General features: G+C 63.5%; 55 protein-coding genes and 1 tRNA gene (1 of these 56 running past the window's edge). 51 read left to right on the top strand and 5 right to left on the bottom strand.

Annotation, left to right across the window (positions count from 1 at the left end):
* A protein-coding gene (locus Q6E04_RS00280; RefSeq protein ID WP_303248844.1) for an FAD-dependent oxidoreductase crosses the window boundary here: on the bottom strand, positions 1-268 show its start. 1442 nt of this gene lie to the left of the window's left edge; the window shows 268 of its 1710 coding nt (coding positions 1-268); the start codon lies at positions 266-268; the stop codon falls past the left edge of the window.
* 133 nt (positions 269-401) lie between these two features.
* Complete coding sequence (locus tag Q6E04_RS00275) at positions 402-707, bottom strand: rhodanese-like domain-containing protein (protein WP_303248843.1); 306 nt, start codon at positions 705-707, stop codon at positions 402-404.
* Between the two features lie 258 nt (positions 708-965).
* On the opposite strand from Q6E04_RS00275, the gene rsmI reads away from it, so the two are divergent.
* Together rsmI and Q6E04_RS00265 are read left to right on the top strand one after the other, a co-directional pair.
* The gene (gene rsmI, locus Q6E04_RS00270; RefSeq protein WP_303248842.1) at positions 966-1817 is read left to right on the top strand and encodes a 16S rRNA (cytidine(1402)-2'-O)-methyltransferase; all 852 of its coding nucleotides are present in this window, start codon (positions 966-968) and stop codon (positions 1815-1817) included.
* Positions 1818-1960: 143 nt separating this feature from the next.
* Positions 1961-3214, top strand: a complete 1254-nt coding sequence (locus Q6E04_RS00265) for an iron-containing alcohol dehydrogenase (protein ID WP_303248841.1) — start codon at positions 1961-1963, stop codon at positions 3212-3214.
* 2 nt (positions 3215-3216) lie between these two features.
* On the opposite strand, the gene Q6E04_RS00260 is transcribed toward Q6E04_RS00265, so the two are convergent.
* On the bottom strand, positions 3217-3588 hold the full coding sequence (locus tag Q6E04_RS00260; RefSeq protein ID WP_303248840.1) for a hypothetical protein: 372 nt from the start codon (positions 3586-3588) through the stop codon (positions 3217-3219).
* Positions 3589-3746: 158 nt separating this feature from the next.
* Here Q6E04_RS00260 and Q6E04_RS00255 point away from each other — a divergent pair, with 158 nt between their 5' ends.
* The 33 genes from Q6E04_RS00255 (at position 3747) to Q6E04_RS00095 (ending at position 34086) form a co-directional block, all read left to right on the top strand.
* Positions 3747-5030: an O-acetylhomoserine aminocarboxypropyltransferase/cysteine synthase family protein gene (locus Q6E04_RS00255; RefSeq protein WP_303248839.1), complete on the top strand. Its 1284-nt coding sequence runs from the start codon at positions 3747-3749 to the stop codon at positions 5028-5030.
* Positions 5031-5043: 13 nt separating this feature from the next.
* Positions 5044-5976 (top strand): cysteine synthase A, encoded by a 933-nt coding sequence (cysK, locus tag Q6E04_RS00250; protein WP_303248838.1) that lies wholly within the window; start codon positions 5044-5046, stop codon positions 5974-5976.
* 219 nt (positions 5977-6195) lie between these two features.
* Positions 6196-6732: a M48 family metallopeptidase gene (locus Q6E04_RS00245; RefSeq protein ID WP_303248837.1), complete on the top strand. Its 537-nt coding sequence runs from the start codon at positions 6196-6198 to the stop codon at positions 6730-6732.
* 220 nt (positions 6733-6952) lie between these two features.
* A complete protein-coding gene (gene metG, locus Q6E04_RS00240) occupies positions 6953-8530 on the top strand; it encodes a methionine--tRNA ligase (RefSeq protein ID WP_303248836.1) in 1578 nt (525 codons plus the stop codon).
* A gap of 137 nt (positions 8531-8667) precedes the next feature.
* Entirely contained in the window at positions 8668-9798 is a 1131-nt protein-coding gene (locus Q6E04_RS00235) for a TatD family hydrolase (protein ID WP_303248835.1), read from the top strand.
* On the top strand, positions 9762-10400 hold the full coding sequence (locus tag Q6E04_RS00230) for a flavodoxin family protein (protein ID WP_303248834.1): 639 nt from the start codon (positions 9762-9764) through the stop codon (positions 10398-10400). The genes Q6E04_RS00235 and Q6E04_RS00230 overlap by 37 nt, the downstream gene beginning before the upstream one ends.
* A 42-nt stretch (positions 10401-10442) precedes the next feature.
* The gene (gene rsmA, locus Q6E04_RS00225) at positions 10443-11348 is read left to right on the top strand and encodes a 16S rRNA (adenine(1518)-N(6)/adenine(1519)-N(6))-dimethyltransferase RsmA (RefSeq protein WP_303248833.1); all 906 of its coding nucleotides are present in this window, start codon (positions 10443-10445) and stop codon (positions 11346-11348) included.
* A gap of 186 nt (positions 11349-11534) precedes the next feature.
* On the top strand, positions 11535-11888 hold the full coding sequence (locus tag Q6E04_RS00220) for a Veg family protein (RefSeq protein WP_303248832.1): 354 nt from the start codon (positions 11535-11537) through the stop codon (positions 11886-11888).
* 133 nt (positions 11889-12021) lie between these two features.
* Positions 12022-12097, top strand: a tRNA-Ala gene (locus Q6E04_RS00215).
* A gap of 89 nt (positions 12098-12186) precedes the next feature.
* Positions 12187-12420 carry a MerR family DNA-binding transcriptional regulator gene (locus Q6E04_RS00210; protein WP_303248831.1) on the top strand — a complete coding sequence of 78 codons (234 nt, stop codon included), beginning with the start codon at positions 12187-12189 and terminating at the stop codon, positions 12418-12420.
* Between the two features lie 127 nt (positions 12421-12547).
* Entirely contained in the window at positions 12548-13306 is a 759-nt protein-coding gene (locus Q6E04_RS00205; RefSeq protein WP_303248830.1) for an MFS transporter, read from the top strand.
* The gene (locus Q6E04_RS00200) at positions 13306-13521 is read left to right on the top strand and encodes a hypothetical protein (RefSeq protein WP_303248829.1); all 216 of its coding nucleotides are present in this window, start codon (positions 13306-13308) and stop codon (positions 13519-13521) included. Before Q6E04_RS00205 ends, Q6E04_RS00200 begins: the two co-directional genes overlap by 1 nt.
* The gene (locus Q6E04_RS00195) at positions 13503-14225 is read left to right on the top strand and encodes a class I SAM-dependent methyltransferase (RefSeq protein WP_303248828.1); all 723 of its coding nucleotides are present in this window, start codon (positions 13503-13505) and stop codon (positions 14223-14225) included. Before Q6E04_RS00200 ends, Q6E04_RS00195 begins: the two co-directional genes overlap by 19 nt.
* A 352-nt stretch (positions 14226-14577) precedes the next feature.
* Positions 14578-15324: a cytochrome c3 family protein gene (locus tag Q6E04_RS00190; RefSeq protein ID WP_303248827.1), complete on the top strand. Its 747-nt coding sequence runs from the start codon at positions 14578-14580 to the stop codon at positions 15322-15324.
* Between the two features lie 206 nt (positions 15325-15530).
* Complete coding sequence (locus Q6E04_RS00185; protein ID WP_303248826.1) at positions 15531-16208, top strand: cytochrome c maturation protein CcmE; 678 nt, start codon at positions 15531-15533, stop codon at positions 16206-16208.
* 6 nt (positions 16209-16214) lie between these two features.
* A complete protein-coding gene (locus tag Q6E04_RS00180; protein ID WP_303248825.1) occupies positions 16215-18386 on the top strand; it encodes a heme lyase CcmF/NrfE family subunit in 2172 nt (723 codons plus the stop codon).
* A 49-nt stretch (positions 18387-18435) separates the two neighbouring features.
* Positions 18436-19149: an ABC transporter ATP-binding protein gene (locus Q6E04_RS00175; RefSeq protein ID WP_303248824.1), complete on the top strand. Its 714-nt coding sequence runs from the start codon at positions 18436-18438 to the stop codon at positions 19147-19149.
* Entirely contained in the window at positions 19149-19874 is a 726-nt protein-coding gene (locus Q6E04_RS00170; RefSeq protein ID WP_303248823.1) for a heme exporter protein CcmB, read from the top strand. The genes Q6E04_RS00175 and Q6E04_RS00170 overlap by 1 nt, the downstream gene beginning before the upstream one ends.
* Positions 19875-19987: 113 nt before the next feature.
* Positions 19988-20755 (top strand): cytochrome c biogenesis protein, encoded by a 768-nt coding sequence (gene ccsA, locus Q6E04_RS00165; protein ID WP_123197768.1) that lies wholly within the window; start codon positions 19988-19990, stop codon positions 20753-20755.
* A 2-nt stretch (positions 20756-20757) separates the two neighbouring features.
* Positions 20758-20937, top strand: a complete 180-nt coding sequence (locus Q6E04_RS00160) for a hypothetical protein (RefSeq protein ID WP_123197767.1) — start codon at positions 20758-20760, stop codon at positions 20935-20937.
* Between the two features lie 255 nt (positions 20938-21192).
* Positions 21193-22014 carry a UTP--glucose-1-phosphate uridylyltransferase gene (locus Q6E04_RS00155; protein ID WP_303248822.1) on the top strand — a complete coding sequence of 274 codons (822 nt, stop codon included), beginning with the start codon at positions 21193-21195 and terminating at the stop codon, positions 22012-22014.
* A gap of 48 nt (positions 22015-22062) precedes the next feature.
* Complete coding sequence (alr, locus tag Q6E04_RS00150) at positions 22063-23346, top strand: alanine racemase (RefSeq protein ID WP_303248821.1); 1284 nt, start codon at positions 22063-22065, stop codon at positions 23344-23346.
* On the top strand, positions 23343-23954 hold the full coding sequence (locus Q6E04_RS00145; protein WP_303248820.1) for a uracil-DNA glycosylase: 612 nt from the start codon (positions 23343-23345) through the stop codon (positions 23952-23954). Before alr ends, Q6E04_RS00145 begins: the two co-directional genes overlap by 4 nt.
* A gap of 164 nt (positions 23955-24118) precedes the next feature.
* Positions 24119-24979: a DegV family protein gene (locus Q6E04_RS00140; RefSeq protein WP_303248819.1), complete on the top strand. Its 861-nt coding sequence runs from the start codon at positions 24119-24121 to the stop codon at positions 24977-24979.
* A gap of 20 nt (positions 24980-24999) precedes the next feature.
* Positions 25000-25452, top strand: coding sequence for a MarR family winged helix-turn-helix transcriptional regulator (locus Q6E04_RS00135; RefSeq protein WP_303248818.1), 453 nt, complete (start codon positions 25000-25002; stop codon positions 25450-25452).
* A gap of 84 nt (positions 25453-25536) precedes the next feature.
* Positions 25537-25758 carry an acyl carrier protein gene (locus Q6E04_RS00130; protein WP_303248817.1) on the top strand — a complete coding sequence of 74 codons (222 nt, stop codon included), beginning with the start codon at positions 25537-25539 and terminating at the stop codon, positions 25756-25758.
* Positions 25759-25767: 9 nt separating this feature from the next.
* Complete coding sequence (locus Q6E04_RS00125) at positions 25768-26736, top strand: nitronate monooxygenase (protein WP_303248816.1); 969 nt, start codon at positions 25768-25770, stop codon at positions 26734-26736.
* Positions 26729-27658 carry an ACP S-malonyltransferase gene (locus tag Q6E04_RS00120; RefSeq protein ID WP_303248815.1) on the top strand — a complete coding sequence of 310 codons (930 nt, stop codon included), beginning with the start codon at positions 26729-26731 and terminating at the stop codon, positions 27656-27658. Before Q6E04_RS00125 ends, Q6E04_RS00120 begins: the two co-directional genes overlap by 8 nt.
* Positions 27659-27669: 11 nt before the next feature.
* The gene (fabG, locus tag Q6E04_RS00115; RefSeq protein WP_303248814.1) at positions 27670-28431 is read left to right on the top strand and encodes a 3-oxoacyl-[acyl-carrier-protein] reductase; all 762 of its coding nucleotides are present in this window, start codon (positions 27670-27672) and stop codon (positions 28429-28431) included.
* Entirely contained in the window at positions 28428-29693 is a 1266-nt protein-coding gene (gene fabF / locus Q6E04_RS00110; RefSeq protein WP_303248813.1) for a beta-ketoacyl-ACP synthase II, read from the top strand. Before fabG ends, fabF begins: the two co-directional genes overlap by 4 nt.
* Before the next feature lie 169 nt (positions 29694-29862).
* Positions 29863-30300, top strand: a complete 438-nt coding sequence (fabZ, locus tag Q6E04_RS00105; RefSeq protein WP_303248812.1) for a 3-hydroxyacyl-ACP dehydratase FabZ — start codon at positions 29863-29865, stop codon at positions 30298-30300.
* A 9-nt stretch (positions 30301-30309) separates the two neighbouring features.
* Positions 30310-32580 (top strand): acetyl-CoA carboxylase, carboxyltransferase subunit beta, encoded by a 2271-nt coding sequence (gene accD, locus Q6E04_RS00100; RefSeq protein ID WP_303248811.1) that lies wholly within the window; start codon positions 30310-30312, stop codon positions 32578-32580.
* A 144-nt stretch (positions 32581-32724) separates the two neighbouring features.
* On the top strand, positions 32725-34086 hold the full coding sequence (locus tag Q6E04_RS00095; protein ID WP_303248810.1) for a folylpolyglutamate synthase/dihydrofolate synthase family protein: 1362 nt from the start codon (positions 32725-32727) through the stop codon (positions 34084-34086).
* Positions 34087-34225: 139 nt separating this feature from the next.
* Here Q6E04_RS00095 and Q6E04_RS00090 read toward each other — a convergent pair whose 3' ends face one another.
* Positions 34226-34810 (bottom strand): GNAT family N-acetyltransferase, encoded by a 585-nt coding sequence (locus tag Q6E04_RS00090; protein ID WP_303248809.1) that lies wholly within the window; start codon positions 34808-34810, stop codon positions 34226-34228.
* 583 nt (positions 34811-35393) lie between these two features.
* Here Q6E04_RS00090 and Q6E04_RS00085 point away from each other — a divergent pair.
* The 15 genes from Q6E04_RS00085 (at position 35394) to accC (ending at position 53674) form a co-directional block, all read left to right on the top strand.
* On the top strand, positions 35394-37070 hold the full coding sequence (locus tag Q6E04_RS00085; protein ID WP_303248808.1) for an AarF/ABC1/UbiB kinase family protein: 1677 nt from the start codon (positions 35394-35396) through the stop codon (positions 37068-37070).
* Between the two features lie 113 nt (positions 37071-37183).
* Positions 37184-38518, top strand: a complete 1335-nt coding sequence (locus Q6E04_RS00080; protein WP_303248807.1) for a replication-associated recombination protein A — start codon at positions 37184-37186, stop codon at positions 38516-38518.
* 46 nt (positions 38519-38564) lie between these two features.
* The gene (locus Q6E04_RS00075; protein ID WP_303248806.1) at positions 38565-39146 is read left to right on the top strand and encodes a DUF948 domain-containing protein; all 582 of its coding nucleotides are present in this window, start codon (positions 38565-38567) and stop codon (positions 39144-39146) included.
* Positions 39147-39150: 4 nt separating this feature from the next.
* Positions 39151-40497: an AI-2E family transporter gene (locus Q6E04_RS00070; RefSeq protein WP_303248805.1), complete on the top strand. Its 1347-nt coding sequence runs from the start codon at positions 39151-39153 to the stop codon at positions 40495-40497.
* A 186-nt stretch (positions 40498-40683) separates the two neighbouring features.
* Positions 40684-43317, top strand: coding sequence for an alanine--tRNA ligase (gene alaS / locus Q6E04_RS00065; RefSeq protein ID WP_303248804.1), 2634 nt, complete (start codon positions 40684-40686; stop codon positions 43315-43317).
* 111 nt (positions 43318-43428) lie between these two features.
* A complete protein-coding gene (gene ruvX, locus Q6E04_RS00060; protein WP_303248803.1) occupies positions 43429-43851 on the top strand; it encodes a Holliday junction resolvase RuvX in 423 nt (140 codons plus the stop codon).
* 42 nt (positions 43852-43893) lie between these two features.
* Positions 43894-45075, top strand: coding sequence for an endolytic transglycosylase MltG (gene mltG, locus Q6E04_RS00055; RefSeq protein ID WP_303248802.1), 1182 nt, complete (start codon positions 43894-43896; stop codon positions 45073-45075).
* A gap of 8 nt (positions 45076-45083) precedes the next feature.
* Positions 45084-45581 carry a YqeG family HAD IIIA-type phosphatase gene (locus Q6E04_RS00050; protein WP_303248801.1) on the top strand — a complete coding sequence of 166 codons (498 nt, stop codon included), beginning with the start codon at positions 45084-45086 and terminating at the stop codon, positions 45579-45581.
* A 79-nt stretch (positions 45582-45660) separates the two neighbouring features.
* The gene (locus Q6E04_RS00045; protein WP_303248800.1) at positions 45661-46788 is read left to right on the top strand and encodes a chorismate synthase; all 1128 of its coding nucleotides are present in this window, start codon (positions 45661-45663) and stop codon (positions 46786-46788) included.
* 5 nt (positions 46789-46793) lie between these two features.
* Positions 46794-47321, top strand: a complete 528-nt coding sequence (locus tag Q6E04_RS00040; RefSeq protein WP_303248934.1) for a shikimate kinase — start codon at positions 46794-46796, stop codon at positions 47319-47321.
* A gap of 98 nt (positions 47322-47419) precedes the next feature.
* On the top strand, positions 47420-48520 hold the full coding sequence (locus tag Q6E04_RS00035) for a Xaa-Pro peptidase family protein (RefSeq protein WP_303248799.1): 1101 nt from the start codon (positions 47420-47422) through the stop codon (positions 48518-48520).
* Between the two features lie 221 nt (positions 48521-48741).
* Positions 48742-49302 carry an elongation factor P gene (gene efp, locus Q6E04_RS00030; RefSeq protein ID WP_123197741.1) on the top strand — a complete coding sequence of 187 codons (561 nt, stop codon included), beginning with the start codon at positions 48742-48744 and terminating at the stop codon, positions 49300-49302.
* Between the two features lie 226 nt (positions 49303-49528).
* The gene (locus Q6E04_RS00025; protein WP_303248798.1) at positions 49529-50158 is read left to right on the top strand and encodes a 4Fe-4S binding protein; all 630 of its coding nucleotides are present in this window, start codon (positions 49529-49531) and stop codon (positions 50156-50158) included.
* A gap of 288 nt (positions 50159-50446) precedes the next feature.
* On the top strand, positions 50447-52321 hold the full coding sequence (accB, locus tag Q6E04_RS00020) for an acetyl-CoA carboxylase biotin carboxyl carrier protein (protein WP_303248797.1): 1875 nt from the start codon (positions 50447-50449) through the stop codon (positions 52319-52321).
* Between the two features lie 3 nt (positions 52322-52324).
* On the top strand, positions 52325-53674 hold the full coding sequence (gene accC, locus Q6E04_RS00015) for an acetyl-CoA carboxylase biotin carboxylase subunit (protein ID WP_123197738.1): 1350 nt from the start codon (positions 52325-52327) through the stop codon (positions 53672-53674).
* A gap of 120 nt (positions 53675-53794) precedes the next feature.
* Here the strand turns inward: accC and Q6E04_RS00010 are convergent, their stop codons facing one another.
* Positions 53795-54199: a YbaN family protein gene (locus Q6E04_RS00010; RefSeq protein WP_303248796.1), complete on the bottom strand. Its 405-nt coding sequence runs from the start codon at positions 54197-54199 to the stop codon at positions 53795-53797.
* Positions 54200-54430: 231 nt separating this feature from the next.
* On the opposite strand from Q6E04_RS00010, the gene recN reads away from it, so the two are divergent.
* A complete protein-coding gene (gene recN, locus Q6E04_RS00005) occupies positions 54431-56077 on the top strand; it encodes a DNA repair protein RecN (protein ID WP_303248795.1) in 1647 nt (548 codons plus the stop codon).
* Positions 56078-56489 lie beyond the last annotated feature (412 nt).

Below are 56489 nucleotides of genomic sequence, written 5' to 3'. Positions count from 1 at the left end.
CCGTTTTCGCGTCGCGGTCGATCGAGAGGGCCTCCTGGCGCACGCGCACGTCGATGTTGAAACGCGCGCGGAAGCTTTCGGGGGTCTGCAGCGTGAGCTTGCCCTTGTCCTGGATGGTCTCGCCGATATAGTAGGGAAGGCCGCAGTTCGCGTAGGACACGTAGCCCGTGCGCTCGATCATGATGATTTCGGCCTGCTCGTTCAGGCGGCGCAGACGTGCGGCTGCCGTGGCTCCGCCTGCGACGCCTCCGATGATGACGACTTTCATGAGCGCTCCTTACGTCGATGGGGCCCGACCGCCCATACGGTCGGGCCCGATGGTGGTTTCTTGATTTTACCAGGCATTTCACGCGCTGTGCCTGCGAAGCCGCCGCGGGGCGCGCATGCCGCGGGGCGGCCGGCTATTCGACCGGGCCGCGATAGCTCATGATGCCGCCGAGGTTCGTGACGTCGACGAATCCGCGGCCTTCGAGCACGTGCTGTGCCTGCGAGCTGCGTGCGCCGCTCTGGCAGTAGACGAACAGGGGCGCCTCGCGCGGGGCCTCGAACGAGTCGATGCGGTCGAGCGGGATGTTTTCGGCTCCCGGCACATGGCCCGAACGGTATTCCTGCGCGGTGCGTACGTCGATGATACGGGCGTTCTCGGTGGCGCGGGCCTGCTCGAGCTTCTTATCGAAGCCTCCGCCGAACATATCGAAGAGTCCCATGGCGTTCCTTTCTCGGGGCGCCGCTCGAGGCGGCGCGATTCGTGTTTCGTGGTCAACGTAGCAGGATTATGCGACTTTCGAAGTAACAATTTAAAGGAGGCGTCGTGCCGTCGGCGTGGGGCGATCGTTTTGCTTGCGCGTTTCCCGCCGCGTGGCGTCGATGCGTGCTTTCCGCGTGGACGAGCGTATATAGTGTGTTCGAACAGGAACAGGCCGCCGACGCTCGGCGTGGGGCGGTATCGTGAAGAGGAGAAAACGATGGCAGGTCGCCTTGTCATATGCCCGACGCCTATCGGCAACTTGGGGGACATGACGTTGCGTACGCTCGAGGAGCTGCGCGACGCCGATGCAGTGTGCGCCGAAGACACGCGGGTCACGGGAAAGCTGCTCGCGCATTTCGGCATCGAGAAGCGTCTGGAGCGGCTTGATGAAGCCGCGATCACGCACCAGGCGGGTCGTGTGGCCGAACGCGTTGCGGCTGGCGAGACCGTGGCGTTTTGCAGCGACGCGGGCATGCCGGGCGTGTCCGACCCCGGCGCCCGCCTGATCGAAGCCGTGCGTGCGGCGGGCGGGCATGTGGACGTGCTGCCTGGCGCGTCGGCCGCGGTGACCGCCTATGTTGCGAGCGGTTTCAACAACCCGCGGTTTTTCTTCGGGGGGTTCTTTCCGCGAAAAGATGCCGAACGTCGAGAGCTGCTGCGTGCTCTTTCGTCGCTCGATGCGGTGCTCATGTTCTACGAAAGCCCGCGTCGCATCGTTTCCGCTCTTTCCGCGGTTGCCGAGGCGATGCCGAAAAGGGAGGTCGCGGTTTGCCGGGAGCTTACCAAGGTGCATGAGGAAGTTGCACGCGGGCCGGTATCCGAGGTGCTCGCCGAATTCGCCCGCCGCGATGAGGATAGCGGCGTGAAGGGCGAAATCGTGCTGGTCATCGGCCCTTCGACGCAAGCTGAAGAGGACGACCGTCGCGCCGATGCCGCGGCATCGGCGGCCGGGCGCGCCGCCGAGCTGGTCGAGGCCGGGGAGCTTACGCGCAAGGAAATCGTCAAGGTCTTGCGCGATGAGTTCGGCATCCCTCGCAACGAAGCCTACGATCTGGCCATGAAGGCATAGCGCCGCATGCGGGCGCAGCACGGACCCGGCATAGCTCGGCGCCGTCTGCGGCCCATTCGCCCTGTTTTGTTCCGGGCTTCTTGGCGCGTGGCCGACGACGCGATACGATGCCCGCAAGTCAAAGCGCTGAAAGCGAGGAGCACATGAATAATTTCACCTACTATTCTCCGACCGAGTTCGTGTTCGGCCGCGGGGTCGAGGAGGGCGTGGGCGCGAAGGCCGCCGCGCACGGTTACAAGAAGGCGCTGCTTGTCTACGGCAAGGGGTCCGTGGTGCGCTCGGGCTTGCTCGACCGCGTGAAGGCGTCTCTCGATGCGGCGGGCATCGAGCATGTCGACCTTGCCGGCGTGCGTCCGAATCCCGAGGTGGAAAGCGTGCGCGCGGGTATCGGCATGGTGCGTGACGAAAACGTCGACCTGATTCTTCCCGTCGGCGGAGGAAGCGCGATCGACTGCGCGAAGGCGGTCGCGTTCGGCGCTCTCTACGATGGAGACGTGTGGGATTTCTTCTGCGGCAAGGCTGCGGTCGAGCGCGCGCTGCCCATTTTCTGCGTGCTCACCATTCCTGCGGCGGGCTCCGAAGCGTCCAGCTCGTGCGTCATCAGCAATGACGAGCTGCATGCCAAACGCGGCACGAACGGCGACGCGTTCCGTCCCGCCGTTTCGTTCATGAATCCCGAAATCACGTTCACTTTGCCGCCGTATCAGACGGCCGCCGGCGTGACGGATATGATCGCCCATATCTGCGAGCGTTGGTTCTCGGGCGTGGGCGCCGTTCCCGTCACCGATAACATCGCGGCGGGTTTGATTCGCGCGCTTATCGACGCGGCTCCTCGCGTGCTTGAGGATCCTGAAGATTACGATGCCCGCGCCGACATCATGTGGGCCGGCATGCTGGCCCACAACGACATCGCCGGCTGCGGCCGTGCGCTCGCCCCGACGGGCCGTGCGGGCGGCTGGGAGAGCCACGGCCTCGAACATGAGATGTCGGCGTTCGATACTTCGATCACGCACGGCGCGGGCCTGGCGGTCATCATGCCCGCATGGATGCGTTACGTCTGGCGCGAAGACCCGAGCCGTTTCTTGCAGTTCGCGCTCGATGTGTTCGACATCGAGCCGATCGGCGGAAGCGACGAGGCTATCGAGGATGCCGTGACCGCCGCGATCGACGAGCTGCAAGCGTTCTTCGTGGACATGGGCATGCCCAAGACCATGGGCGAGCTGGGTCTGCGCGAAGAGGACGTCGACGCGATCGTCGAAACCCTGCGCGCCACGAAGGGCGACGTGTTCGGCGCGTTCAAGAAGCTGACGATGGAAGACGCCAAGGCGATCTATCTGTCGGCCTTCGTCGACCCGGCCCTGCCTTCGCTTGCGGAACAGGACGGGGATAACGAGTGACTTCACGAGCGGTTCCTGCCGATAGGGGAAACCGCAGGTTTCTGATAAGCCGCCTCCCATTTCTTGGATGACGTCACCGGAGTCCTGGAAAGGGAGGCTTTTTCATGGCGATTCGCGACGCGGTGCCTGAGGTCGGGCGGATCGATGCCCATCATGCGATGGAGAACAGCTGAAAGCCACGTCATTTTTTCTATATCATATTGACTTGGTATGATTAAAATGCTGAAATCCGTCATGTCGGATTCGAGTGATGAAAGGAGGCGAAAATGAACGAGCGCAACGTCGGACGTGTGGATATCGTCATGTGGTGTCGAATGCTTTCCTCCCGGGCATGTTGTATGGCCGGGGGCGAGTCGCGCGTCTTGCGCGGTCATTCGCCTCTGTTCGGTGATTGATCGACCGACATCGTCGACATATCGTCAGCCATATGCCCGGGAGTCCTGCTATAGGCTCCCGGTTTTTTTTATTGCCGGAGCCTGTGATTTCGATGAGGGACGAACCGACGGCATTCGATACGAAAGCGATCACGATTATGAGCGATTACAAATTCGAAACCCTGCAGCTTCATGTCGGCCAGGAGCAGGCCGATCCCGCGACGGACTCCCGCGCGGTTCCCATCTACCAAACTACTTCTTACGTATTCCATGACTCCGCGCACGCCGCCGCCCGTTTCGGCCTGTCCGATGCGGGCAATATATACGGCCGCTTGACCAACTCGACCCAGGATGTGCTCGAGAAGAGGATAGCTGCTCTGGAGGGTGGTGTTGCGGCTTTGGCCGTCGCCTCGGGTGCAGCGGCTATTGCTTATGCCATCGAGGCGCTTGCCGGAAAGGGTGGGCATATCGTCGCCCAAAAAACGATTTACGGGGGCACGTATAATCTGCTGGAGCATACGCTTCCGGCATATGGCATCACGACGACGTTCGTGGATGCGCATGACCTGTCCGAAGTCGAATCGGCCATTGGGCCCGATACAAGGGCCGTGTACCTGGAGACGCTGGGCAATCCGAACTCGGACATCCCCGATGTCGATGCCGTCGCGGCCATCGCCCATGAGCACGGGGTGCCTCTGGTCGTCGATAACACGTTTGCGACTCCGTATTTGTTCCGTCCCATCGAACACGGAGCCGATATCGTGGTTCACTCCGCCACGAAGTTCATCGGTGGCCACGGGACTTCCCTGGGCGGTGTGATCGTCGATTCGGGCGCGTTCGACTGGAGGGCTTCGGGGCGATACGCCCCCATCGCCGAGCCTAATCCGAGCTATCACGGCGTTTCGTTCGTCGACGCGGCCGGACCTGCGGCTTTCGTCACCTATGTTCGCGCCGTCCTCTTGCGCGACACGGGGGCGGCCATATCTCCGTTCAATGCGTTTCTGCTGCTGCAGGGCGTTGAGACCCTCTCGTTGCGTCTCGACCGTCATGTCGAGAACGCGAAGAGGGTCGTCGAATTCCTCGCTGCGCATCCGCAGGTTATCAAGGTCAACCACCCGGCTCTCCTCGAGCACCCCGACCATGCGCTTTATGAGAGGTACTTTCCGAACGGGGGTGCTTCCATCTTCACATTCGAGATAGAAGGCGGCAAGGAAGCCGCATGGAGATTCATCGACGGCCTGCAGCTGTTTTCGCTGCTCGCCAACGTGGCCGATGCGAAATCGCTCGTGATTCACCCGGCCACCACTACGCACAGCCAGCTTACCGACGACGAATTGGCTGAACAAGGGATTACCCGAAGCACTATTCGTCTGTCGATCGGCACCGAACACATAGACGACATCATTGCGGATCTCGAGCGCGGTTTTGCCGCCGCTCGGTAGAAAGGGGTTCACCATGTCTCGCATGTACAAAGGAACGTTCGACCTGGTCGGAGGCACGCCGCTTGTGGAGCCCGTCAATCTTGAGGCGGCAGAGGGCCTGAAGGCGGTCGTGTTGGCGAAGCTCGAATACTTCAATCCGGCAGGCAGCGTGAAAGACCGCATTGCCAAGGCGATGATCGAAGACGCCGAGACGAAGGGGCTGCTCGGCGAGGACTCGACGATTATTGAGCCGACTTCGGGAAACACAGGAATCGCTTTGGCGGCGATGGCCGCTGCAAAAGGGTATCGCCTGATTATCACCATGCCCGAAACGATGAGCGTCGAGCGTCGCAACATCATGAAAGCGTACGGTGCCGAGCTGGTTTTGACCGAGGGGGCAAAGGGGATGAAGGGTGCGATAGCCAAGGCCGAAGAATTATTGCGCGAAATACCGAACAGCTTCATTCCGGGGCAGTTCTCAAACCCCGCCAATCCTGCAATCCACGCCGCGACGACAGGTCCTGAGATCTGGGAGGACACGGACGGCTCGGTGGACATATTCGTGGCAGGCGTCGGCACCGGCGGCACCATTACCGGTGCAGGCGGATATCTGAAACGAAAGAACCCCGCCGTCCGCGTCGTTGCCGTCGAACCTGCGGATTCACCCGTGCTTTCCGAGGGCAGAAGCGGCGTGCACAAGATTCAGGGAATCGGTGCGGGCTTCGTGCCTGACGTGCTGGATACGGGGGTATATGACGAAGTGGTCGCGGTCGAAAACGATGACGCGTTCGCGGCGGCGAAACGGCTAGCGAGAACGGACGGGATTTCCGTCGGCATTTCCTCCGGCGCCGCGCTTCATGTGGCGATCTCTTTGGCGAAGTGCCCGGAAAACGAAGGAAAGACGATTGTCGTCCTGCTGCCCGATTCGGGCGACCGCTATTACTCGACGCCGTTGTTCGTCGAGTAAGGCTTGCGCTTTTTTGGCGTCGTTCGGCATCCTTCGGTATGCTTTTGTGTCGGCCGCCGCGTCCTTCGGCTTTGCAGCAGCGGGTGCGGCGGTTTTTGTTTCGGGATACGGACGTGCTTGCATGCGTCGTCGCGGAGTGCGGGGAGGTGCCGGATGTCGGCGAGTGACAGGAATCGGAAGGGCCGGTCGGTAAAACGCTCGATCCTGGTTGTCGACGGCATGCAGGTGTCGGTGGCGCGTCGCGCGGGACAGAAACGAGCCTATATCAGGATAAAGGAGCCTGACGGCCGCGTCGAAGCGTCGGCGCCGATGCGTATGTCCGACGCCGTCGTCACGCGCTTCGTGCGCGAGCATGCGGGCTGGATCGAGGCGCATCGCCGTGCCGCCATCGCCCGCGCCGAGCAGAATCCAGGCCCTCCGACATCTGAAGAGCTGGCCGAATGGCGTGCCGTGGTGGCGGCGTTCACGCCCGCGCTGATCGAGCGGTGGGCGCCCGTCATGGGCGTCGTTCCGGGAAACGTGGCGTATCGCAATATGGTGAGCCGCTGGGGCAGCTGCAACGTGAAGACGGGCCGAATTTGCATCAACGTGCAGTTGGCCGCGCATCCTCCGGAATGTCTCGAATACGTGGTAGTGCACGAACTGTGTCACCTGCTGGAGGCGAGTCACGGCCCGCGCTTCAAGGCGCTCATGGATTCGTTTCTGCCCGATTGGCGCGCTCGCGAGGCCAAGCTCCGCGGCGGCATCAGGCGCTAGGGCGTCCGGACCGTACGTTTTTCGCGTAGCGCATGGCTTAAGACGCGCGAGCGCGCCATGCGCCGTGCGCCGACTGCGCTACAATGGGCGGGTTTGAACATCCGTTGTCGTTTTGGCGCACGCGCCGGCGCGGCGGGATAGACCCGCTTCGCGCGCATGTCCGATGCGACCCACGAGGCGAAGGCGGCATCATCAGTCGCCCGAGCACGAGAGGAAACCAATGACCAAGCCAGCCTATTCGATCACCACGCCCATCTACTATGTGAACGCCGCGCCGCATCTGGGCACCGCCTACACCACCATCGCCGCCGATACCGTGGCGCGTTATCAGCGCATGAACGGCTACGACGTGTCTTTCGTCACCGGCCTCGACGAGCATGGACAGAAGGTCGCCGAGACGGGCGAGAAAAACGGCATGACGCCGCAGGAGTGGTGCGATTCCATGGTCCCCGCGTTCAAAGAGGCGTGGGATATGCTCGACATCACCTACACCGATTTCGTGCGCACCACCGAGGATCGCCAGACGCGCAGCGTGCAGAAGTTCTGGACCGACCTCTATGACAAGGGCTACCTGTACAAGAGCGCCTATGAGGGCTGGTATTGCGTGCACGAGGAGACCTACTACGCCGAAAGCGACCTCGAGAAGAATGAGGAAGGCGAGCTGGTGTGCCCCGACTGCCATCGTCCCGTGCGCCGCGCTTCGGGCGAGGAGAACTGGTTCTTCAAGCTCTCCGAGTTCCAGGAGCCGCTGCTGAAGTTCTACGAGGAGCATCCCGATTTCATCCGCCCCGATACGCGCAAGAACGAAATCGTCACGTTCGTGAAGGGCGGTCTGCAGGACCTCTCCATCAGCCGCTCCACTTTCGACTGGGGTATCCCGTTGCCCTTCGACGAGGGCCACGTGTGCTACGTCTGGGCCGACGCTTTGCTAGCGTACTTCACGGGCAACGGCTACGCCGACCCCGAACGCGAGGGCGAGTTCGAGCGCCGCTGGCCGGTGCAGTACCACTTCGTGGGCAAAGACATCACGCGCTTCCACTGCGTGATCTGGCCCGCCATGCTGATGGCCGCGGGCCTGCCCGTCGCCAATACGGTGTTCGGCCACGGCTTCTTGCTCGTGGGCGGCGAGAAGATGTCCAAATCCAAGGGCAACGGCATCAAGCCGGCCGACCTGGTCGAGGTCTACGGCGTGGACGCGTATCGCTATTACTTCATGTCCGACGTCCGCTTCGGCGCCGACGGCAACATCTCCATCGAGCGCATGACACAGGTCTATAACGCCGACCTGGCGAACACTTGGGGCAACTTGTGCAGCCGCGTGTTCAACATGGTGGGCAAGTACTTCGACGGCAAGGTTCCCGCCGTGCCGGCCGAGTTCGCCGACGCCGCCAATCCGCTCAAAGATATCGCCGACTCCCTGTACGAGAAATACGACGCCTGCATGACCGAGGTGAACTTCACCGACGCCGCCGCCGCCGTGCAGGAGCTCGCGAGCCGCGTGAACCTCTATGTCGAGGAAAGCGCGCCGTGGAACCTGGCCAAGTCCGAGGAGACCCAGGGCGAGCTGGCGTTCGTGCTGTACAACGCGCTCGAGGCATGCCGCATCCTGGCGCTGTTCTTCGCACCGTTCATGCCCAACACCTCCGCGGAAGTGTTCCGCCGCCTGAGCCTGGGCGCGATCGAAGAGGTCGATGACATCAAGGCCGCAAGCGTCTGGGGCCAGCTGCCCGCAGGCAACGCGGTCGAAAAGGGCGACCCGCTGTTCCCGCGTCTCGACGTGAAGGAAATCCAGCTGTAATCGCGCAGGCGCCGCTTTTCGCGTCTTTCGCATGAGAGTTGTCTAGAAACGGGGCCGTGGGCGTAAGCTTGCGGCCCTGTTTGCGTTATATAACTCTTCGAAACACAGGATACGAATCGAACCCGAAGGTGGATGGCATGACTCAGGAAACGACCGTGGGGCAGGAGGCGGCACCGCAGCAGGCCGCCGGCCCGATCGATTTCGAAGGCCCCGCAGGCTATCTCGCGTTTCGCGACGCGCTGTTCCGCAAGAAGAAAAAGACCGGCTGGCGCTATGTCGAATCGCCCTATCCGCTGACCGAAGCTCCGATCGCCGACACGCATGCGCATCTGCAGCTCGTCTCCGACGCGCCGCTTTCGCTTGCGCGCTGCGCGGTGCACGGCGTCGATTTCATCTGTACGATCGTGGATGCCGTCGAAGACGGCGATGCGACGTATCGGATGGTGGACGGGTGGCGCGGAGAGGCGCTGCGCATCTTGCCCGACGTGTTCGAGGCCACGCGCGCCGCGTCGGCTTCCGAGCGCGCCGCCGCATCGCTGGAGCACGAGGGCATGAGCGCCGACGAATGGCGTTCGAATCGTTGCCCCTGCGCCGAGGTGGCCATTCCGCGCGTGCGCGTGGTCGCTGGCGTCCATCCCCACAACGCGTCGCATTGGAGCGCCGAAATGGAGGAGTCGCTGAAGGCCATGCTCGCCGACCCGCGCACCTGCGCGCTCGGCGAAGTGGGCTTGGACTACCATTACGACTTTTCTCCGCGCGATGTCCAGCGCGACGTATTCCGTCGCCAGGTGCAGATGGCGCACGAATGCGGCCTGCCTTTGGTGCTGCATATGCGCGACGCGCACGACGACGGCTTCGAAATCCTCGAGCAGGAGGGCTGGCCCGCGGCGGGCGTGCTCTTGCATTGCTGCAGCGTAGGCCCCGACGAGCTGGCCCGCTGGATCGACCGCGGCTGCTACGTGGCCTTCGGCGGAGCGGTCACGTTCTCGCGCAGCGACGACCTGCGAGCGTCGGCGCAGATCGTGCCCGAAGACAGGCTTCTTACCGAGACGGATGCGCCCTACATGGCGCCGGTGCCGTTTCGAGGATTGGAGTGCGCGCCCGAGTTCACCGTGTTCACTGCAGCGTGTCTGGCCGAAGTGCGCGGCATCGAGCCGGGCGAGGGGCGTGCGGCGTTTCTGTCCGCCCTGCACGACAACGCGCTGCGCCTGCTCGACCGCGACGCCACGGCGTGGCAGTCGTCCTATGGCGACGAGGGCCTTCTGTGATCGCGGCCGTCGCTTCCGAGGGCGCGGCCGAGCGTCATGCGCTTCTGATCTGCGGTGCAGCGCGCTTGCGCGGGGTTTCGTCGCGTTATAGCGACGAGCTGGAGCAGCGGCTGCGCGCCGAAGGCGTTTGCGTGACGACATGGCATGCGGCTACGCACGACGTGGCCGACTGCGTGGGCTGCGCGGCCTGCCGCCCGCGCGCCGGCGAAGCGTTCGCCCCCGGCGTGCTTCGTAAGGAATGCGTGATCGACGACGACATGCGCGAGCTTTACGGGCTTTTGGATACGGCCGACGAAGTGCATCTGGTATGTCCCGTGTATTTCGCCGGCCCCACGGGTCGCTTCAAATGCGTGCTCGACCGTCTGCAGCCCTACTGGGAGTGGCGAATCGGCCCCGGCGCGCGCCTCGATCGCGCGCATGAGGTCAAGCGTCCCGCGTACCTGCACGTGATCGGCGCGGGCGGCGACCCGTTCGGCTACGATGCCTTGACCGCCATCGTGTGCTCGGCGTTCGGGTCGTCGGGCTTTTTCGTGGCCGACGTGATCGACCGCATCGGCTGGGGGCAGCCCCGCGAAGAGTCCGAGAAAACGTGTTTTTCCTGATGCGTCCGGTATGCTAGGCGCGTCATTCGAGAAAGAGAGCCCATGTCTCACGTTTCATACCTTGCATCGCCTTCGGCCACGCGCGCCGTCCTCGAACGCCACGGCCTCGCCACGAAAAAAGCCCTCGGCCAGAACTTCCTGGTCAACGATTCGGTCATTGCGCGCATCTGCGAGCTGTCCGAAGTCTGCGCCGACGACGCCGTGCTCGAGGTAGGTCCCGGTATCGGCACGCTCACGGTAGCCTTGCTCGCGCGTGCGGGTCGCGTGCTTTCCGTCGAACGCGACACCGACTTGCCTGCGGTCTTGGCGGAAACCTGCGCCGATTTCGATAACTTCACGCTGCTTTCCAAAGACGCCCTGACGCTTTCCCAGGCCGACCTCGACGAGGCCTTCGGCGAGGCCGCGGCACAAGGCGAGGCTCCGAACAAGTTCGTCGCGAACCTTCCCTATGCGGTGGCGGCGACTCTTGTGCTCGATTTCTTCCAGCGTTTTTCGAGCCTGCAGTGCGCTACGGTCATGGTGCAAAGCGAGGTGGCCGACCGCATGATGGCGAAGATGGGCACGAAAGACTACGGCGCCTACACGGTGAAGCTCAACCTGATCGCGAAGCCCACGGGCCGCTTCCAGGTGGGCCCCGGCAATTTCTTCCCGCCGCCTCGCGTCACGTCGGCCGTGATAAGGCTCGACCGCCGCGACGATTTGGGCATCACGGCCGAAGAGGCCGCCGTGGCATCGCTTATGGCCGATGCCGCCTTCGCTACGAGGCGCAAGACGATCGCCAACTCCATGAAGACGTTCTTCTCGGGCCGCAAGGGCTGCGACGGGGTGGTAGAGAAACTCCCCGCCATTCTGGAGGGTGCCGGTATCGATGCGCGCCGCCGCGGTGAAAGCCTCACGCTTGAGGAATTCATCGGGCTGGGCGCGGCGTACACGGAAGCGACGCGATAAAGCGCGAGCTGCCGTCTACCGTCTGCCATACGCCGAATATCGCATCGTTTCGGCATGAAAAGCATTCTGCGGTGTTGACAGGGGCGGCTAAGTGTGTTTTGAAATTGCAGAATTAATGACCTCTTGACAAATCGTGTTAATATGGCGGTTCGCACAGTCGCATACCCGATTGAAGGAACACTATATATGGAACTCGAAAAGCAGGCGCGCATCGTCGACGATATTCGCGCAGAGCTTCAGGAACGCATCGATACGCGCCTTAAGGTGCGTGCCAACATGGGTCGCTCGAAGGTCATCGAGTGCGAAGGCGTCCTCATGCAGGCTCATCCCTCGCTGTTCATTCTTGAAATCGACCGCAAGCGCGGCCGAAAGGCAAGGCAGTCTTATCAGTACGTCGATGTTTTGACCGGCATGGTCGAGCTTTACGATGTCGAAACGGGCAAGCCCGTGTTCGGGTCTTTCGTCGATAGCGGAGACGCCGCGCCGCTGCACGTCGTCGACGAGGATGAAGAAGAGGACGAGGACGAGGACCTTATCTAGCCGGCCGTGTCGAATGCGTATCGGCGTCTTGCATGCGAAGGCGACTGGGACGCGCATTGCGGATTGAAAAAACTCGGGAATGCAGCTTGACATTTCCAGGGTAGAAGCGCAAAATACTTTCTTGTCCATTTCTGGGGATGTAGCTCAGCTGGGAGAGCACCACGTTCGCAACGTGGGGGTCGTGGGTTCGAATCCCATCATCTCCACCAGAACTTTCAACGCCGTTCTTATGAACGGCGTTTTTTTATTTGAGATGGAACGACGCTGCGGGGTCCGAGCATCTTCGCGGACGCTTTTCGTGGCGTCACACGCCTTGGGGAGGGTCGATATGGAATACGGCACGGGGCGGGTTGCGCGGTTGATGGGCGTGCATCCTAACATGGTGCGCCTGTATGAGAAGGCGGGCCTTATCGCGCCGGCGCGCGGCTTGCTCGACGGGCGCGAGCATCCCGACGACGTGGTGCGCGCATGCGACCATCTGCGCGCCGCGCTCGTCTCGGCGAAACGCGATGCGGAAAAACTCTCGTGCTGATCGACAAGGCGCATGCGATCTCTGTGGGAAAATGCGTGCGCAAACCCTCCATTAACACACCAGGCTTTCCAAAGCGTGTTTAATCCCTTTTCCGCGTAACGAGCGCGAGAGTGAAAGGGGTGCGAATATGCGATCCGCTTCGAAGGAAAAAGGTGTCCCCGCGCCGTTTTTGACGAGCCAGTGCGTCACGCTTCTGGGGTCGGCCGCCGTTCAGATGGCCGTCGCCTGGTATGCGGCGGTCGAAACATCGTCCGGCGCCTGGGCGGCGGCGATGCTTGTGGCGGGGTTCGTGCCGCAGATGGCGGTGTCGCCGTTTGCAGGCGCGTTGATCGACCGCTTCGGTTCGCGCAAGACGGCCATCGTCGTGACCGACGCCGCCTCGGCTGCGGTGGCGGCGGCGCTTGTGCTGTTTTTGGCAACCGGCCCGCAGGGCACGGCCGTCTTGGCGCTTCTTGCCGTCGGCTCGGCGCTGCGCTCGGTGTGCGCGGGCGTGCAGATGCCTGCGGTTCAGTCGGCCGTGCCGCTTCTTGTTTCCGAGGCGTCGTTGGCGCGCTATAACGGAATAGCTTCGGCGGTCCAAAGCCTTGCGCAGTTCGCCGCGGCTCCGCTTGCCGCCTTCGTGCTCGCCTTCGGCGGCATGGCGGCCGTCATGGCGCTCGATATCGCCACGGCGGTCGTCGCGATCGGCGTGCTTGCGTTCGTGGTGAAGATTCCCGACGCGGCATCTGCCCGCACCGAGGACGCGCCCGCGGCGCCGGGCCTGTTCGCCGACGTGCGCGAAGGGCTGCGCTATGCGCGTGAAAATCGTTCGGTCGCGCTTGTTCTCGGCTTCTACGGCGCGTTCATGTTCCTGAGCGTTTCTGCGGGCTTTTCGTCCCGCTCCTGATGAAGCGCGCGTTCGGTGCGCCGTATACCCTGCTCGCCGTTGCCGAAGCGATCGGCTGCGTTGCCATGGTGGCGGGCGGTTTGGTGCTAGCGGCGCTTGCGAGCAAGGCGCACAATGCCATGCTGCCCGGAGGGCTTGTCGCCTACGGGGCGGGCAGCATCGGCGTGGGCCTTGCGACGGGCTGTCCGGTGTTTTCGTGTCGCTCGCAGTGTTGAGCGCGGTAATTCCCCTCGTTCAGGCGGCGGCCACCGCGCGGCTGCAGGCATGCGTCGATCCTGCGATGATGGGCCGCGTGCTCGATCTAGGCTGCGGCACAGGTGTGCAAACGTTCGTTTTGGCGAAGCATATTCCAGGAGCTATTACGGGTATCGATTTGTCCCCCGATTTTATCGACGTGTTTAACGCCCGGGCGGAGAAGCTCGGTTTGCAAGGCCGCGTCGTCGGCAAGCAGGGCTCCATGGACGATTTGGACATCCCCTTCGAAAGCGTCGATCTTATTTGGTGCGAAGGTGCGATCGACGGCGTCGGATTCGCCAAGATGATCGATTACTGGAAGGATTTTCTCAAGCCTGGCGGATACGTGGGCGTTACGTGCCCGTCGTGGCTGACCTCCGATCGCATCGAAGAGGTCGATGAGTTCTGGATCCAGGCGGGAAGCGGTCTCGACACGGCTGCGTGCAACGTCGGCGCTTTGCAGGATGCGGGCTATATCTCGGTTGCGACGTTCGCATTGCCCAAGACGTGCTGGACCGAGAGCTATTTCATGCCGCGTCGCGCGGCCGAAAGCGGCCTTTTGAAGAAGTATCCCGACAGCGATGCCGTCGAGGAGTTCATTGCCGGCAACCATTACGAAGAAAGTCTTTTCAGCGAGCATGGCGATCGGTATGGATACGTTTTCTATATTGCCAAGAAAATCTGATGCGAAGTGGCCGTCGCTTGGCGAAGCGGTCGGCGACGGCGCGGTTTCCACGCCGCGTTCGATAAGTCCTTTCGTGCGACACTGGATGCCACGATTATGCTTTCAGGGATGTTTTTCACGGCGAACGGCTAGAAAAACGCCTGGATATACGCTTTAAGGGGTAATTTCCCCCCAAATGGGTGATACGTTTTTGCTATCCCTGTGAAGGATGTGTGTTAAAGTCATAGCTGTATCTCGCCTACGGTTTACCCATGGTTGCGCACCTGAGCTTTTCTCACGGCTCCTTCGCATCCCCTCCAGATCGTACACGGGATACGGAGGAAGAAAAGGAACATTGAGAAAGGGGGTATCCATGGCTGAGGAAACCAAGACCGACGTCGTTGCGACCGAAGAACCCGCCAAGGATGCCAAGCAGGCTAAGCAGGGCAAGAAGAAGTGGCCTATCGTCGTGGGCGTCGTCGCCGTGGTGCTCGTTGCCGCGGGCGCGGGCTTCTTCGTGTGGCATGAGCAGCCTAGCTTCTGCAATGCCATCTGCCATACTCCGATGGATGCATACGTCGAAACCTACATCGACGGCAGCCACGACAAGTACGGCAATGAGCTGACCGAAGAAGCTGACAAGAAGGCCATGATGGCTTATGCCCATGCCACCACTACCGAGGGCGACACCACCAACTGCCTCGGCTGCCACGTTCCCACCATGGGCGAGCAGATCACCGAAGGCATGCATTGGATCACCGGCAACTACGAGGTCGCCGGCGACAACAAGGTCGGCCAGACCATCCTCGAAGAGCGCGAGCTTTCCGATCTGGTCGAGGCCCGCGGCATCGCCGAGGACGAGTTCTGCCTGAACTCCGGCTGCCACCATGTCACCGACGACGGCACCGAGATCACCTCTCGCGCCGACCTCGAGGCTGCTACCGAGTCCCTCGACAAGGAGTACAACCCGCATAAGGCTCAGCATGGCGAGTATGCTTGCAGCCAGTGCCACAAGGCTCACAGCCAGTCCGTCAACTATTGCACCCAGTGCCACAGCAGCGCCGTCGTTCCCGACGGTTGGCTGAGCACCTCCCAGGCCAAGAAGCTCGCTACGCTGTAAGCTTTCGAGCTTTGCGAGTGCGCTGACGGTGCATGCTTCGCATGGTGAGACGCCGTCGAGGGGAACGCATACGTCGCCAGGCGTACTTTTCCCAGGAGATGTGTAACACGAAAGGGCCCGCCCGTTGGACGGGCCCTTTTGTTGGATAATCGTATGCTGGGCATAGACCCCGAAAATTCCGACTTCGCGTCACAAGGAGCAGGGAAATGAACACGAAAACCAAACGCAGGCTCATCGTGGTGACCGGCGTGATCGTCGTCGTCCTGGCGATCGTGCTGGCTGTCGTCGGCAGCGGCGGCGCCGCTAAAACGATATCGGTCGCCGAAGCGCTGAGCGGGTCCTACGACTCCGATCGTATCCAGGTTTCCGGCAATGTGGTCGATAATTCTTTTGCCACCGAAGACAATGTGCTCACCTTCGATATCTTCGATCCCGAAGGCGATGAATCCCAGACGTTGCGCGTCCGCTACGAGGGGGCTGCGTCCTCCACGTTCGGAAACGGCGTCACGGCTATCTGTACGGGCCGTCTGAGCACGTCGAACGGCGTTGAGTTGGTGGCAAGCGAATTGGTGACGAAGTGCCCGTCCAAGTATGAGAGCGCGACCGATGCCTTGACGGTCTCCCGCATGCTCGAGTACGGCGACAGCATCGTCGACACCACGGTCAAGCTGACCGGCACGGTGGTCGAGGGCACTCTGACTGCGGCTGGTTCCGGCGAGCCCCGCTTCGTGCTGGCCGACGGCACGGACGCCTCCGTTCAGGTCCCCGTCGAATTCGACGGCGCGCTGGCCGACGGCATCGTCGACGGAACCTCGGTCGTCATCACGGGATCTTTGTCCGCCTCCGGATCGTTTGTCGCGACCGACGTCGCGCAGGAAGGATAAGCGTTTATGTCGACCTTCGGATTGATAGCCCTCGTCGTCGCCTTCGCAGGCGTTGCGGTGTCTGTCGTCTGCCTGTTGGCGGGCCAGATTCTTCGCAAGATGGGCAAGCAGGGCGCAGCCTCCACTGCATCGTGGGGCGGATGCGTCGCCTCTATTCTGACCGCCGCCGCCCTCACGGTGTGCTGCGGCATCCTCGTGTATTGCTTCATGACCGGCGACATGTCGATCGAGTACGTGCTCATGGAGCATTCCGATGCCGACGGCATTCTGGGCGTGCTCTATCGCTTCAGCGGCTTGTGGGCCGGCCGAGAGGGCTCGCTGCTTTTCTGGGCGTGGCTCATCTCGATTTTCAACGCGGTCGTCGCGATGCGCGCCATGAAGAAGCTCGAGCCGCTCGATTGCATGGCCCTGTTCGTGTCCGACCTCGTTCTTACGGCCTTCGTCGCGGTCTGCCTGTTCTCTGAGAGCAATATGCCCTTCATCGCCACGGGCGCTCCCTATATCGATGCCGAAGGCAACCTGACCCCCATGGCATCCGCTCTCGGCATGAGCCCGTTGCTCGAGCATTGGGCGCAGGCCATTCATCCGCCTACGCTGTTCATCGGCTATGCCGGCCTGACCATTCCGTTCGCCTACGCGATCGCCGCCTTGATCGTCAACGATCCCAGCTCGAAGTGGGTCGAGCGCGCCACGCGCTACGCCATGTTCTCGTGGCTGTTCCTCGGCATCGGCATCGGACTCGGCGCCATCTGGGCCTACGTCGTGCTTGGCTGGGGCGGCTATTGGGCATGGGACCCGGTCGAGAACGCCAGCCTGCTTTCGTGGATGGTCGCGCTCGCGCTCGTCCATAGCTTCACGGTGTATCGTCAGCGCGGCGCGTTCAAGCGCTGGAGCATCATGTGCGCCGCCCTCGCTTTCGCTTTCGTGGTGGTGGGCACGTTCATCACGCGTTCCGGCATCGTGCAGTCGGTCCATGCTTTCGCGGGCGACCCCGTGTCGTTGACGCTGTTCGGCGGCCTGATCGCGGTGGCCGTGCTCGTGGGCGTGGTGGGCCTGCTCATCCGTTGGAAGTCGTTCAAGTCCGACGACACGATCGAATCCATGGCTTCCAAGTCGGCCGCGTACTACTTCAACAACGTGATCATGATCGTGTTCACGCTGGTGCTGGCCTACCTCACGGTGGCAAGCGCGCTGCCCAGCTTCCTTCCGTTCGGCGGCCAGGCCCTGTCCGCCGGCACCTACGACGCGATCGCGCGTCCGCTCGGCATCGTCTACTGCCTGATCATCGCCGTGTGCCCGCTGCTTGCGTGGAACAAGACCGACCGAGGCGAATTCCTGCGCCTTGCCAAGGTTCCTGCGATTTGCGCAGCGGTGCTTTTCGTCGCGCTGATGGCGTACTTCGTCACCACGCTGTATCCCGCCTATGACGCGATCATCCAGGCCGGTGCCGCCGAAGGCGCTTCCCAGGCCGCCATCGCCGCCGCCGACGATCTGCTCGCTCAGGGTCCCGTGTGGTACTACAACGGCCTTGCCGTGGTCGGCTTTGCCGTGGCCAGCCTGCTGTTCTTCAATACGTTGTTCATGATCGCCCGCGCCGCATCCAAGCGCGGCAAGGCCACGGGCAAAAACCCTGTGGTCGCCTTCTTCGGCATGCTCGGCGCCAATTCGGCGAAATACGGCGGCTACATCGCCCACTTCGCCATGTCGATCATCTTGGTGGGCCTGATCGGTTCGTCGATGTATGTCACCGAGAAGACGGGCTATATCGCCTTCGACGAGGAGAACGATACGGCCGAAAGCTTCGTGATTCAGAATTACGAACTGCGCTATACCAGCAACAGCGTCGAGACCATGGCCAATGGCGACGACGTGATCTACCAGGTCGAGTTCGACGTGTTCGACACCGAGGACGGGTCGTTCGTCGGCCACGTGTCTCCGTCGGTTCAGCTGGTTTCCTCCACGCAGCAGACCAAGCTCAATGCATCGGTCATCAGCCTGCCCACCGAGGACCTGTTCGTCGTCTATCGCGGCGTCAACCAGGCGGGCGACCTGTCTATGGACGTGCGCGTCAATCCGCTGGTAAGCTTTGCCTGGGTCGGTTTCGGCCTGCTGATGGCCGGCACAGCGATCGCGCTGCTCGGTCGCCGTCGCGAGCACCGCGACGTAGATAACGCGTAGCACGGCAAGCGCTTGTTCGCAGGCGCTTCGTTTTCAGAAGAAGGCATGTATGGCAGATGCTCTCGACATACGCAAGCTGACGAAAGTCTTCGGAGACAGAAAGGCCCTCGACAAGGTGACGTTCGCGTTGCCTGAGGGGGCTTTCCTCTCCATCTTCGGTCCGAACGGCGCCGGCAAGACCACGTTGCTTCGCACGCTTTCAACCTTGGCCCGACCTACGTCGGGCTCCATTCGCATCATGGGCGCCGATGCGAAAGAAGACCCCGATAAGGTGCGTGAGCACATCGGGCTCATTTCGCACAATTCCATGCTCTATCCGGATCTGACGGCTATGGAAAACCTCATGTTCGTCGCGCGCCTTTACGGTATCTGCGATCCCGAAGAGCGCGTTCGCGAGCTGCTGCGCGCGGTCGAGCTGGACCATCGCCGCTTCGACATGGTGCGTACGTTCTCGCGCGGCATGACGCAGCGCCTCTCGATCGCCCGCGCCCTGATCAACGATCCCGACGTGGTGTTCCTCGACGAGCCGTACGCGGGTCTCGACCCCCATGCGGTCGAAATCTTCGACACGCTGCTCGACAGCCTGCGCGAAGGCCGCACGTTCGTCATGGTGAGCCACGACCTGCAGAAGGGCTTCGAGGCCTGTACGCATGCGCTCGTGTTGGCGCGCGGCCGCGTGGTGGCGTTCGCTCCGAAGGAAGAGCTCGATTTCGAAGAGTTCAAACAGCTTTATCGCGATACCGTCGGAATGGGGGTGGCCTGATGACGCAGACGAAGCCGGCTATGAAGAAGCCGTCTACCTGGGCGCATTATGTCGCGCTGCTGAAGAAGGACCTTTCCCAGGAGCTGCACACCAAAGACATGCTCACCTCCATGGGCCTGTACGCGCTGCTGGTTCTGGTGGTGTACGGCGCCGCGCTGGCGCAGGCGGGAAGCGAGCTCGACGTGCTGCAGATGGCGGGCGGCCTTCTGTGGGCGGTCGTTTTGTTCACGAGCCTGCTGGGGCTCAATCGCTCCTTCTCGCACGAAAAGGAGCAGGGATGCCTCGAGGGAATCTTGCTGGTGCCCATGGACCGCTCGGTGATTTTTTTGGCGAAGGCCACGGCCAATCTGGTGTTTCTGCTCGTGGTCACGGCGGTCACCGTGCCGCTGTTCTTCTTTTTCTTCCTTGGCCAAGTGGGCGCTGCGCCTTCGTGGCCGCTCATGTTCGTGCCTCTGCTCGCAGGCACGGTCGGCATCGCGGGCGTAGGCACCATGCTTTCCACGATCACGATGAACACGCGCGGCAAGGACGTGATGCTTGCGGTGCTGTTCATTCCTCTGATGTTTCCGCTTTTATGGGCATGCGTGTCGGCCACGACGGTCGTGATGTGCGGCTCCGACGGATTCATGGAAACCTTCACCACGTCCATGGCTCTCGCGGGCGGATACGATGTGGTGATGATTCTGCTGTCATGGGTGCTCTACGACTTCGTGGTTTCGGCATAGGTCGGATTCGCGGGGGTTCTCCTTGCGGCATGCGACGCGGTTCATGCGATGGGCCGCGCCTTGAAAAGCGTCAGTAGCCGTTCGCGAACGGCATGGATGAAAGGATTTGTCGGATGGCCAATGAAAAAACGGCCGGCGAGCCGCGTGTGGGCGGACGTCTCGACGCCATAGCGCCGTGGGCGATCGCCATCGGCGCTATTCTGGCGACGATCGGCTTCGTGGTGAACTTCACCGTGGCCCCGCTCGTCAACGGCGCCACGGTCAGCGAACCCGCATTGATCGGCGGAACGCTGGTGGGCAATAAGCTCCTGCTTTCCCAGAAGATCTTCTACTGGCATATGCCGGTGGCCATGGTCAGCTTCACCGCACTCGTGTTCACCGCGTATTACAGCATTCGTTTCCTGATGACCAAACGCTATTGCTACGATGTGCGCGCTCGTCTCGCCACCGAGGTGTCGTTGATTTTCGTGCTGTGCACCATGGTCACGGGCGAGATGTGGACCCGCTTCGAGTGGGGCGTATGGTGGACGTGGGAGCCGCGTCTGACGACGTACTTCATTCTGATGCTCATGATCTTCGGCTACTTCATCCTGCGCAACGCCGTCGAAGATACCGAGCGCCGCGCCGTGTATTCGAGCGTGTTCGGCATCCTGATCTTCATCGACGTGCCGATTTGCTTTCTGATCACGCGCCTGATTCCCTCGAGCGTGCATCCGGTGATCTTCCGCACCGATTCGGGCCTTTCTCCCGAAATGCTTTTGCCGCTTTTGCTGTCGCTTTTCGGCTTCATGCTGATTGCGTTCGGTTTGTACCGCTTGCGTCTGCGCACGCAGCTTATGGAAGACACGCTTGCCCGTATCCAGGATAAATTGGAGGATTAACCATGGATCCCGTTTTGGCTGAAATCTATTCCACCGTGCTTGACGCGGCCCCCTTCGTGATCGCCGGCTATGCGCTTTTGTTCTTGGTGCTGTGCGGCTACGTCGTTTTCATCACCACGAAGCTCAAGCGCACCGAGAAGAAGCTCGCCGCGCTCGAAGAGCATGTGGACGAGCTGAAATAGCCTCGTCCATCGGCATCGCAACGTATTCGCCGAAGGCCGCCTACGAAAAAGGCGGCCTTCGGCGTTTCGTGGTTACCGGGCGAAAACTCGCCGTGTTCGGCGGCGCGGCTTGCGGGCAGATAGTAGAATACTGTCCGTCATGCATACAAAACATCGTTTTCGCCGTCCGTCGAGCGCCGCGAAAGCCCCTTCGGGCCGTCGCGGCTTCCCGGGCCGCATCGTGCGAAGGCGCGCCGAAAGACAGGAGATATCCGCATGAAGGCATTGATTCCCGCCGCCGGCATGGGCACCCGCTTCCTTCCCGCTACGAAGGCCCAGCCGAAAGAAATGCTGCTGGTCGTCGACCGTCCCGCCATCCAATACGTGGTGGAAGAGGGCCTGGCGTCGGGCGCCGACGAGGTGGTCATCATCAATAGCCGCGATAAGAAGTCGATCGAAAAGCACTTCACGCCCGACCCCGAGCTCGAAGCCACGCTGCGCGCCAAGGGCAAAGACGCCTTCGCGGACGCCGTCAAGCACGCAGGCGAGCTCAATGTGTCCTACGTCTATCAGGACGAGCCTCTGGGCCTGGGGCATGCGATCCACTGCGCGGCCGACGCCTGCCAGGGCGAGCCGTTTTTCGTGTTGCTGGGCGACGTGCTCGTCCCCGATAACGCCATCTGCCCCAAGATGCTTGAAATCTCCGAAGCCCATGGCGGCGCATCCGTGATCGCCGTGCTTCCCGTTCCCGACGACCAGGTGAGCCGTTTCGGCATCATCGCGGGTTCCGAGGTCGAAGAAGGCGTGTGGAAGGTCGACGGCCTGGTCGAAAAACCCAAGCTGGAAGACGCTCCGTCCAACCTGTCGGTGTTCGGCCGCTATTTGCTGAGCCCGCGTGTCATGGAGCTTCTCGCGGACGTGCAGCCCGGCGTCGGCGGCGAGATCCAGCTCACCGACGCGCTCGATGCGGTGCTGCGCGAAGAGGAGATGTACGCGCTCGTCATTTCCGAGGAGGACGGTTTCGACACGGGCACCGTCGAAAGCTGGCTGGCCGCGAACAACGCGCTGTACGCGCGCAAACAGGCCGCTCAGGCGTAGGACGAAGCGCCCGCGGCGCATTCGGATAGGATGGAAGAAGGGAAGAACGTGACTTTCAATGCATTTTCGGGAGCGGCAGGGCAGGACTTCTCCGACCTGCTGAGAAGCACGGCGCAGCCTGCGCGTCCGCGAGGCGGCGTTTCTGCTGCTGCGGCTGGCTTTTCCGCCGAAGAGCTCGAGAGCGTGACGGGGCCCGAGCGTCGCTGGTCCTGGGTGGAAATCGACCTTTCCTCGATCCGCCATAACGTGCAGGTTGCCAAGCGCCGCCTGTCTCCCGGCTGCCGCCTGATGGCCGTGGTCAAGGCTAACGCCTACGGTCACGGCGCCGTCCAGGTGGCGCGCACGGCTCTTTCCGCCGGCGCCGCCCAGCTTGCGGTTGCCACGGTGAACGAGGGCATCCAGCTGCGCCGCGCGGGCATCGAGGCTCCTATCCTGGTGCTTTCCGAGCCGCCTGCATCGGCCATTCCGCTGCTTTTGCATCACGACCTCATGCCGTCGGTCTATACCACCGAGTTCGCGATCGCCTACGGCGAGACGGCCGACCGCATCGGCGTGCGCGCTCCGTTCCATCTGGCGGTCAATACGGGCATGAACCGCATCGGCGTTCGTTTCGACGAGGTGCTCGAGTTCCTTCACAGCATCGCGTTCCATCGCGCTCTCGAACAGATGGGCACCTTCACTCATTTCGCCACGGCCGACTGCGCCGAAACGCTCGATTTCAACATGCAGCTGCGCCGCTTCAAGGAAACGGTGGCGGCCATGCGCGCGGCGGGCATCGACCCCGGCCTGGTGCATTGCGCCAATTCGGCCGCCATTCTGCGTTATCCCGAAACGCATATGGACATGGCGCGCCTGGGCATTTCCATGTACGGATTCCATCCGTGTCCCGAAACACGCGGCTACTTCGACCTGCGTCCTGCCATGAGCGTGCATGCGCGCATCACGGCGGTGAATACGCCTCCCATGAGCGAAGGCGTCAGCTACGGCATGAACTATCGCAGCACGGGCAGCGTGAAGATCTGCGCGATTCCCGTGGGTTATGCCGACGGCTATCCGCGCGCGTTGTCGAGCCGCACCTCGGTGGTCTATGCGGGCCATCTATGTCGTCAGGTGGGCAACATCTGCATGGACCAATGCATGTTCGAAGTCGACCTGCGCAGCCATGGCACGCATCGCAGGCTCGACCCCCATGTCGGCGACGAGGTGCTGCTGGTGGGCGCCCAGAACGGCGCCGCCGTATCGATCGAAGACCTCTGCGACGCGGTGGGAACCATTCCTCATGAGCTGTGCTGCGCTTTGTCCCTGCGAATGCCGAAGGTGTATCTGCGATGACCGTTATCAGCGAACATTTCGCCACGATAGTCCCGCAAGAAGGCGAGTCATCGGAGCTGCTGCTGGCCGATATCGCCGACCAGATCGCCGCATGCCGCAAATGCGAGCTGTGCGAAGGGCGGGTGAACGTGGTGCCGGGTTTCGGCAACCCTGAAGCACGCGTCATGCTGATCGGCGAAGCTCCCGGCAAGAACGAGGACCTGCAGGGCCGTCCTTTCGTGGGGGCTGCGGGCAAGTATCTTACCGAGCTGCTGGGCTATGCGGGCTTGACGAGGGAAGACGTGTTCATCGCGAACGTGCTCAAATGCCGTCCGCCTTCGAATCGCAATCCTCGTCCTGACGAAATCCAGCTCTGCACGCCGTTTCTGCGCGACCAAGTACGCGCGATCGGTCCCGAATATCTGGTCACCATGGGCAACTTCGCCACGAAGTTCATCCTGAAAACAGAGCGCGGCATCACGGGGCTGCACGGAAAGCCCGTCATGGCGGGCCGCTTCACCGTGTATCCGGTATTCCATCCGGCCGCCGCTATCTACGATCGCAGCAAGCGCGATGCGCTCCAAGCCGATTTCACGGCGCTGGGCGAGCGTTTGAAGGCATCGCGTTAAAACGAACGATAACCCCAGGCCATATGCGATATGGACGCACGGTCGACTGCGGTCGGCCGTGCGTTTTTTATCGTCGCGAACAAATTAGTCTATAAAATAATTTGATAATCAAACTAAAAGAGGTATACTTTCGCTTCGCTGTCCTTGCGAGAAAGGAACCCATTATGAAAATCGCCCTTGTCACCGACTCGACGTGCGACTGGCCTTTCGCCGATTACGCCGCGCGCGACGTGTCCATGGTCCCCCTGAGCATCGGCTTCGGCGACAAGTCGCTTCTCGATCAGGTGGAGCTTTCGTCCGACGGATTCTGCGACTTGCTTGAAAACGCGGACTCCGGCCTGCCCACCACCTCGCAGCCTTCGCCCGGCGCATTCTCCGAGCTTTTCGACGATTTGGCCGCACGCGGTTACGATGCGGCGCTTTGCATGCATATCGGTTCGAAGCTTTCGGGTACGGTGCAGTCGGCGTCGATCGCGGCGTCGCAGGCTCCGATCGATGTGCGCGTGATCGACACGAGGCTGGCGGCTTCGGCGCTCGGCATCGCGGTCGATCAGGCATGCCGTTTGCGCGATGCGGGGGTCGACGATATCGACGAGCTTGAACGCCTCGTGGGCGAGGCGTGCGCGAACACCAAAATCTTGCTGATCCCCGAAACGCTCGACTCGCTTGTGCGCGGCGGCAGGCTCCCGAAGGAGACGGCCGACAAGATGGGCATGCTCAATGTGCGCGCCTTGCTGACGATCGACGAGACGGGAAGCGTGGTATTCTTCGACAAGGCCCGCGGCTCGAAAGGCGCGATCGCGCGCTGCATCGAGGTTCTCGAAGAGAGCGCTGCACAGAACGGTCCGCTTGACGTTCGCTACACCCATGTGCGCAACGCCGCTGCGGCCGAAAAGCTCGCGGCTGCCATCGAGGCGTCGAACGCCGAGGTCGCAAGCGTGCATGCCGATATATGCGGCGCCACGATCGCGACTCATCTGGGCTTGGGGGCTTGGGGCGTCGCCATGGCGCCGCGCGTGGGGTAAGGCACGAAAGGGGGATTTCTATGACGGAGACAGCGCAGCGTCGCCGCCATGTGAACGATCTGCTGGTGGAGACGTTCAACAGCATTCTGCGCGTCGAGGAAAACGTCGTGCGCAACCGTCTGACCGAGGGGCTCACTATATCCGAAGTGCATACGATCCATGCGATCGGCCTTCATGGGTCGAGCCCGATGAACGTCATCGCGGCACGGCTCGACGTGACGCTCGCCACGTGCACTACTGCGGTAGGAAAGCTCGTGACCAAGGGTTTCGCCGAACGCTCGCGCAGCGATGCGGACCGCCGTCAGGTGCTGGTGTCGTTGACCAAGGAGGGCAGGCAGGCCTATCGCGTGCACGAGCTCTTCCATAAGGAAATGGTCGATGCGGCTTTCGCCGATCTGACCGAGGAAGAGGAAGCGGTGCTTGTCAGGGCGCTGACCAAGGTCAAGGACTTCTTCGAAGAGCCTGGCGACTAACAAGGAATCGATGCGGGGTTCGCCCCGCTTCTTTTCGGCATAAAAAAGCTAAGACTATCAAACAATCAGAAAGGCGAATTAAAAATGGAGACCATCGAAATCGTGAAATCCGTTCTGCAGGACAACCTGGACATCGATCCCGCCGACGTGACGGCCGAGTCCACGTTCGAGACGCTCGGCGTCGACTCGCTCGACATGGTCGAGCTGGTGTGCGACCTGGAAGATCGCTGCGACATCGAGTTCGGCGAGCCCGACGGCCTTGCCACCGTGGGCGGCCTGGTCGACTACATCGAGTCTCTGCGTTAGGCGTATCGCATGAATACGCGTGTGACCGAGCTTTTCGGGATCGAGCATCCGGTGGTTCAGGGCGGCATGGCGTGGGTGGCCGACGGCAGGCTCGCAGGGGCGGTTTCGGCCGCGGGCGGCCTGGGCATCGTGGCCTGCGGCGCCGCGCCCTTGTCGTGGATCGAGGAGCAGATCTCGATCGCTCGCTCGCTGGCGCCGGACGCTCCCGTGGGCGCCAACGTGATGATGATGAATCCCGACGTCGAACGCGTCGCCGACCTTCTGGCGCGCCTGCATGTGGACGTGATCACGACGGGTGCGGGCAGTCCTTCCCGCTTCATCGAACGTTGGAAAGACGTCGGCGTGAAGGTGGTGCCGGTGGTGGCCCAGGCGGCCATGGCGGCTCGTATGGAACGCCTGGGCGCCGACGCCGTGGTGGCCGAGGGCTGCGAGGCGGGAGGCCATATCGGCGAGACGACCACCATGGCGCTCGTGCCGCAGGTCTGCGACGCGGTGAGCATCCCGGTGATCGCGGCGGGCGGCATCGGCGATGCGCGCACGGCTGCGGCCGCACGCGTCCTGGGCGCCGAAGGCGTGCAGGCGGGCACGAGGTTTCTTACGGTGGAGGAATGCAACGTGTCCGAAATCTATAAGGACAAGGTGCTGCGCGCCAGGGATTCCGACACCATCGTGACCGGCCGCGCGACCGGACACCCCGTGCGCGGCTTGAAAAACCCCTGGTCGCGATCGATGAAGGCGCTTGAGCGAACGGCAGCCGACGCGACGGAGCTGGAAGGCATGTATGCGGGTTCGCTTCGCCGCGCCGTCGAAGGCGACGCCGAGGGCGGCTCGTTCATGGCGGGTCAGGCGGCGGGCCTGGTGAAGGCGCGCGGCTGCGCGGCAGATGCAGTGCGCGAGCTTTCCGCAGGCTTCGCCGCGGGCGATGCGAGCGCGCGGGCGGTTGCGGCGTTACGCGAAGGGGGCGAGGCTCGTGGGTAGACTTGCCATCCTGTGCAGCGGGCAGGGTTCCCAAAAACCCGGCATGGCCGCGGCGTTTTCGGGCCGTCCCGAACTGGACGAAGTGTTCGAGGCCGCATCGGACGTGTGCGGTTTCGACGTGCGCGCGGCCTGCGGCGACGAAGCCGCCCTGGCCGATGCGCTGAAGGTGCAGCCCGCCCTGTGCGCCGCCTCTATCGCCGCCGCGCGTGCTTTGGAGGCCGAAGGCGTTGCGGCCGATGCGACGGCGGGCTTTTCGCTCGGCCAGGTCGCCGCGCTCAATGTGGCGGGCATGCTGTCGCTTGAAGATACGTTCTCGCTGTGCGCCGTCCGTGCGCATGCCATGGCCGAAGCCGCCGCCGCGACCCCAGGTGCCATGTGCGCGCTCATGGGGGCCGACGACGAATCGGTCCGTGCCTTGATCGAAGACGCATCCCGCGGCGCCGTGCTGGTGGCCGCCAACTACAATGCGCCCGGCCAGATCGTGGTCTCGGGTGAACGCGATGCGGTCGTTCGGGCGGCCGAGGCGTGGCGCGGACCCGGCCGCCGCGCGAGCATGCTGGCCGTGGCGGGCGCGTTCCACAGCCCGCTCATGCGGCCCGCCGCCGATGCGCTTGCATCGTTTCTCGAGGGCATGCGCTTCGACGAGCCGCGCATCCCTTTGATCTGCAACGTCGACGCGCGCCCTCTTCGTGCCGCCGAAGCAGCCGATCACATGATTCTCCAGGTGACTTCGCCCGTGCTGTTCGACCGCAGCGTCGCCGCTTTGCGAGAGGCGGGCGTGGACGCCTACGCCGAATGCGGAAGCGGGGCCGTGCTGTGCGGGCTCGTGCGCAGGACGCATAAGGAAGCGGCCCGTTTCCGCATCGAATCGACCGACGATGCCCGCGCGCTCGCAGCGCAGCGCGACGCGGCTCGTCAGTGAAAGGGACCCCAATGACACAGATGCAAACCGTCCGTCGCCATGCCGTGGTGACGGGGGCGTCGCGCGGCATCGGCGCCGCCGTGGCGCGCAGCCTCGCGGAAGCGGGCATGGACGTCGCCGTGAACTATGCGAGCGCGTCGAGCCGGGCGGCCGCCGAGGCTCTTGCGTGCGAGCTGGCGCGCGAATACGGCGTGCAGGCGTATGCGGCCCGTGCCGACGTCTCGTCGTCGGAGCAGGCCGAGGCCCTCATCGCGGGCGCCGTCGAGCGCTTCGGCGGCGTGGACGTGCTGGTGAACAACGCGGGCGTGACCAAGGACAGCCTGATGATGCGCATGAAGGAGGACGACTTCGACCGCGTGCTCGCCGTGAATCTCAAAGGCACGTATAACTGCTGCCGCGCAGCGGTGGGGCGCATGGCGAAGGCCCGCTTCGGGCGCATCGTCAACATGAGCAGCATCGTCGGCGTGCGCGGCAACGCGGGCCAGGCCAACTATGCGGCTTCGAAAGCGGGCGTCATCGGCCTGACTCGTTCGCTTGCCATGGAGATCGCCTCGCGCAACGTGACCGTGAACGCCGTGGCACCCGGCCTCGTGGAGACCGATATGACCGATGCCATGAGCAATCGCGCGAAGGAGGCGGCGCTCGAGCGCGTGGCGTCCAGGCGCATGGGGAGGCCCGAAGAGGTGGCCGCCGTGGTGGCGTTTCTTGCGGGCGAGGAAGCTAGCTATGTGACCGGCCAGGTCATCGGCGTGGACGGAGGAATGTCGCTATGACGGATACCAGAAAGCCCGACGGCACGCATCGCGTCGCCATCACCGGCGTCGGGGCGCTCTCGCCCGCAGGCGTCGGCGTGGACGCGCTGATGGAGGCAGTGAACGAAGGTCGCCGCTGCATCGCGCCGATCACGCGCTTCGACACGCAGGGCTACCCGGCAACCCTGGCGGCCGAAATCCCCTCGTTCGACGCTCAGGCATGCGGCCTGACGAAGAAGGAGGCGCGTCGATTCGCCCCGTTCGTTCAGTATGCGATCATAGCCGCCGACGAAGCCATGGCAAGCAGCGGTCTTTCGATGCACGAGGAAGACCCCACGCGTGTGGCTTGTGTGTGGGGAAGCGGCATCGGCGGCCTGTTCGAGTTCGAGGCGGGCTGCAAGGCTCTGCACGAGCGCGGGCCCAAGAAGGTGAGCCCCCTGTTCATCCCCACGATGATCGAGAACATGGCGGCGGGCAACCTGTCGATCCGCTACGGCATGAAGGGCGATTGCCTGAGCATCGTCACGGCCTGCGCTACCGGCGCGCATTGCATAGGCGAGGCCTACCGCTTGGTTCGTCACGGCTACGCCGATGCGGCGCTTGCGGGCGGCAGCGAGGAATCCATCTCGCCGGTGTGCCTGGCAGGTTTCGGCAACCTGGGCGCGCTGTGCACCTCCGACGATCCCGACGCGTCGGCCATGCCGTTCGATGCGAACCGCAGCGGCTTCGTGCCGGGCGAGGGAGCGGGCGCGCTCGTGCTGGAATCGTTCGAGCACGCGATCGCGCGCGGCGCGCGCATCATCGCCGAGGTCGCAGGGTTCGGTTCCACGGGCGATGCCTATCACATGACGGCTCCCGAACCGAGCGGCGAAGGCGCCGTCCGCGCGATGCGCATGGCGCTTGACGAGGCCGGTTTCGAACCGGGCGACGTGGGGCATCTCAACGCTCACGGCACGTCCACGAAGGCCAACGATGCTATGGAGGCGGCGGCCGTCGCGGCGCTATGGGGCGCCGATGCGCAGCTGCCGGTCACCTCGGTGAAAGGGACCGTCGGCCACATGATGGGCGCGGCGGGCGCTATCGAGGCGATCGTGTGCGCCTTGTCGGCGGTGCGCGGCACGGTGCCGCCGACCGCGGGCACCCGCGAAGTCGATCCGGCCTGCCCGGTCAATGTGGTGATGGGCGCGCCGCTACCCACGGGGCGGCAGGCTGTGGCGCTGAGCAACTCGCTCGGCTTCGGCGGTCATAACGCTTCGCTCGCCCTGGCTCCCTTCGAAGGCTAGCCCGCAGCCGTCGCCGCCGCTTCGCGCGGCGGCGCGCGGGCCGCGAGCGTCCGACAGACGGCGTTTCCCTTGCGGCGCCTGTCGGACGCTCGCGTTCGCTTCTCACGGTGCGCGACCTTGCTTGCGAGGGTTTCGCGCGCGATGTTTCGACCAAGGAAGAAGGTCTTTCATGGAACTGACGTATCCCGCCGGCCGCGACGCGGTGCTGGCCATCCTGCCGCATCGCGACCCCTTCGTCTGGGTGAGCCGCATCCTGTCGTGCGAACCCGGCGTCCATATCGTGGCCGAATTCGACGTCGACCCTGCGTTGCCGCTGTTCGCAGGGCATTTCCCCGAACACCCCGTGCTGCCGGGCGTCATCGTGATGGAGGCGCTCGCCCAAGCGGCTTCGTGCTGCGTGCTGCTGGCGGGCGACGACTGCGGCAAGGTCGGTTTCCTGACGGGCATCGACAAGGCGAAGTTCCGCCGCCAGGTGCGTCCGGGCGACACGCTGCGCCTCGAGGCGCGCATCGTGAAGTCGTCCTCGCGCATGTGCGTCGCCGAAGTGGAGGCGCGCGTCGACGACCGGCCGGCCGCGACGGCGGTGCAGAAATACGTGATGGCCTAAGGAGTTTCGATGCGTCGGAAAAAGTCCGATTACATAGTGATGCCGAACGTCGAGGGCGGTCCCGCGTGCGAGAGCCTGTTCGAGCTTGCGCGCAAAGGGTTCTCGTGCGCGCTGGTCGTGGACGGCCGCCATGCGTTCGACGAGGTTCCCGCGGCGGTCCGGTCGGTGGGCCTGCGCACGGCGGTCGCCTACACGCAGGATATGGCCGCAAGCCCGCGCCTGTCGCTGGCCGAGCAGTGCGTGAGCATCGGCGAGCGGGCCGATGGCGGCGCGTTCGACGACGCCTACCTGGTCTTGGCGGCCGCTCAGTCGGCCGGCGCCGATCTGGTGCTTCTGGTCGATTCGCCGCTCGCCGGCGATGTCGACTTCGTGGGCATGGCGCGCGGCGAAGGTCTCGGGGTGTATGCGGTCGATGCCGAGCGCGTGATCGCAGGCGCGTTCGGCGGCATGACCGCCGCCTGGCGCTCGTGCGCGTGCGCCATCGGCCTCGTGCGTCCGGTGGACGAGCAGTCGTGGCGCCGTTGTCCTGCGTGCGGCGGCATCTTCGCGGCCCATGCGGTGTTCGCGGCGCAGGAGACGTGCCCGCGCTGCGGCCTGCATTTCCGCATGACGTCGCGCCAGCGCTTCGACCTGCTGTTCGACGCGGGGACGGTCGAGTCGATCGACGATATCGACGAAGGCGGAGACCCGCTCGATTTTCCAGGCTACGCCGAAAAGCTCGCTTCCACGCGCCTGAAGACGCGCCTGTCCGAGGCGGTGTCGTGCGCGCGCGGCCGCATCGCAGGCATGCCCGCCGTGGTCTGCGTGATGGATTCGACGTTTTTCATGGGGTCGATGGGCCGCGTGGTGGGCGAGCGCATCGCCCGTGCGGCCGACCGCGCCACCGGCGAGGGCCTGCCGCTTGTGATTTTCTGCGCATCGGGCGGCGCGCGCATGCAGGAAGGCCTGGTCTCGCTCATGCAGATGGCGAAGGTATCCTGCGCCATCCGCCGCCATACTGATGCGGGTCTGGCGTACCTGTCGGCGGTCACCGACCCCACGACGGGCGGCGTGACCGCGTCGTTCGCCATGCAGGGCGACGTGGTGTTCGCCGAACCGGGAGCGCTCGTGGGCTTCGCCGGCCGCCGCGTGATCCAGGACACCACGGGCGAAACGCTGCCCGACGGATTCCAGACGGCCGAGTTCGCCCTCGAACACGGCCTGATCGACGCGGTAGTCGACCGCGCGTCGCTGCGCTGCACGGTGGCTGCGCTGCTGGCGCTTCTGGGGGCGGGCGCGAAGGGAGCGCCGTGTTCCGTGACGGGCCCCGATGCGCTGGCCCGCGCGTTGCAGGAGGCGCCCTCGGCCCATGAACTGCGCGTCATGGAGGAGCGCGGCACCGCCGTCGCGCCGTCCGTCGAGGCGTGGGATTCGGTCCGCGCCTCGCTGCGTGCGCATCGTATCCTGGCTCCTGCATCGCGCACGGCGGCGCACGCCCGCGCTGCGACGGATGCGTCTGCCAATCCGGCGTGGCGCAGCGTCCAGGCTGCGCGCGACACGCATCGTCCCACGGCGTTGCACTACCTGTCGTTCATGGTGGACGGATTTATCGAACTGCACGGCGACCGTGCGTTTTCCGACGATGCGGCGGTGGTCGCGGGCATCGGATGGGTATCGGGCCGCGCCGCCGTGATCATCGCGCAAGAGAAAGGCGCCACGCTCGACGAGCGCGTCCGGCGTAATTTCGGCTGTCCGCAGCCCGAAGGCTATCGCAAGAGCATGCGGGCCATGGATCTTGCACGGCGCTTCGGCTTGCCGGTGGTTTGCCTGGTAGACACGCAGGGCGCGTTTTGCGGCAAGGAGGCCGAAGAGCGCGGCCAGGGCAATGCCATCGCCGAGAACCTGGCATGCCTGGCGGGCTTGCCCGTGCCTGTGGTGACGGTCATCGTGGGCGAAGGCGGCTCGGGCGGCGCGCTCGCGCTCGCGCTTTCCGATGCGGTGGCCATGCAGGAGCACGCGGTGTATTCGGTGCTGTCGCCCGAGGGATTCGCCTCGATTCTGTGGAAGGACCGCTCGCGTGCCCCCGAGGCCGCGGCGGCCATGCGCATGAACGCCTACGAGATCTTCGAGATGGGGATCGTGGACACGGTGCTCGAGGAAGGCGAGGGCACCGCGAGCGAGAACCCGGTGCTCGCGGCCGATGCCGTGCGCCGCTACGTCGAACGCAAGCTCGACGAACTGTGCGTGCTCGATGGGGCCGAGCTGGTGAATCGCAGGCAGAGGCGTTTCGCCGCATTCTAGAAATCGCGCCGCCTGGCGGTTTTGCGCATATTGCCGCGGCCGTGGTCGTATCGCCCTATAATACGCAGGCCGAGCCGCGAGGTTCGGCCTCGTAACGAACAGAAGCGACGCGCCGCCGAAGCGTGCGCGCGAGGGGAGCGATAGATGGCAGAAAATAACGCGGCGCCTTCGAAATCGGACGGCCGCTACGATTTCGATCCCAAGGAATATCTCCAGCAGGGTGCCTGGCGCGACGTGCGCCTGGGGCTGCATCGTACCGAGGAGCTGCTCGAGCGCCTCGGCCGTCCGCAGGACCGCCTGAAGATCGTGCATGTGGCAGGTACGAACGGCAAGGGTTCGACCTGCGCCTTCATCGCGTCCATCCTGCAGGAGGCGGGCTATAAGACGGGTTTGTTCACGTCGCCCTATATCCTGCGCTTCAACGAACGCATTCAGGTCGATCGTCGCGACATTTCCGACGAAGATCTGCTGGAGGTGGCGGCCGACGTGCGCGAACAGGCGCTGACAATGGATGAACAGCCCACCGCGTTCGAGTTGATCACGGCGGCTGCGTTGCTTCATTTCGCGCAGCAGGGCTGCGGTGCCGTGGTGCTCGAGGTGGGCCTGGGCGGCAGGCTCGATTCCACGAACGTGGTCACGCCCGAGGTCTGTGCGATCGCGCCCATCTCGCTCGACCACACGCATGTGTTGGGCGACACGGTCGAAAAGATCGCGTACGAAAAGGCCGGCATCATCAAGCCGGGCATTCCTGTGGTGTCGCATCGCCAGCCTGAAGACGCGCGTCGCGTGATCGAGCAGGCCGCCCACGCCGCCGGCGCCCCGCTGACCTATCCCGACTTCTCGGCGGTCGAATCGCATGCTGAAGGCCTACATCAGGTGTTTTCCTACGGAGACATCCGCGACGTTTCGCTGCGTATGGCGGGCGTCTACCAGCCCGGCAACGCCGCGGTGGCCGTGGAGGCGGCCAAGGTGCTGCGCACGCGCGGCTTCGCCATTTCCGACGACGCCATCAGGCGCGGCCTGGCGGCGGCGCATTGGCAGGGGCGCTTCGAGGTGGTCGACGAACACCCCGTGACGATCGTCGACGGCGGCCACAACGAGCAGGGGGCCGCCGCGTTGGCGTCTTCGCTGCGCACGTACTTCCCCGAAGGCGGCGTGGTGTTCGCCATGAGCGTGCTGCGCGATAAGAACTATCGCGCCATGATCGAAGACGTGCTGCCCCTCGCGCGCGCCTTCTATTGCTTCGAGCCGCCCGACAACGAACGCGCTCTGGCGGCCGACGATTTGGCCGAAGCCATCCGCGCCGCGGCCGACGAACGCGCCGGCGATTTTTCCACCTGCATGGCGGCCCCGCAGGCCGTCGCCTGCTCCACGCCGCGCGAAGCGGCGCTCGCCGCCCGCGCCGCTGCGGGCGAAGACGGCGTGGCCTGCTGCTTCGGATCGCTGTATTCCATCCAGGAAATCATGGCGGCGATCGAAGACGACAAACGCGCCGCCGCTCGATAGGCGCTTCCATGCATCATGCCGCCCGGTCCGCGCTTGGCAGGCCGGGCGGTTCGCGTATCGGGGTGCGAACCCCGCGCACGAAAAAGGCCGCCCGCGTGATTGCGCGAGCGGCCTTCGTGCATGCTGTCGGGGCTCGGTTCTAAGCGCGGCCTTCCAGAACGGCCGCCACCTTTTCGGGATCGAGCTGATGGATCGGGACGACGGGTTTGGGAGCGCGGTCGAAATCGCCCAGGAGCTTTTCGTAGTGCGCCACATCGCGCCACTGGCCCAGTTTGAAGCCCACGTTGTCCATGACGCCCACCAGACGAAAGCCCATGGCCAGGTGCAGCTTGTCGCTTTTCTCGTTGGGCTCGGTCACCTTGCCGTGGGCGCTGCGCACGCCCTGCATCTCGAGCAGCGTGAGCAGGCGGTCGTACAGCGCGCGGCCCAGTCCGCGGCCGCGGCAGTCTTTGGACAGGTAGACCGAAAGCTCGACGGCCCAGGCATAGGCCTCGCGCGTGAACAGGCGGCTCGCGTAGGCATAGCCTACGGGCACGCCGTCTTCCTCGCACACGATGTAGGGATACAGGCAGATGCGCTCTTCGATGCGCTTGCGGAATTCGTCGACGTCGGGACAGGTGCATTCGAACGTAATGGACGTGTCCACGTACGGCGCATAGATCGCCTGCAAAGCCTCGGCGTCGTCGGTGGTGGCAAGACGGTACGTGTACACGGGTTCGTTCATAGTGCTCCTTTCGAAAGCCTCTGTCTGTCGGCGTTGTGGAATCGCGAAGCGCGCCTCGGTCCTCGAGGCGGTCGGTCGATATGCGCGAACAGGTGAAATACAGCTGAAATGCTTGATAGTGCAGCGCATTTTACACCCAAAACCGGCATGACGGCATGGGAAGCGGAGTTTTTCGAAGGAAGAGGGAGCGTGTTTACGCGAAGGAAAAAGACGTGAAGAAGCCTCGCCCCCGGCCTAAGGATGAACCCACCTAGACAAGGTGGGTGCTCGCAACGTGCTGCAAAGCTTTCGTGTCGACAGACGCGAATCCCTGTATTCACGCGTAATCTAGAGCTCCCTGAAGTAATGCATCGGTCCATCGCAAAATGACGGCTTCGGAAGCAAGGCTTGGCTCGAGTATATACGACGCAATCGTGAAAGATACCCCTTGACATGAAAACCGGATTGCGGGTCCTGCTGCCTGCCGCGCATCGCATCTTCGTCGTTTCCGTCTGTATACAAAGCGGTGTCATTCGCGGGCGGCTTAAGGCCCTGCGCTACAATGTGGCCGTGCGAAGTCGCGTATCAGGGGGAGGGGATGTTCATGGCACGTGCGAAGAATTTCGTGCAGCTCGTTCGCGACGGCTTGAAAGACACCACGTCGGCCGCCCGTCTGCGTGAAATCACGAAAGTCCTGCGCCGCACCGAGGTATCGCGCGGCCTGACCCCGGAAAAGCTCGTCACGCTGCTCGAAGAGCTCGGCCCCACGTTCATCAAGTTGGGCCAGATCCTTTCCTCGCGCTCGGATATGCTTCCTCAGGAATACTGCAACGCGCTGCAGACGCTGCGCAGCTCTACCACGCCCGAGCCGTTCGAACACGTGGTCGAACGGCTCAAGGCAATCTATGGCGACGATTGCATGAGCGTGTTCTCCGATTTCGACGAAGAGCCGCTCGGGTCGGCCTCGATCGCCCAGGTATACAAGGCGCATCTCGTCGAAAACGGCGCCGCGGTCGCGGTAAAGGTCAGGCGCGACCACGTCAAAGAAGACATGCAGCGCGACATCCAGCTCATGCGCCGCGCTGCCGACCTGCTGAATCTGACCGGTTCGACGGTATTGGCAGGCGTCGATATCGTCACCGTGATCGATGAATTCGACCGTACGGTGCGCGAAGAAATCGACTTCACGGTAGAGCGTGACAATCTCCTGCGTTTCGCCCGCGGCGTGCGCGGCGAGAAAGGCGTTTCGTCCCCCGCGGTCTATCCCGGCTATTCCGACGAAACGGTGCTCGTCATGGAGTTCGTCGAAGGCATCTCGCTCGAGCATGTGGACGAGCTGAAGAAGGCCGGCTACAACCTGCGCGATATCGGCGACCGTCTGGCGAATTCCTATATGCATCAGATGGTGGACACGGGTTTTTTCCACGCCGATCCGCATGCCGCCAACGTGATCGTGCGCCCGGCGCTTACCGAAGAGGAGCGCGCCGAGGGCAAGAAGGACCGCGGCGAAGTGGTCTGGATCGACTGCGGCATGATGGGCGAGCTGTCTCCGCATGAACGAGGCCTGTTCTTCGACATGATGAAGGCCATGGTGTTCAAAGACGGCCATGCGCTGACCGACCTGTTCATCGAATGGGGAAGGGTGAGCGACGCGCCGGGCAAGAAGCTCGATTACGGCAGGCTTTTGCAGGAACTCACCACGCTCGTGAACCGCTACGCCGCCGAAGACGCCTACTCGATGGACATCGCGGCGCTGCTCAACGACATCATGTCGATTCTGGACACGGCCAATGTGATCATGCCGCGCAGCTTCGTCATGCTGGTGCGCGGTCTGGCGTCGCTGCAGGGAACGCTTTTGTCGCTGACGCCCGAAATCAGCATCCTCAAGGTGGTCGAAACCTATATCAAGCAGCGCGGAACGAAGCGCTTCGACCCCGTCAAGGAAGTGGAAACGCGCACCATGGCGGCGGTGGCTGCGGCCGATAAGGCCGTCGAAATTCCCGGGCGTGTGGTGAATGTGCTCGACATGGCCGAAAAAGGCCGGCTCAAGCTGGGGTTCGATCTGGCCGAAGCCAACCAGCCCATGGAAAAGCTCGGGCATATCGTCGACCGCCTCAGCCTGGCGATCATCACGGCGGGCCTGTTCATCGGATCGTCCATGATCTATTCCACGGATATGCAGCCGCAGCTGTTCGGCGTGCCGATCATCGGCTTCTTGGGGTATTTCGGCGCGGCGGTGCTGAGTCTCTACATCATCTATAAGATCCGCAAGGGCTGCTAGCCGCGCAGCATCCCTCGTAACCGAACAGGTGTTCTTATATAATGGAGACAGAGCAAGCGAAGCGGCGTCCGCATGGCGCCGTTTCTTGAACCTGGAACGCGGGAGCGCATCGTATGGACACCCTTTTCACCGAAATAGAAAACGCAGCGAAATTCGCGGCCGCGCCGCTTGCCGTGCGTATGCGCCCGCGCACGTTGGACGAGTTGGCGGGCCAGCAGCATGCGGTCGGCCCGGGCAGCTGGTTGTTCGCGGCGATCAAGTCGGACACGCTGTCGTCGGCCATCCTGTTCGGTCCTGCCGGAACGGGCAAGACGAGCATCGCGCACATCGTGGCCGAAAGCACGCGCGCGGCCTTCGTCGAGGTGTCGGCCATCGGCGGCACCGTGTCCGACCTGCGTCGCGAAATCGCCGCCGCTGAAAAGCGCTTGCTGGTCAACGGCATGCGCACCATCCTGTTCGTCGACGAGATCCATCGCTTCAATCGCAGCCAGCAAGACGCGCTGCTCCACGCGGTCGAAGACCGCACGGTCATCCTGATCGGCGCAACTACCGAAAATCCTTATTTCGAAGTGAATTCCGCGCTCATCTCTCGTTCGCGCGTCATCGAGCTGCGCTCGCTTTCCGATGAAGACATCGTTTCGATCGTCGAGCGTGCGCTCGACGACGAGCGCGGCCTCAAGGGCGAATTCGCGCTCGACCCCGATGCGCTCGACTCGATCGTGAACCTTGCGGGCGGCGATGCGCGCAACGCGCTCACCACGCTCGAGCTGTCGGCGGGTCTGGCGCGCGAGCAGGCGTCGTCGGGCGGTCAAGCGCAGCTCCCGTTCGCGATTACGGCCGATATGGTCGAGCTCGCCACCCCGCATCGATCGTTGCCGTACGACAAGAACAAAGACATGCACTACGACGTGATCAGCGCGTTCATCAAATCGATGCGCGGAAGCGATCCCGACGCCGCGCTGTATTGGCTCGCACGCATGATCGACGGCGGCGAAGACCCCAAATTCATCGCGCGCCGCATCTTCATCCTGGCAAGCGAAGACATCGGCAATGCCGACCCCCAGGCTCTCTTGGTAGCCGAAGCGGCGTTTCGTGCGGTGGAGGTGATCGGCCTGCCCGAATGCCGTATCAATCTGGCCCAGGCGGTCACCTACATGGCGCTCGCTCCGAAGAGCAACGCGGCCGAGGCGGGTATCGACGCCGCCCTGGCCGAGGTGCGCCGCGGGCCGCGCCGCGACGTGCCCAGCTATCTTCGCGACAGGCATCGTCCTGGCTCCGAAGACTACGGGCGGTACCGCTATCCGCACGATTATCCCGGGCACTGGGTCGACCAGCGCTATCTGCCCGAAGGCCTCGAGCGCGGCTGCTTCTACCACCCCAGCGAAAACGGTTGGGAACACTATCGTGTAGAAGCGGTCCGTCGCGATCGGGCCCGTCGCGATCAGTGATACACTTCAGGTTCGGCAAGACCCGATATATCAAGGGAGATGGATTATGGATACGTCAATCATTTCCGAGGTCGTGCTTCCGCTCGTCTTCGTCGGCGTGGGCGCGGTTCTGATCTGGTTCTTGGTGGAGGCCATTCAGTTCCTTCGTCGCACCCGCACCACGGTCGAGACCATGGAGGCGCAGATCACCCCCATTCTCAAAGATGTCCAGGAGATAACCGACAGCATCAAGCCCGCCGTCGACAAGGTCGATCCGCTCGTCGAGCGTGTTTCGCTGGCAGTCGATGCGGCGAACCTCGAAATCATGCGCCTCGACGGCATCCTCGAAAACGTCGATAGGATCGCCGAAACCACGGCAAGCGCCGCCAGCGCCGTCGATACCGTGGCCAACACGCCGCTCAAGCTGGTCGAAAGCGCTACGGAAAAACTGCGCGACGCCTTTGCGGCCCGCAAGGCTTCCGACGAATCCGCTTCGCTCGCGGCCTCTGCCGAAGCTTCCAAGGCGTCGTCGATCGCCGCAGGCCCCCAGGACGACGCCGCTTCCGGCGCCGCCGTCAAGCATGCCGGCACCGAGGCGCCCGAAGGTTCCGGCGAAAACTATTTCACGTACGCTTCCAAGGAGGAGTAATCCCTTGCAGGAGAATCGCGATTCCCAAGCGAAAGACGCAGGCGCGCACCGTACCGACGATGCGCGCCGTCATTTTTATCAGGTATGGATGCTCGTCGGCGCGGCCGTGGTGCTCTACGTCCTGGGCTTCGTGCTCGATGTGCTCGCCATGCCCGTGGCCATTCTGGCGTGGACGATGGTCATCGTCTTGTGCCTTCGCGGCCCCGTGGGCAAGCTCGAGAGCCTCGGCATTCCGCGCGTCTTCGGAACCGCTCTTTCGTATGCGGGGACGGCCGTGGTGCTCGGCATTCTTCTGGGCGTCATGTTCTCGCCTGCATCCGGCATAGCCGAACAGTTCTCCGATATGCTGGCAGGCCTTCCCGGTTACGTGCAGGGCGTGATCGACTGGGCGAATCGCCTCTATGAGCAGTACGCCGCCGTTTTGCAGAACGAGTCGGTGCGCGATTGGCTCAATTCGGCCGCCGAGGCGCTCACGTCGTGGGCCTCGGCCACGGCGCGCCTTTCGGCCGACGGCGTGCTCGGCTTCGGCACGGGCATCGTCAACTCGGCCATGGTGATCGGCTTCGCGCTGGTCGTGGCGTTCTGGATCCTTATGGAGCTTCCCGCGATCGGCCGCGAGGCGAAGCGTCTCGTTCCCGAAAGCCGTACGCAAGAAGCCGAGATGCTGCATCTCACGTTCACGCGCGTGATGGGCGGCTACATCAAGGCGACGCTCATCCAATGCTTCCTGATCGGCCTGGTGTGCGGCGCAGGCTTCTGGGCCATCGGCATTCCCAATGCCGCGGCGCTCGGCCTGATCACGGGCGTCATGAACATCATTCCGGTGGTCGGTCCGTGGATCGGCGGCGCGGCAGCCGCGGTGGTCGGCCTGTTCGTGAGTCCTTGGGCGGCCGTGCTGGCGCTCGTGCTCACCATTTTCGTGCAGCAGTTCGTCTACACGTTCATCTCGCCGAAAATCATGTCTGATTCGGTGGATGTGCATCCGGCGCTCGTCATCGTGGCGCTGTTCGTAGGCAGCGCGGTGGGCGGCGCCATGGCGGGCCTGATCGGCAGCGTGGTGGGCATGCTGCTTTCCATCCCGTTCGCCGCCATCGCCAAGTCGGTATTCGTCTTCTACTACGAGAAACGCACGGGTCGCCAGGTGGTTTCCGAGGACGGCGTGTTCTTCAAGGGAACGCCCACGCGCCTTGCCTCCGATGAGAGCCTGCCCGATGCCGTGGCAGACGCCGTCGCGCCCGCCCGTCCGAAATCGTCCTCGCGCCTCGCTCCGTCGTCGATCGTCGCCCGTTTGCGCGGCGGGGGCGGGTCTTCTTCGGGCTCTTCGGATAAGCGCGAAGACGAAAAGCGCTAAGGCGTTCGTGCTTTTCGCGACTCGAATTTTCGGCCGCGCCGCGTATTATTTCCGAATAATCCGTAAATTGAGGGGAATGCAGGCCGCTGCCGTTCGCGCGCGGCCTGCATTTTGGCTATTATTTCGCTGTTCAAGAAAAGCGGCGCATCGGCGCCGATACATGAAAACGAGAGTGAGAACCGCTAGATGAAGTACATGACCACTGCGGAAATCCGCGAGAAGTATCTTCAGTTCTTCGAAGAAAAGGGCTGCAAGCGCATGCCGTCCTCGTCGCTGATTCCCGACGACCCGAGCCTTCTGCTCACCAGCGCCGGCATGGTGCAGTTCAAGCCCTACTTCCTGCATGTCAAGGAGTTCGACCCGGCATACATCGGTTCGACCACCGTGCAGAAGTGCGTGCGCACCAACGACATCGATATCATCGGCACCACGGGCCGTCATCTGAGCTTCTTCGAGATGCTGGGCAACTTCAGCTTCGGCAAGTACTTCAAGGACGAGATGTGCGCCTGGGCCTATGAGTTCGCCACCGAGGTCCTCGAGCTTCCCAAGGAAAAGCTCTACTTCACCGTGTTCGAAGACGACGACGAGACGATCGAGATCTGGAAGAACCTCGGCGTTTCCGAGGACCACATCTCCCGTCTGGGCGAGGACGACAACTTCTGGCGCGCCGGCCCCACCGGCCCCTGCGGCCCCTGCTCCGAGATCTATTTCGACCAGGGTCCCGACTTCGGTTGCGGCAGCCCCGACTGTGCTCCCGGCTGCGACTGCGACCGCTTCCTCGAGTTCTGGAACTGCGTCTTCACGCAGTATGACGGCCAGGAAGACGGCACCCTGGCCCCGCTTCCCACGAAAAACATCGATACCGGCATGGGTCTCGAGCGCATGGCCGCCATCATGCAGGGCGTGCAGTCCAACTACGAGACCGACGTCATGCGCGACCTCATCGGCGTGGGCGAGCGTCTGAGCGGCAAAGAGTATAAAAACGACGCCGCAGACGACCTGTCCCTGCGCATCGTGGCCGACCATAGCCGCAGCGTCACCTTCATGATCGCCGACGGCATCCTGCCCTCCAACGAAGGCCGCGGCTACGTGCTGCGCCGCCTGCTGCGCCGCGCCGTCATGCACGGCCATAAGCTCGGCATCGAGGGCGCCTTCCTGACCAACTACGTGGATGCCATCGTGCGCCTCATGGGCCACGTGTATCCCGAAATCGTCGACAACCGCGAGCTCGTCGAGCGCGTCATCCTTTCCGAGGAAGAGCGCTTCGGCGTCACGCTGCGCCAGGGCCAGGCGTATCTGGCCGACGCGCTGGAGAAGCTCGAGGGCGCGGTGCTCGATGGCGCCACCGCCTTCACGCTGCATGACACCTACGGCTTCCCGGTCGAAATCACCGAGGAAATCTGCGCCGATGCCGGCATCACGGTCGACAAAGAGGGCTTCGAGAAGTGCATGGACGAGCAGCGCGAGCGCGCCCGCGCCGCCACCAAGGACGACGCCGAGGCCGCTTGGAGCACCTACGGCGGCATCCATGACGACCTGCTCAAAGAGCTGGGCGCCACCGGCTTCGTGGGTTACGACCGCCTGACCGCCACCGCCGAGGTGAAGGCCATCGTCAAAGACGGCGAGCGCGTCGAGGCGCTTCAGCAGGGCGAAGAGGGCGAAGTCGTTCTGAGCCTCACTCCGTTCTACGCCGAAATGGGTGGCGAAGTGGGCGACACCGGCACGATCGAGGCCGAAGGCGTCAAGCTCGAGGTCGTCGACACCAAGGCTCCCGCGAAGGGTCTGGTCTGCCATGCGGTCAAGGTCGCCGAAGGCGCCGTGCGCGTGGGCGATACCGTGCGCGCCGTGGTCGACGAGCTGCGCCGCAAGCGCATCACCCGCAACCACACCTGCACGCATCTTCTGCATGCCGCGCTTCGCCAGGTTCTCGGCGAGCACGTCAAGCAGGCCGGCAGCTACGTCGGCCCCGACCGTCTGCGCTTCGACTTCACGCATTTCGAAGGCATGACGGCCGAGCAGATCGCCGAGGTCGAGCGCGTGGCCAACGAGGTCATCATGCGCGCCGTCCCCATGGCTATCTACGAGACCTCGCTCGACGCCGCCCGCGAATCGGGCGTCACCGCGCTGTTCGGCGAGAAGTACGGCGACACCGTGCGCGTCGTCGAGGCCGGCGAGTTCTCCCGCGAGCTGTGCGGCGGCTGCCATGTGGCCAACACCGCTGAAATCGGCTTCGTGAAGATCGTCTCCGAGTCAAGCGTCGGCGCCAACCTGCGCCGTATCGAGGCCGTCACCAGCTTCGACGCCCTCGAATATATGAACAAGATCGAGAACGAGCTCAAAGAGGCCGCGGCCGAGCTGAAGGTTCCGATGTTCGATGTGTCCGAGCGCACGGCGGCCAACATCCGCACCATCAAGGAGCAGGAGGCCGAGCAGAAGCGCGCCAAGAAGGCGGCTGCCGAAGGCAACGTGGCCGAGCACATCAAGGCCATGGTCGACGTGGGATACCCGCTGGTCATCGCCCGCATCGACGGTCTTGATTCCGGCGCCTTGCGCAATGCGTGGGATATCCTGCGCTCTCGCATGCCGAAGCCCGGCGCCTGCGTGATCGGCACCGTCAACGACGACAAGCCCGTCATCATGGCGGCAGGCACCGACGAAGCGGTGGCTGCAGGCTTCAACGCCGGCGCGTTGATCAAGTCGATCGCCGGCAACATCAAGGGCGGCGGCGGCGGAAAGCCCACCATGGCCCAGGCCGGCGGCAAGGACGCATCCGGCATGGACGCCGCTCTGGACGCCGCTCGCAAGGAGCTCGGCGCATAAAGGCGGCTTTCGAGCACCATTCGCCCGGACGCTTTCGTCTTCGCTTGAAACATGACGTGTCCGATGGGCCTGCGTTTGCGCGGGCCCATCTTCTTGAAACGGAGGAATCCCATGAGAACGCTCGCGCTCGACATCGGCGAGGTGCGTATCGGCCTCGCCGTCAGCGACGCGCAGGGCAGGGTGGCCACCCCCTTGAAGGTTCTGCCCGCCAAAGACGTGCTCGCCGACGGCGCGGAATTCCGTCGTATCGTCGAGGATTGGGAAATAGAATGCCTGGTCTGCGGTCTTCCGTTCACCCTTGCGGGCGAAGAGGGCCCGCAGGCGGCATCCATCAAGGAGAAAGCCGAACGCATCGCCAAGGCCAGGGCGCTGCCGCTTTATTTCGCCGACGAGCGTATGAGTTCGCGCGAAGCGAAACGCATTTTGCGTGAAGAGGGTTTGGACGAGCGCGCCATGCGGGGTAAAGTAGACATGATTGCTGCGAGCCTATTCTTGCAGTCGTGGCTCGACGCCCGCAACGGTAGCGAGTCTTGAGCAGGCGCAGCTTTCCTGCGCCCGAACAGGTAAGGAACATCAATGCCTCGTAAGCAGATTACGTACAGCTCCCACCCCAATCATCGAGCCCGCATGGTTCATGCCCAGGGCGAGCGTCAGTTCAGGACGTACGACACGTCCCACATCCGTCCCCGTAAAAGCAAGGCGCCTTTCGTGGTGGCGATCGTTCTTGCCGCCGTCGTGGTGGTCGGCTTGGCTGCGGTCGTTATCAATATGACCAAAGGATGCTCGGCCGACACCGAATCGATCGGCGTCGAACAGGTCGTGTCCTCCGACGTGCGCGCTGTGGTTCCCGAAGGCTCTTCGGCGGCCGACGTGGCCGCTGCGCTCGTGGCTGCGGGCGTCGTGCCGAACGCGGACGATTTCTTGGCCCGCGCCAAGACGCTCGAGATGGACGGCATGTTCCAGGCGGGCACGTACAACTTCACCGCAGGCATGACCCTCGACGATGTGATCAAAGCCGTCGCTTCGGGCGATTTGGGCACCACCGCGCTCACCATTCCCGAGGGCTATAAGCTTTCCGATATCGCCGCCGCGGTCGAAAAGGCCACGCAGGGCCGCGTGAGCGCCGCCGACTTCACGTCCGCCGCCTCCGATGCCAAGGCCTATGCCGCCGACTTCTCGTTCTTGGCAAGCGCTCCCGACGGCGTCTCGCTGGAAGGCTTCCTCTTCCCGAAGACCTATGACTTGGGAAGCGATGCCACGGCCGATTCGATCATCCGCATGATGCTCACGCAGTTCGGCAACGAGACCGCGTCGCTTGACTGGTCCTACGCCGAAAGCCGCGGCCTGAGCGTTTACGACGCCGTGACGCTTGCTTCGATCGTCGAGAAGGAATCCACCGGCGACGAAGAAATCCGCTCGCAGGTCGCCGAAGTGTTCTACAACCGTCTGAGCTCGCGCAATACCGAGACCAACGGCTTTTTGCAGTCCGACGCCACCACGGCCTACGAAGTGGGTCACGATCCCAGCGCCGCCGAAGTGCAGGCGGACACGCCGTACAGCACCTATGCCAACCCGGGCCTGCCGCCCACGCCGATCTGCTCGCCGAGCATCGACTGCCTGCAGGCCGTGTGCGCTCCGTCGTCCGACTACGGCGATTACTACTACTTCATCTTCTGGACCAATGATGCCAACCAGGTCGAATATGCGTTCAGCAAAACCTACGAAGAGCATCAGAAGGCCATCGCCGAGCATCTGTAAGGACCAGTATGCCCTTCTTCAAGCCTGACCGATTCCTCACGCGCGTCACCGCCCTCGACCCCGTCTCCGACATCAAGGAGGCGGGGTTTGCCCATGTTTTCCTCGATTTGGACAACACGCTTCTGACGCGCGACACCCACGAGGTTCCCGCCGATATCAAGGGCTGGCTCGAACGCTTGAAGGAAGCGGGCGTCGCCCCTTGCATCCTCACCAACAACTGGCACCACGGCGCCCATGAATGGGCCGAACGTCTCGGCCTGCCGATCGTCTCGCATGCGGTCAAGCCGCTGCCGTTCGCGTATTTCACGGCTATGAAGAAGGTAGGGGCGCGTCGCCGCTCCACGCTGTGCATCGGCGACCAGCTGATCACCGACGTCTGGGGCGCGCATGCCATGGGTATGCGCGTCGTCATGGTGAAGCCGTTGGTCGAAGCCGACCTCAAGCACACTCTTATGCTGCGCCATGTGGAGAAACTGTTCATGAAAGACGTTCGTCCCGAACGTTAGGCGCAACTTCTCGCGCACGGAATCGCCGGCGATTCCCGCATGCTACAATCGGTGCGAAAAATACGAGCACGTTGGGAGCATGATGCACTACGAAATAGCCGGAGATCCGCAAAGCGCCACGCTGGCCGCCATCGTCAAAGGCGTTCCTGCGGGCCTGCATGTGCATGAAGATGCCGTCGACGTCGATGTGGCGCGATGGGCCCGCGCGAACGGCCGCACCGACGAAACGCCGTCCGTCGCCGTGCTTTCGGGCTTGAAAGACGGCTGCACCACGGGCGCGCCTATTTTGCTTGCCCTCGCCAACGGCGCCTATGCCGAGCGTATGGAGGGACGCTTCGCGCCGCGCAGCGTCGCCTGCCCGGGAAGCGCCGAGGCTGCGGGTTCCCAGAAATACGGCATCGACGACCTGTCCGTGATCGACGCGCGCTGCGATGCGCGCCTCGACGCCATGCGCGTCGCGGCTTCGGGCATCGTGCGCGAATTTCTGGCCGAGCTCGACGTGGACATTCTTTCATGCGTTACGCGCATCGGCCACGCGAGCCTGCGCTCCAATCCGTTCGACGCCCCCGTTCCTCCGTCGGTTCTCGATATCGAATCGTCCAGCTGCCGCTGTCCTTCGCCGCAGACCACGGCTTCCATGGAAATAGAGATAGCACGCGCCCAGGTGCAGGGCCGCACGCTTCCGGGCGAATTCCGCCTTGGCGTTTTCGGCTTGGTGCCGGGCCTTGGCGAGCTTCGGCGTTCGGGTGCGGGCCTGGCGGGACGTCTTGCCGCCGCCGCGTTTTCGATAGACGGCGTGACGGGTATCGAATTCGGCGCCGAAAGCCGCGCCCTTCAAGACGGACTGGCCGCTCACGACACGCCTGTCGCAGCGCCCGGGGAAGGTCTTGCGCGCGCCGCCAACAAGGCGGGAGGCATCGAAGGCGGCCTGTCCACGGGCATGCCGCTCACGGCGCGCGTCAGCGTGACGGCGGGCGAGCGCATCGGCTGCAACGTCGCGTCCCTCGACGTGGCCGCGCTTCAGCCGGCGCCTTACATTCCCACGTCGTTTTCATGCTGCGATATTCCCGCGAAGGCGGTCGTCGCCGAATCGGAGGCTGCATTCGTGCTGGCCGATGCCTATCTGCAGAAGTTCGGCGGCGATTCCATGGACGACATTCACGATGCCGTGGCGGCGTATCGCCGCAGGCTCGCGATGGCGCGGTGAGCGTCATGGCCGTCCTGACCGAAAACGTTTTCCTCGTCGGCTTCATGGGGGTGGGAAAGACCACCGTCGCGCGCAGGCTCGCGCGTGACCTGGGCGTCGCTTCGATTGATGTGGACGCCTACTTGCATCGCAAGCACGGCAAGGACGCCAACCAGCTGTTCAAGCAGCGCGGTGAAAAAGGCCTGCGACGCCTTGAGGCGGTCGCGCTCGCGGAGTGCAGCGCCATGGGCCCTGCGGTCGTTTCGTGCGGCGAAGGCATCGTGGCCCTTCCGCGCAACCGCAAGCTTATTGCCGAGCAGGGTTTCGCTGTGCTGTTGGAGTCTTCCAAGGAAGGCTCGCTGGCGCGCGTGCGCAGCTTGAGGACGCGCCCGCTTCTGGCGCACGGCTGCGACACCGATAAGCTGTGGTGCGAGCGCAAGCCGCTCTACGACGAAGTGGCCCGCGCCCATATCGACGTGCAGGGTAAAAGCACGGCCGAAGTGGCCGCCGAAGTGACCGCCGTCTTGAAGAAGGCCGGAATCTACCGGCCCTAGATGCGGGTCGTCCGCCGCGCTCGGCCATAAACCGTGCGCGGCTTTTTCATGCCGCCCGCAGGGTCGCATGCCTGATAAACCGAGAAAGGAAGCGCGTTATGGAAAACCGTCTGCGCCGCATGCGTGCGGCCATGGCCGATTCGGGCATCGAATCGTTTTTCTGCACCGACCTGTCCAATGTGAAATGGCTCACGGGCTTCGAAGGCGTGTTCGACGACGAGCCCGCCCACACGCTGTTCGTGTCGGCCGACGAGGCCGCCATGCATACCGATTCGCGCTACGACCAGGCCGCCTGCAACGCGGCCGCGGGCACGCCGTGGCAGGTCGACGCATCGGGCGGATCGCATGCGGCCTGGGTCGCCGCCCGCGTCGCCTGCCGCTCGCTCGCCATCGAGGACTCCATGACGCTTGCCGCCTACCGCTCGTTGACGACGGCGCTTGACGCTGCTCGCGCCAGCGGCCCGTCCGTCGAGGCCCCGCGCGAGACGGGCGATTTCGTGCGCCGCCTGCGAGCGGTGAAAGACGCCGCCGAAATAGACGCCATGCGCGCCGCCCAGACGATCACCGATGCCGCGTTCGAGCACATCGCGGGCTTCATGCGCATAGGCATGACCGAGCGCGAGGTGCAGCTCGAGCTGGAAGAGACCATGCGTCGCATGGGCGCCGATGAACTGGCGTTTTCTTCGATCGTGGCGTCGGGCGCGAACGGAGCCGCACCGCATAGCATCCCAGGCGAAAAGCGCCTCGAGGAAGGCGATATGGTGGTGCTCGATTTCGGCGCGCGTAAAAACGGCTATTGCTCCGATATGACGCGCACCGTGTGCATGGGTCGCGCTACGGACGAGGCGCGGCGGGTGTTCGCCGCCGTGCGCGCCGCCAACGAGGCGGTCGAGGCCATGCTGCGTCCGGGCGTCACGGGCGCGCAGGCCCACGAGCTGGCCGAACAGGTGCTCGCCCGCGAAGGCTTCGCCGGCAAGATGGGGCACGGCCTGGGTCACGGCGTGGGAATCGACATCCACGAGCTGCCCAACCTTTCGCCGCGCAACCTGACGCCGCTCGAGGCGGGCAACGTGGTCACCGTGGAGCCAGGCGTGTATCTGGGCGGCGTTCTGGGCTGCCGTTTGGAAGATTTCGGCGTGATAACCGAAGACGGTTTCGAGGTTTTCACAAAATCGACCCATGAACTGGTTATAATATAGCGGCATTTTTTCCGGATGCGGCGCAGCGCCGCCGTATCCCCCGTATGCGGGGCGTATCGCCTCTGTATACAGGCAGGGCCGTGCCGCGGCCATGCGCCGCTTCGCGCGGCGGGCATGCGGCAATGTGCGCGGGCGGCTTCGCCGCGGCGTGCCGACGCAGGCGCTGCCGACCGATAGAAGGAAATGGACCTGCGGGTTCGAACATACAGAAGGAGTGGTCAATGGCAATCTCTACCGCCGATTTCAAGAACGGCATGTGCATCATGTACAACAACAAGATGTGCACCATCATCGAGTTCCAGCACGTCAAGCCCGGCAAGGGCGGCGCGTTCGTCCGCATGAAGCTGCGCGACATCAAGACCGGCCGCGTGCTTTCCGACACCGTGAACGCGGGCGTGAAGTTCGATACCGTTCGCCTCGAGCAGCGCGAGATGACCTATCTCTACAACGACGGCTCCGACTTCTACTTCATGGACCCCAACAGCTACGAGCAGTTCTCCCTGCCCGTCGACCACGTGGGCGACACCGCTCAGTGGCTTAAAGAGAACGATCCCGTCACCCTCGAGTACGCTGACGGCGAGCTGATCGGCTGCGAGCCCCAGATGTTCGTCGAGCTCGAGGTCACCGAGACCGACCCCGGCTTCAAGGGCGACACCGTCCAGGGCGGCTCCAAGCCCGCTACCCTCGAGACCGGCGCCGAGGTGAAGGTCCCCATGTTCGTCAACGTGGGCGATGTCCTGCAGATCGATACCCGAGACGGCCGTTTCGTCAAGCGCGTGTAGTAACGATCGGCGACTCCGCTTCATTGTGAACACGAATCAGGAAACGTAACGCCGCCGGCGCGCGTTTCCCGCGTTTCGAATCATCGCGATGCCCGCTGTCATGCGGGCATCGCTGCGTTTGCGGCACGAAGGCGGCTTCGAAGCCGCAGTGCCGTCCGTTCGGGGCGCGGTCAACACGCCGCTTGCTGCAAGATATGCGCGGCGGATGTCCGAGAAGGGAAGACGTATGGAATACATAGACGATCTTGCGCGTATCGCGTCCGCCGTGCGCGTGGCTTGCGCCGCCGTGGTGGACGATGCCGGTTTGCCTGCGACCTGCTCGGTCGAGATGGCGGGCGCCGACGGCGACGGGGTATATGTGCTGGTCGATCGCGACGACGAATGCTATAAGCTGCTTGCGTCTCGCAAATCCATGGCGCTTACGGGCATCGAGGGCGCCCTCGATGCCGAAGGCGCTTCGCTCTCGTTGCGAGGCCGTATCGAAGAGGCTGCGGTCGAGGCCGTCTTGGCTTTCGCCGACGCGCCCGACGCAGGCGCCGTCTTGCGTGCCTTGGGTTGCCGAGACATCGCCGCGTTTCGTCTGTATCAGGCCTCGGGCGAGCTGGTCGAGCGCCGCGACGGCCAGGCGCGTCGCATGCCCGTGCGTTTCGGCGAAGAGCGTATGAACGCGGGCGTGAAGGCGCGCTCCTATATCGTCACCGACGAATGCGACGGCTGTCGCGCCTGTGTGTCGAAATGCGCCGAGGGCTGCATCGACGTGAGCATGGTGCCCGCCGTGATCGACCAGGACCGCTGCACGCGCTGCGGCAACTGCGCCACCGCGTGCTTCCAGGAGGCCATCATCGTCGTGAAATAGCGGCGTCGCAAACCTTCGGCCGATGGCGGTTTCGGCTTGGCTGCGCAGGCGGCTCTTCTCCTGAAAGGACGGCGTTTTCGGCAACGATCGGGAAACGCTTGTCCCTCGCGGCCCCGCATGCCGAAAGGCATCTCGACAATGGATGGGGCGAACGATACACTGCTTTAGTGCATCAGAGTGACTCCTGACCGAAACGGCGGCGCGTTCGCCGTTTCGTATCTCTATAATGCAAAGACGGTAAGACATACGCGCTTCGACAGAGGCGCTTCGAAGATGGAGAGGTGAAGCATGCCAGGTTTGCAACTGATGGATACCACTATCCGTGACGGTCAGCAAAGCCTGTGGGCCACCCGCATGCAGCTCGGCGACATGCTGCCCATTCTGCCCAAGATGGACAAGGTGGGTTATTGGGCGGTCGAGGCCTGGGGCGGTGCGACGTTCGATACGTGCCTGAGGTTCTTGGACGAGAACCCTTGGGAGCGCCTGCGCTCGATCAAGGCCCACATGCCCAACACCGATCTGGCCATGCTCTCGCGCGGTCAGAACCTGGTGGGCTACAAGCACTACTCGAAAGATATCGTGAACCGCTTCATCGCCTGCGCGAAGAAGAACGGCATCCAGGTGTTCCGCGTGTTCGACGCGCTCAACGATATCCGCAACGTGGTCGACAACGCCGAGGCCATCAAGGCCTGCGGCGGCTGGTTCGAGGGTGCCATCTCCTACACCGTGTCGCCCGTGCACACGCTCGACGGCTATCTGGAATACGGCCAGAAGCTCAAAGACCTCGGCGCCGACTCCATCGCCATCAAGGACATGGCGGGCATGCTCACGCCGTATCGCACCGAGCGCCTGGTGAAGGCGTTCAACGCCGAAATCGGCCTGCCGGTGCACGTGCACTGCCACTACGTCGGCGGCATGGCCCCCATGAACATCATCAAGGCCGCCGAAGCCGGCGCCGCCATCGCGGACACCGCGAGCGCTCCGCTTTCCTTCGGCAACAGCCATCCTGCGGTCGAGACGATCGTCGCCGCCCTGCAGGAAAGCCGCTACGACACCGGCTACGACCTCGACCTGCTGTTCGAAATCGCCGATTACTGGGAGGAAGTGCGCAAGCGCGGCCACTACAAGCGCGGCGTGTCTTCGCTCACCCACATGAAGGTGTATTCGCACCAGGTTCCGGGCGGCATGATGAGCAACCTCATCTCGCAGCTCGAAATTCAGAACGCAACCGACCGCCTGGACGAGGTCATGCACGAGATTCCGCGCGTGCGCGCCGAGGTGGGCTATCCGCCGCTGGTCACCCCCATGAGCCAGATCGTGGGTACCCAGGCCGTGTTCAACGTGCTCACGGGCTCGCGCTGGAGCGTGGTGTCCAAGGAGATGAAGGACTACCTGTGCGGCTTCTACGGCAAGGCACCCGGCCCCATCTCTCCCGAAATCTACAAAAAGGTCGTCGGCAACGCCGAGGTCCTGCCGCCCGACGTGGCTCCCTCGTCGTTGGCAACCACCACCTACGATCAGGTCGAGGCCGAAATCGGCGATCTGGCCACGTCCGAAGAAGACGTGCTCATGTACGCCCTGTTCCCCAACGAGGCGCGCACTTTCCTTTCCAAGCACCGCGCCACCGAGCAAGTTGATTTCCTGCTGGAACGCGAGTCCAGCCAGACCAAGGAGGACGATTACGTGGACATCAATCAGATTCGCGAGCTGGTGAAGGTCGTCGAAGAATCCGGCGTCGGAGAAATCACCGTCGAAGAAGAGGGCATGCGCATCAGCGTCCGCATGCCGGGCTCCGCTCCCGTTGCCGCCGCCGCTCCCGCAGTCGCAGCAGTCGCTCCTGCCGCCGCCGCTCCGGCCGCGGCCCCCGCAGCAGCCGCCCCCGCGCGTCCGGCCGACTGGATCGAAGTCGCCGCTCCCATGGTGGGCACCTTCTACGCCGCCCCCGCCCCGGGCGAGCCCGCGTTCGTCAAGGTGGGCGACGAAGTGGCCGCCGGCGAAACGCTGTGCATCGTCGAGGCCATGAAGCTTATGAATGAAATCGCCGCGCCCCAGATGGGCACGGTGCGCGAGGTCTGTCTTGACGACGCCACCGCCGTCGAGTTCGGCACCCCGCTGTTCTACATCGAGCCGCACGGCGCAGCCGATGCGGGCGAGGGGGAATAAGGCGTGTTTAGCAAGATTCTCGTCGCCAATCGCGGAGAGGTGGCGCTGCGTATCATGCGCGCCGCCCGCGAGCTTGGCGTGAAAACGGTCGCGGTGTATTCCACGGCCGACAAAGACACTCTGCCTGTGGCCTATGCCGACGAGGCCGTGTGCATCGGTCCCGCTCCTGCGGGCAAGTCGTACCTGGTGATGTCCAACATCATCGCCGCCGCGGTCACCACGGGCTGCGAAGCCGTGCATCCCGGCTACGGCTTTTTGGCCGAGAACGCCGATTTCGCGCGCGCTTGCGCCGATAACGGCCTCGTGTTCATCGGCCCTGCTCCCGAGTGCATCGAGCGCATGGGCAACAAGGCCGCCGCGCGCGAGACCATGACGGCCTGCGGCGTTCCCACGGTTCCCGGCTCCGACGGCGTGGTCGAGCGCGTCGAAGACGCCCGCGCCTTCGCCGACGAGGTGGGCTATCCCGTGCTGATCAAGGCTTCCGCCGGCGGCGGCGGCAAGGGCATGCGCGAAGTGCATGACCCCGCCGACCTGGAAAGCGCCTATACGGCCGCCAAGGCCGAGGCCGCCGCGGCATTCGGCAACGACGACGTGTACCTGGAGAAGCTCGTGCTTCGCCCGCGTCACATCGAAATCCAGGTTCTGGCCGACGATTTCGGCAACCACGTGGCCCTGTGCGAGCGCGACTGCTCCATCCAGCGCCGCCACCAGAAGCTGCTCGAAGAGGCTCCCTCTCCGGCGCTCGACGACGAGCTGCGCGCCGCCATGGGCGAAGCCGCCGTCAAAGCCGTCGAGGCCGTCGACTACCGCAACGCCGGCACCATCGAGTTCCTGCTCGATGAAAGCGGCAAGTTCTATTTCATGGAAATGAACACCCGCGTGCAGGTCGAGCATCCGGTCACCGAACAGATCACCGGCACCGACATCATCAAAGAGCAGCTGCGCATCGCTTCGGGCGAGCCTATGAGCTGCGCCGATCGTGCCCCGTTCTCTCCGAACGGCCACGCGATCGAGTTCCGCATCAATGCGGAAGACCCGGCGAACGGCTTCCGTCCGTGCCCTGGAACCATCACGCGCTTCGACGTGCCGGGCGGCCCGGGCATCCGCGTGGAATCTTACGTGTCGGCGGGTTCGGTCATCTCTCCGTTCTACGACTCCATGGTGGCCAAGCTCATCGTATGGGGCCAAGATCGCGACGAGGCGCTGGCGCGCGGCAGGCGTGCGCTCGATGAGTTCAAGATCGAAGGCATCGCCACCACCATTCCGTTCCATAAGCGCGTGCTTGATGCGGAAATCTTCCAGCGCGGCGAAGCCCGCACCGACTTCTTGGAAGTGGCGTTCGGCGAAGAGTAGGTTCGCCTGCGTGTCTTTATACTGTTCAGCGGCATAAGAAAACGGCCGGTTCGGATGAAAGCGAGCGATCGCGATCGTCCGAACCGGCCGTTCGTCGTTGGGGGCCGTTTGTTTCGGGCGCTAGTCGTCTTCTCGCGCCTTGACCGGCGCGGCGGCGGGGATATCGCCTACGGTGGGTATGCGCCATGCCATGAGCCATAGCAGAAACACCGCCACAGCTCCCAGAATCGCCCATACCGCGGGGTTGGGGGCAAGAATGGCGCTCAGTCCCATTACGGTGAAGGAAACGCCCAGAATGTGCAGCTTGCGCTTGAACGGAATGCCGCCCTGTTCTTTGAACGGCGCCACGTACGAGCGGTACATGCGGGTTTTGCGGATCCACGCATGGCAGCGTGGCGAGCTTTTCGCGAACAGGAACGTGGCAAGCAGCACGAGGGGCGTGGTGGGAAGTACGGGTATCACCATGCCGACGAATCCGACGGCGCAGCATATCCAGGCGCAAGCAAGCAGAACGGGTCGTTTCATGGGCGCTCCTTCGAAGGCGTATCGAGCGGTGGGCGACGTCGTTTGTCTGTGAAAACCAAGTCATGATAGCAAAAAAGTTTTCCATGGTTAACCATTATTCGAGCAAACCTTGGAAACCGTTCGCATTGCAGCGAAAACCTCTGCCGAACAAGCGCGCTTGTGCCATAATGGAGCGAACAACAGTTCGTATTCGTTCTCTTTCGAATGCAGGTTCGCATTGCGAGGTGTGCCATGCTCGATGAACTTCATGTCCAAAACGTCGCGCTGATCCGCGATGCGTCGTTTTGCCCGGCGGCCGGCTTGACGGTGGTCACGGGCGAATCGGGCTCGGGTAAGACGGCCCTTCTGTCGGCTATCAAGCTGCTGGTGGGCGAACGCGCCGATGCGGCCACGGTGCGCGAAGGCGCGGCGTCGGCCGTGGTGGAGGGGCGCGTGTTTTTGAATGACGATACGCCTGACGGCCATGTGGCGGTGCGCAAGGTAAGCGCCGACGGCCGTAGCCGTGCGACGCTCGACGGGTCTATGGCAACGGTGAAGCAGCTCGCGGCGCTGGTGGGCGGAACGGTCGATCTGTGCGGCCAGCACGAGCAGCAGAGGTTGTTGAAGCCTGCCAACCATATGGGCATGCTGGACGCTTGGGCGGGCGAGGAAGTCTCCGTCGCCAAAGCGGCGTACGAGGCGGCGTTCGCCGACGCTCAGGAGGCCCGCCGCGCATTGGAAGCGGTGCGGGAGGCATGCCGAGCCAATTCGGCCCAGCTTGAGGAAGCCCGCTTTACTTTACAGCGTATAGACGAAGTAAATCCCACGTCAGAGGAATATGAGGAAATCATCACCGAACTGCCGCGCGTCGAGAACGCCGAGTCGTTGGCGCAGGCCGGCGATGCCGCATACTACGGTCTTGCGGGCGAACGCGGCGCCATCGCGGCGCTGAACGAAGCGCTCATGCAGTTGGAAAGCATGCGCGCGATGGATTCGTCGCTCGATGGCCTGTGCGCAGCTTTGACCGATGCGTCCTACATCGTCGAAGACGCCGCGCGCGACGTACGCGCCTATCGCGATTCGATCGACCGAGACTCTGCGGCTCTCGAGCGCCTGCAGGAACGCATGGGCGCCATGCAAGGGCTTATGCGCGCGTACGGCCCGCGTATGCAGGACGTGCTGGAACGCCGCGCCAAGGCCGCCGACCTGGTTTCGTCGGTCGACGATGCCGACCGCAGGATCGAAGAGGCCGCGCGTGCGCTCGATCAGGCCGAGCATGCGCTTGCCCGAACGGCCGATGTGCTCGACCAGGCAAGGCGCGCGGCAGCGCCGCGCTTCGCGGAGCAAGTGAATGCGTATATGGCGCGCCTCGAAATGGGGTCGGCCGAGCTGTTGTGCGAATTCACGCCGCTCGATCGCGACAAGTGGACGCGCTGGGGTTCGTGCAAGATGGAGTTCTGCTACCGTGCGGCGGCGGGCATGACGCCGCGTCCGTTGGCGCGCATCGCCTCGGGCGGCGAGGTGAGCCGTGTCATGCTGGCAGTCAAGGCGTCGCTCGGTGCGGCCGACACGGGAGAGACCCTCGTGTTCGACGAAGTCGACGCGGGGGTGGGCGGCACGGCGGCGCTTTCGTTGGCCGAAGTTCTGGCCGATCTTGCCGCCACGCATCAGGTGATCGTGGTAACGCATCTGGCGCAGGTCGCCGTGCGCGCACAAACCCATTACATGGTGAGGAAGGTGTCCGTCGACGGCGCCTTGCCCGAAACGGAACTGCTTGCGCTCGAAGGGGAGGACCGCGTGCGCGAGGTTGCCCGTATGCTATCGGGCGATGCGGGCGATGCGTCGCTCGCCCATGCGCGCGACCTTATGGTTAAGGCGGGCGGCTGCGAAAAGGCGTAGGCGGCTTGCTGCGACTTCGGATGCAAGGGTGTGTAAAACGAAAAAGTCCTAAAAACGAATCGAGGCCCGGAGGGGAAGCCGGGCCTCACACAAGGAGGGGAATGGACGGCTCGAAGCCGTCTTGGCTGCTATTAAGCAGGTGATCTCGAAGGAGGGTGCCTTCGGAATTACAAGACTCAGTATACGCACCCGGTTTCGAGGAAATATGACGCGGCTATGGAGGTCTGATGGACTGGGTTACCGCTGGTCATCAATAGGGTCGCAAAGCGGAAAAGAATCGATGAAAGGCCCGATGAACCGCAGGTTTTTCCTATGGTTCGGCATAGACTGCGCAACTGGGCTCGATCGCGACGGGCGGTGGAATGCCCCTGAAAAAAGTCGAGGCCCGGAAGGGAAGCCGGGCCTCACACAA

Source organism: uncultured Slackia sp. (assembly GCF_959608125.1).
Lineage (GTDB): Bacteria > Actinomycetota > Coriobacteriia > Coriobacteriales > Eggerthellaceae > Slackia.
Note: the sequence above shows the minus strand (reverse complement) of the source record. Positions and strands in the feature narration are given on the sequence as shown.

Excerpts from the sequence above, each read along its gene's own strand:
- ccsA (WP_123197768.1), top strand. The coding sequence starts at position 19,988 with ATGGCCAATGAAAAAACGGCCGGCGAGCCGCGTGTGGGCGGACGTCTC.
- Q6E04_RS00130 (WP_303248817.1), top strand. The coding sequence starts at position 25,537 with ATGGAGACCATCGAAATCGTGAAATCCGTTCTGCAGGACAACCTGGAC.
- ruvX (WP_303248803.1), top strand. The coding sequence starts at position 43,429 with ATGAGAACGCTCGCGCTCGACATCGGCGAGGTGCGTATCGGCCTCGCC.
- accB (WP_303248797.1), top strand. The coding sequence starts at position 50,447 with ATGCCAGGTTTGCAACTGATGGATACCACTATCCGTGACGGTCAGCAA.
- metG (WP_303248836.1), top strand. The coding sequence starts at position 6,953 with ATGACCAAGCCAGCCTATTCGATCACCACGCCCATCTACTATGTGAAC.
- Q6E04_RS00095 (WP_303248810.1), top strand. The coding sequence starts at position 32,725 with ATGGCAGAAAATAACGCGGCGCCTTCGAAATCGGACGGCCGCTACGAT.
- cysK (WP_303248838.1), top strand. The coding sequence starts at position 5,044 with ATGTCTCGCATGTACAAAGGAACGTTCGACCTGGTCGGAGGCACGCCG.
- Q6E04_RS00080 (WP_303248807.1), top strand. The coding sequence starts at position 37,184 with ATGGACACCCTTTTCACCGAAATAGAAAACGCAGCGAAATTCGCGGCC.
- Q6E04_RS00235 (WP_303248835.1), top strand. The coding sequence starts at position 8,668 with ATGACTCAGGAAACGACCGTGGGGCAGGAGGCGGCACCGCAGCAGGCC.
- Q6E04_RS00135 (WP_303248818.1), top strand. The coding sequence starts at position 25,000 with ATGACGGAGACAGCGCAGCGTCGCCGCCATGTGAACGATCTGCTGGTG.
- Q6E04_RS00220 (WP_303248832.1), top strand. The coding sequence starts at position 11,535 with ATGGAACTCGAAAAGCAGGCGCGCATCGTCGACGATATTCGCGCAGAG.
- accD (WP_303248811.1), top strand. The coding sequence starts at position 30,310 with ATGCGTCGGAAAAAGTCCGATTACATAGTGATGCCGAACGTCGAGGGC.
- Q6E04_RS00255 (WP_303248839.1), top strand. The coding sequence starts at position 3,747 with ATGAGCGATTACAAATTCGAAACCCTGCAGCTTCATGTCGGCCAGGAG.
- fabF (WP_303248813.1), top strand. The coding sequence starts at position 28,428 with ATGACGGATACCAGAAAGCCCGACGGCACGCATCGCGTCGCCATCACC.
- Q6E04_RS00075 (WP_303248806.1), top strand. The coding sequence starts at position 38,565 with ATGGATACGTCAATCATTTCCGAGGTCGTGCTTCCGCTCGTCTTCGTC.
- alaS (WP_303248804.1), top strand. The coding sequence starts at position 40,684 with ATGAAGTACATGACCACTGCGGAAATCCGCGAGAAGTATCTTCAGTTC.
- Q6E04_RS00175 (WP_303248824.1), top strand. The coding sequence starts at position 18,436 with ATGGCAGATGCTCTCGACATACGCAAGCTGACGAAAGTCTTCGGAGAC.
- Q6E04_RS00265 (WP_303248841.1), top strand. The coding sequence starts at position 1,961 with ATGAATAATTTCACCTACTATTCTCCGACCGAGTTCGTGTTCGGCCGC.
- Q6E04_RS00185 (WP_303248826.1), top strand. The coding sequence starts at position 15,531 with ATGAACACGAAAACCAAACGCAGGCTCATCGTGGTGACCGGCGTGATC.
- Q6E04_RS00035 (WP_303248799.1), top strand. The coding sequence starts at position 47,420 with ATGGAAAACCGTCTGCGCCGCATGCGTGCGGCCATGGCCGATTCGGGC.
- Q6E04_RS00145 (WP_303248820.1), top strand. The coding sequence starts at position 23,343 with ATGACCGTTATCAGCGAACATTTCGCCACGATAGTCCCGCAAGAAGGC.
- Q6E04_RS00275 (WP_303248843.1), bottom strand. The coding sequence starts at position 707 with ATGGGACTCTTCGATATGTTCGGCGGAGGCTTCGATAAGAAGCTCGAG.
- efp (WP_123197741.1), top strand. The coding sequence starts at position 48,742 with ATGGCAATCTCTACCGCCGATTTCAAGAACGGCATGTGCATCATGTAC.
- Q6E04_RS00090 (WP_303248809.1), bottom strand. The coding sequence starts at position 34,810 with ATGAACGAACCCGTGTACACGTACCGTCTTGCCACCACCGACGACGCC.
- Q6E04_RS00010 (WP_303248796.1), bottom strand. The coding sequence starts at position 54,199 with ATGAAACGACCCGTTCTGCTTGCTTGCGCCTGGATATGCTGCGCCGTC.
- Q6E04_RS00170 (WP_303248823.1), top strand. The coding sequence starts at position 19,149 with ATGACGCAGACGAAGCCGGCTATGAAGAAGCCGTCTACCTGGGCGCAT.
- rsmI (WP_303248842.1), top strand. The coding sequence starts at position 966 with ATGGCAGGTCGCCTTGTCATATGCCCGACGCCTATCGGCAACTTGGGG.
- fabG (WP_303248814.1), top strand. The coding sequence starts at position 27,670 with ATGACACAGATGCAAACCGTCCGTCGCCATGCCGTGGTGACGGGGGCG.
- Q6E04_RS00260 (WP_303248840.1), bottom strand. The coding sequence starts at position 3,588 with ATGACCGCGCAAGACGCGCGACTCGCCCCCGGCCATACAACATGCCCG.
- Q6E04_RS00200 (WP_303248829.1), top strand. The coding sequence starts at position 13,306 with ATGAAGCGCGCGTTCGGTGCGCCGTATACCCTGCTCGCCGTTGCCGAA.
- recN (WP_303248795.1), top strand. The coding sequence starts at position 54,431 with ATGCTCGATGAACTTCATGTCCAAAACGTCGCGCTGATCCGCGATGCG.
- Q6E04_RS00245 (WP_303248837.1), top strand. The coding sequence starts at position 6,196 with ATGCAGGTGTCGGTGGCGCGTCGCGCGGGACAGAAACGAGCCTATATC.
- Q6E04_RS00085 (WP_303248808.1), top strand. The coding sequence starts at position 35,394 with ATGGCACGTGCGAAGAATTTCGTGCAGCTCGTTCGCGACGGCTTGAAA.
- Q6E04_RS00040 (WP_303248934.1), top strand. The coding sequence starts at position 46,794 with ATGGCCGTCCTGACCGAAAACGTTTTCCTCGTCGGCTTCATGGGGGTG.
- Q6E04_RS00025 (WP_303248798.1), top strand. The coding sequence starts at position 49,529 with ATGGAATACATAGACGATCTTGCGCGTATCGCGTCCGCCGTGCGCGTG.
- Q6E04_RS00050 (WP_303248801.1), top strand. The coding sequence starts at position 45,084 with ATGCCCTTCTTCAAGCCTGACCGATTCCTCACGCGCGTCACCGCCCTC.
- mltG (WP_303248802.1), top strand. The coding sequence starts at position 43,894 with ATGCCTCGTAAGCAGATTACGTACAGCTCCCACCCCAATCATCGAGCC.
- fabZ (WP_303248812.1), top strand. The coding sequence starts at position 29,863 with ATGGAACTGACGTATCCCGCCGGCCGCGACGCGGTGCTGGCCATCCTG.
- Q6E04_RS00155 (WP_303248822.1), top strand. The coding sequence starts at position 21,193 with ATGAAGGCATTGATTCCCGCCGCCGGCATGGGCACCCGCTTCCTTCCC.
- Q6E04_RS00205 (WP_303248830.1), top strand. The coding sequence starts at position 12,548 with ATGCGATCCGCTTCGAAGGAAAAAGGTGTCCCCGCGCCGTTTTTGACG.
- rsmA (WP_303248833.1), top strand. The coding sequence starts at position 10,443 with ATGTCTCACGTTTCATACCTTGCATCGCCTTCGGCCACGCGCGCCGTC.
- Q6E04_RS00160 (WP_123197767.1), top strand. The coding sequence starts at position 20,758 with ATGGATCCCGTTTTGGCTGAAATCTATTCCACCGTGCTTGACGCGGCC.
- Q6E04_RS00045 (WP_303248800.1), top strand. The coding sequence starts at position 45,661 with ATGATGCACTACGAAATAGCCGGAGATCCGCAAAGCGCCACGCTGGCC.
- Q6E04_RS00125 (WP_303248816.1), top strand. The coding sequence starts at position 25,768 with ATGAATACGCGTGTGACCGAGCTTTTCGGGATCGAGCATCCGGTGGTT.
- Q6E04_RS00140 (WP_303248819.1), top strand. The coding sequence starts at position 24,119 with ATGAAAATCGCCCTTGTCACCGACTCGACGTGCGACTGGCCTTTCGCC.
- Q6E04_RS00180 (WP_303248825.1), top strand. The coding sequence starts at position 16,215 with ATGTCGACCTTCGGATTGATAGCCCTCGTCGTCGCCTTCGCAGGCGTT.
- Q6E04_RS00190 (WP_303248827.1), top strand. The coding sequence starts at position 14,578 with ATGGCTGAGGAAACCAAGACCGACGTCGTTGCGACCGAAGAACCCGCC.